51 protein-coding genes (2 of these 51 running past the window's edge) are annotated in these 56,120 nt (G+C 66.0%); 27 read left to right on the top strand and 24 right to left on the bottom strand.

Annotated features, from left to right (window positions below; genetic code table 11):
* On the top strand, positions 1–525 hold the 3' portion of the coding sequence (locus ACG97_RS03100) for an ABC transporter substrate-binding protein (RefSeq protein ID WP_047965868.1). It extends 264 nt beyond the left edge of the window; 525 of the gene's 789 nt are visible here — the last part of the coding sequence; its start codon lies beyond the left edge, outside the window; it ends in the stop codon at positions 523–525.
* Positions 526–856: 331 nt separating this feature from the next.
* Positions 857–1,435, top strand: a complete 579-nt coding sequence (locus tag ACG97_RS03105; RefSeq protein ID WP_047965869.1) for a LysE family translocator — start codon at positions 857–859, stop codon at positions 1,433–1,435.
* Here the strand turns inward: ACG97_RS03105 and ACG97_RS03110 are convergent, their stop codons facing one another.
* The 3 genes from ACG97_RS03110 to ACG97_RS03120 all read right to left on the bottom strand — a co-directional run bounded on the left by ACG97_RS03110 (position 1,436) and on the right by ACG97_RS03120 (position 4,774).
* Positions 1,436–2,266, bottom strand: a complete 831-nt coding sequence (locus tag ACG97_RS03110; protein ID WP_047965870.1) for an AraC family transcriptional regulator — start codon at positions 2,264–2,266, stop codon at positions 1,436–1,438.
* A 326-nt stretch (positions 2,267–2,592) separates the two neighbouring features.
* On the bottom strand, positions 2,593–3,975 hold the full coding sequence (argH, locus tag ACG97_RS03115) for an argininosuccinate lyase (RefSeq protein ID WP_047965961.1): 1,383 nt from the start codon (positions 3,973–3,975) through the stop codon (positions 2,593–2,595).
* A 265-nt stretch (positions 3,976–4,240) separates the two neighbouring features.
* Complete coding sequence (locus ACG97_RS03120; protein WP_047965871.1) at positions 4,241–4,774, bottom strand: hemerythrin domain-containing protein; 534 nt, start codon at positions 4,772–4,774, stop codon at positions 4,241–4,243.
* Between the two features lie 611 nt (positions 4,775–5,385).
* On the opposite strand from ACG97_RS03120, the gene ampD reads away from it, so the two are divergent.
* Positions 5,386–5,937, top strand: coding sequence for a 1,6-anhydro-N-acetylmuramyl-L-alanine amidase AmpD (ampD, locus tag ACG97_RS17965; protein WP_238377244.1), 552 nt, complete (start codon positions 5,386–5,388; stop codon positions 5,935–5,937).
* Positions 5,938–5,962: 25 nt separating this feature from the next.
* On the opposite strand, the gene ACG97_RS03130 is transcribed toward ampD, so the two are convergent.
* The 3 genes from ACG97_RS03130 to gcvA form a co-directional block, all read right to left on the bottom strand.
* Positions 5,963–7,171, bottom strand: a complete 1,209-nt coding sequence (locus ACG97_RS03130; RefSeq protein ID WP_156167906.1) for a hypothetical protein — start codon at positions 7,169–7,171, stop codon at positions 5,963–5,965.
* A 198-nt stretch (positions 7,172–7,369) separates the two neighbouring features.
* The gene (gene kup / locus ACG97_RS03135) at positions 7,370–9,235 is read right to left on the bottom strand and encodes a low affinity potassium transporter Kup (protein ID WP_047965874.1); all 1,866 of its coding nucleotides are present in this window, start codon (positions 9,233–9,235) and stop codon (positions 7,370–7,372) included.
* Positions 9,236–9,412: 177 nt separating this feature from the next.
* A complete protein-coding gene (gene gcvA, locus ACG97_RS03140; protein WP_047965875.1) occupies positions 9,413–10,294 on the bottom strand; it encodes a transcriptional regulator GcvA in 882 nt (293 codons plus the stop codon).
* 78 nt (positions 10,295–10,372) lie between these two features.
* Between gcvA and ACG97_RS03145 the strand changes: the two genes are divergently transcribed.
* From ACG97_RS03145 to ACG97_RS17485, 9 genes are all read left to right on the top strand, one after another.
* Positions 10,373–10,924, top strand: coding sequence for a chromate transporter (locus ACG97_RS03145; RefSeq protein ID WP_047965876.1), 552 nt, complete (start codon positions 10,373–10,375; stop codon positions 10,922–10,924).
* Positions 10,921–11,445 (top strand): chromate transporter, encoded by a 525-nt coding sequence (locus tag ACG97_RS03150; protein WP_047965877.1) that lies wholly within the window; start codon positions 10,921–10,923, stop codon positions 11,443–11,445. The genes ACG97_RS03145 and ACG97_RS03150 overlap by 4 nt, the downstream gene beginning before the upstream one ends.
* Positions 11,446–11,505: 60 nt before the next feature.
* Complete coding sequence (locus ACG97_RS03155) at positions 11,506–13,578, top strand: P-loop NTPase fold protein (protein ID WP_047965878.1); 2,073 nt, start codon at positions 11,506–11,508, stop codon at positions 13,576–13,578.
* Positions 13,579–13,689: 111 nt separating this feature from the next.
* Entirely contained in the window at positions 13,690–15,399 is a 1,710-nt protein-coding gene (locus tag ACG97_RS03160; protein ID WP_047965879.1) for a proline--tRNA ligase, read from the top strand.
* A gap of 3 nt (positions 15,400–15,402) precedes the next feature.
* Positions 15,403–16,023 (top strand): lytic transglycosylase domain-containing protein, encoded by a 621-nt coding sequence (locus ACG97_RS03165; protein WP_047965880.1) that lies wholly within the window; start codon positions 15,403–15,405, stop codon positions 16,021–16,023.
* 95 nt (positions 16,024–16,118) lie between these two features.
* Positions 16,119–16,940 (top strand): SAM-dependent methyltransferase, encoded by an 822-nt coding sequence (locus tag ACG97_RS03170; protein ID WP_047965881.1) that lies wholly within the window; start codon positions 16,119–16,121, stop codon positions 16,938–16,940.
* Between the two features lie 21 nt (positions 16,941–16,961).
* Complete coding sequence (locus tag ACG97_RS03175) at positions 16,962–17,846, top strand: LysR family transcriptional regulator (RefSeq protein ID WP_047965882.1); 885 nt, start codon at positions 16,962–16,964, stop codon at positions 17,844–17,846.
* 158 nt (positions 17,847–18,004) lie between these two features.
* Positions 18,005–18,604 carry a hypothetical protein gene (locus ACG97_RS03180; protein WP_156167909.1) on the top strand — a complete coding sequence of 200 codons (600 nt, stop codon included), beginning with the start codon at positions 18,005–18,007 and terminating at the stop codon, positions 18,602–18,604.
* 55 nt (positions 18,605–18,659) lie between these two features.
* Positions 18,660–18,971 (top strand): hypothetical protein, encoded by a 312-nt coding sequence (locus tag ACG97_RS17485; RefSeq protein WP_156167912.1) that lies wholly within the window; start codon positions 18,660–18,662, stop codon positions 18,969–18,971.
* 337 nt (positions 18,972–19,308) lie between these two features.
* Here the strand turns inward: ACG97_RS17485 and ACG97_RS03185 are convergent, their stop codons facing one another.
* The 3 genes from ACG97_RS03185 to ACG97_RS03195 all read right to left on the bottom strand — a co-directional run bounded on the left by ACG97_RS03185 (position 19,309) and on the right by ACG97_RS03195 (position 22,109).
* Entirely contained in the window at positions 19,309–20,535 is a 1,227-nt protein-coding gene (locus ACG97_RS03185) for a D-serine ammonia-lyase (RefSeq protein ID WP_047965884.1), read from the bottom strand.
* A 64-nt stretch (positions 20,536–20,599) separates the two neighbouring features.
* Positions 20,600–20,875 (bottom strand): GIY-YIG nuclease family protein, encoded by a 276-nt coding sequence (locus ACG97_RS03190; protein WP_047965885.1) that lies wholly within the window; start codon positions 20,873–20,875, stop codon positions 20,600–20,602.
* A 52-nt stretch (positions 20,876–20,927) separates the two neighbouring features.
* Positions 20,928–22,109, bottom strand: a complete 1,182-nt coding sequence (locus ACG97_RS03195; protein ID WP_047965886.1) for an aminotransferase class I/II-fold pyridoxal phosphate-dependent enzyme — start codon at positions 22,107–22,109, stop codon at positions 20,928–20,930.
* A 157-nt stretch (positions 22,110–22,266) separates the two neighbouring features.
* Here ACG97_RS03195 and ACG97_RS03200 point away from each other — a divergent pair, with 157 nt between their 5' ends.
* Positions 22,267–22,647 carry a VOC family protein gene (locus tag ACG97_RS03200; RefSeq protein WP_047965887.1) on the top strand — a complete coding sequence of 127 codons (381 nt, stop codon included), beginning with the start codon at positions 22,267–22,269 and terminating at the stop codon, positions 22,645–22,647.
* A 76-nt stretch (positions 22,648–22,723) separates the two neighbouring features.
* Here ACG97_RS03200 and ccsB read toward each other — a convergent pair whose 3' ends face one another.
* From ccsB to ACG97_RS03215, 3 genes are all read right to left on the bottom strand, one after another.
* Positions 22,724–23,860 (bottom strand): c-type cytochrome biogenesis protein CcsB, encoded by a 1,137-nt coding sequence (gene ccsB / locus ACG97_RS03205; RefSeq protein WP_369793025.1) that lies wholly within the window; start codon positions 23,858–23,860, stop codon positions 22,724–22,726.
* Positions 23,857–25,878, bottom strand: a complete 2,022-nt coding sequence (locus ACG97_RS03210) for a cytochrome c biogenesis protein ResB (protein ID WP_047965889.1) — start codon at positions 25,876–25,878, stop codon at positions 23,857–23,859. Before ACG97_RS03210 ends, ccsB begins: the two co-directional genes overlap by 4 nt.
* Positions 25,879–25,950: 72 nt before the next feature.
* Positions 25,951–26,568, bottom strand: coding sequence for a cytochrome c (locus ACG97_RS03215; RefSeq protein WP_047965890.1), 618 nt, complete (start codon positions 26,566–26,568; stop codon positions 25,951–25,953).
* Positions 26,569–26,659: 91 nt separating this feature from the next.
* Between ACG97_RS03215 and yihA the strand changes: the two genes are divergently transcribed.
* Positions 26,660–27,307: a ribosome biogenesis GTP-binding protein YihA/YsxC gene (gene yihA, locus ACG97_RS03220; RefSeq protein ID WP_047965891.1), complete on the top strand. Its 648-nt coding sequence runs from the start codon at positions 26,660–26,662 to the stop codon at positions 27,305–27,307.
* A gap of 181 nt (positions 27,308–27,488) precedes the next feature.
* On the opposite strand, the gene gabP is transcribed toward yihA, so the two are convergent.
* Positions 27,489–28,892, bottom strand: a complete 1,404-nt coding sequence (gene gabP / locus ACG97_RS03225; protein WP_047965892.1) for a GABA permease — start codon at positions 28,890–28,892, stop codon at positions 27,489–27,491.
* 197 nt (positions 28,893–29,089) lie between these two features.
* Between gabP and ACG97_RS03230 the strand changes: the two genes are divergently transcribed.
* Positions 29,090–30,616, top strand: coding sequence for a PLP-dependent aminotransferase family protein (locus ACG97_RS03230; protein WP_047965893.1), 1,527 nt, complete (start codon positions 29,090–29,092; stop codon positions 30,614–30,616).
* A 57-nt stretch (positions 30,617–30,673) separates the two neighbouring features.
* Here the strand turns inward: ACG97_RS03230 and ACG97_RS03235 are convergent, their stop codons facing one another.
* From ACG97_RS03235 to ACG97_RS03245, 3 genes are read right to left on the bottom strand one after another with little or no spacing between them, the layout of a single operon-like run.
* Positions 30,674–31,525, bottom strand: a complete 852-nt coding sequence (locus ACG97_RS03235) for a septal ring lytic transglycosylase RlpA family protein (RefSeq protein WP_047965894.1) — start codon at positions 31,523–31,525, stop codon at positions 30,674–30,676.
* 40 nt (positions 31,526–31,565) lie between these two features.
* Positions 31,566–32,030, bottom strand: a complete 465-nt coding sequence (gene trmL / locus ACG97_RS03240; RefSeq protein WP_047965962.1) for a tRNA (uridine(34)/cytosine(34)/5-carboxymethylaminomethyluridine(34)-2'-O)-methyltransferase TrmL — start codon at positions 32,028–32,030, stop codon at positions 31,566–31,568.
* A gap of 38 nt (positions 32,031–32,068) precedes the next feature.
* Complete coding sequence (locus ACG97_RS03245; RefSeq protein ID WP_047965895.1) at positions 32,069–32,788, bottom strand: ComF family protein; 720 nt, start codon at positions 32,786–32,788, stop codon at positions 32,069–32,071.
* A gap of 60 nt (positions 32,789–32,848) precedes the next feature.
* Here ACG97_RS03245 and bioB point away from each other — a divergent pair, with 60 nt between their 5' ends.
* The 7 genes from bioB to ACG97_RS03280 all read left to right on the top strand — a co-directional run bounded on the left by bioB (position 32,849) and on the right by ACG97_RS03280 (position 41,506).
* On the top strand, positions 32,849–33,832 hold the full coding sequence (gene bioB / locus ACG97_RS03250) for a biotin synthase BioB (RefSeq protein WP_047965896.1): 984 nt from the start codon (positions 32,849–32,851) through the stop codon (positions 33,830–33,832).
* 226 nt (positions 33,833–34,058) lie between these two features.
* Positions 34,059–35,210 carry an 8-amino-7-oxononanoate synthase gene (gene bioF, locus ACG97_RS03255; RefSeq protein WP_047965897.1) on the top strand — a complete coding sequence of 384 codons (1,152 nt, stop codon included), beginning with the start codon at positions 34,059–34,061 and terminating at the stop codon, positions 35,208–35,210.
* A 240-nt stretch (positions 35,211–35,450) separates the two neighbouring features.
* Positions 35,451–38,180 carry an EAL domain-containing protein gene (locus ACG97_RS03260; protein WP_238377241.1) on the top strand — a complete coding sequence of 910 codons (2,730 nt, stop codon included), beginning with the start codon at positions 35,451–35,453 and terminating at the stop codon, positions 38,178–38,180.
* Between the two features lie 67 nt (positions 38,181–38,247).
* On the top strand, positions 38,248–39,012 hold the full coding sequence (bioH, locus tag ACG97_RS03265) for a pimeloyl-ACP methyl ester esterase BioH (RefSeq protein WP_047965899.1): 765 nt from the start codon (positions 38,248–38,250) through the stop codon (positions 39,010–39,012).
* Positions 39,009–39,914, top strand: a complete 906-nt coding sequence (gene bioC, locus ACG97_RS03270; RefSeq protein ID WP_047965900.1) for a malonyl-ACP O-methyltransferase BioC — start codon at positions 39,009–39,011, stop codon at positions 39,912–39,914. The genes bioH and bioC overlap by 4 nt, the downstream gene beginning before the upstream one ends.
* A gap of 11 nt (positions 39,915–39,925) precedes the next feature.
* On the top strand, positions 39,926–40,819 hold the full coding sequence (locus tag ACG97_RS03275) for a patatin-like phospholipase family protein (protein WP_047965901.1): 894 nt from the start codon (positions 39,926–39,928) through the stop codon (positions 40,817–40,819).
* A gap of 39 nt (positions 40,820–40,858) precedes the next feature.
* Positions 40,859–41,506 (top strand): glutathione S-transferase family protein, encoded by a 648-nt coding sequence (locus ACG97_RS03280; protein WP_047965902.1) that lies wholly within the window; start codon positions 40,859–40,861, stop codon positions 41,504–41,506.
* A gap of 58 nt (positions 41,507–41,564) precedes the next feature.
* On the opposite strand, the gene dinB is transcribed toward ACG97_RS03280, so the two are convergent.
* The 3 genes from dinB to ACG97_RS03300 form a co-directional block, all read right to left on the bottom strand.
* The gene (gene dinB, locus ACG97_RS03285; RefSeq protein ID WP_047965903.1) at positions 41,565–42,635 is read right to left on the bottom strand and encodes a DNA polymerase IV; all 1,071 of its coding nucleotides are present in this window, start codon (positions 42,633–42,635) and stop codon (positions 41,565–41,567) included.
* An 18-nt stretch (positions 42,636–42,653) separates the two neighbouring features.
* A complete protein-coding gene (locus ACG97_RS03290) occupies positions 42,654–42,953 on the bottom strand; it encodes a SelT/SelW/SelH family protein (RefSeq protein WP_047965904.1) in 300 nt (99 codons plus the stop codon).
* A gap of 325 nt (positions 42,954–43,278) precedes the next feature.
* Positions 43,279–46,014 carry an EAL domain-containing protein gene (locus ACG97_RS03300; RefSeq protein WP_047965906.1) on the bottom strand — a complete coding sequence of 912 codons (2,736 nt, stop codon included), beginning with the start codon at positions 46,012–46,014 and terminating at the stop codon, positions 43,279–43,281.
* A gap of 141 nt (positions 46,015–46,155) precedes the next feature.
* On the opposite strand from ACG97_RS03300, the gene ACG97_RS03305 reads away from it, so the two are divergent.
* Positions 46,156–47,316: a glycerophosphodiester phosphodiesterase gene (locus ACG97_RS03305; protein WP_047965907.1), complete on the top strand. Its 1,161-nt coding sequence runs from the start codon at positions 46,156–46,158 to the stop codon at positions 47,314–47,316.
* Positions 47,317–47,379: 63 nt separating this feature from the next.
* Here ACG97_RS03305 and ACG97_RS03310 read toward each other — a convergent pair whose 3' ends face one another.
* Both ACG97_RS03310 and ACG97_RS03315 read right to left on the bottom strand, forming a co-directional pair.
* Positions 47,380–48,990, bottom strand: a complete 1,611-nt coding sequence (locus ACG97_RS03310) for a methyl-accepting chemotaxis protein (RefSeq protein ID WP_047965908.1) — start codon at positions 48,988–48,990, stop codon at positions 47,380–47,382.
* Between the two features lie 188 nt (positions 48,991–49,178).
* Positions 49,179–49,640 carry a copper chaperone PCu(A)C gene (locus ACG97_RS03315; protein ID WP_047965909.1) on the bottom strand — a complete coding sequence of 154 codons (462 nt, stop codon included), beginning with the start codon at positions 49,638–49,640 and terminating at the stop codon, positions 49,179–49,181.
* Positions 49,641–49,854: 214 nt separating this feature from the next.
* On the opposite strand from ACG97_RS03315, the gene ACG97_RS03320 reads away from it, so the two are divergent.
* The 4 genes from ACG97_RS03320 to ACG97_RS03335 all read left to right on the top strand — a co-directional run bounded on the left by ACG97_RS03320 (position 49,855) and on the right by ACG97_RS03335 (position 52,529).
* A complete protein-coding gene (locus tag ACG97_RS03320; protein ID WP_047965910.1) occupies positions 49,855–50,499 on the top strand; it encodes a MarC family NAAT transporter in 645 nt (214 codons plus the stop codon).
* 91 nt (positions 50,500–50,590) lie between these two features.
* Positions 50,591–51,415, top strand: a complete 825-nt coding sequence (locus ACG97_RS03325) for an AraC family transcriptional regulator (RefSeq protein ID WP_047965911.1) — start codon at positions 50,591–50,593, stop codon at positions 51,413–51,415.
* Between the two features lie 74 nt (positions 51,416–51,489).
* Positions 51,490–52,212 (top strand): AzlC family ABC transporter permease, encoded by a 723-nt coding sequence (locus tag ACG97_RS03330; protein ID WP_047965912.1) that lies wholly within the window; start codon positions 51,490–51,492, stop codon positions 52,210–52,212.
* Positions 52,209–52,529, top strand: coding sequence for an AzlD domain-containing protein (locus ACG97_RS03335; RefSeq protein ID WP_047965913.1), 321 nt, complete (start codon positions 52,209–52,211; stop codon positions 52,527–52,529). The genes ACG97_RS03330 and ACG97_RS03335 overlap by 4 nt, the downstream gene beginning before the upstream one ends.
* 140 nt (positions 52,530–52,669) lie before the next feature.
* On the opposite strand, the gene ACG97_RS03340 is transcribed toward ACG97_RS03335, so the two are convergent.
* The 3 genes from ACG97_RS03340 to mrdA all read right to left on the bottom strand — a co-directional run.
* Positions 52,670–53,047: a putative zinc-binding protein gene (locus ACG97_RS03340; RefSeq protein WP_047965914.1), complete on the bottom strand. Its 378-nt coding sequence runs from the start codon at positions 53,045–53,047 to the stop codon at positions 52,670–52,672.
* A 91-nt stretch (positions 53,048–53,138) separates the two neighbouring features.
* Positions 53,139–54,236, bottom strand: a complete 1,098-nt coding sequence (rodA, locus tag ACG97_RS03345) for a rod shape-determining protein RodA (protein WP_047965915.1) — start codon at positions 54,234–54,236, stop codon at positions 53,139–53,141.
* Positions 54,217–56,120: the 3' portion of a penicillin-binding protein 2 gene (mrdA, locus tag ACG97_RS03350; protein WP_047965916.1), read on the bottom strand. Its footprint extends 49 nt past the window's final position; 1,904 of the gene's 1,953 nt are visible here — the last part of the coding sequence; its start codon lies beyond the right edge, outside the window; the stop codon is at positions 54,217–54,219. Before mrdA ends, rodA begins: the two co-directional genes overlap by 20 nt.

A 56,120-nucleotide genomic window follows, 5' to 3' on the forward strand; every position in this document is an offset into this window, starting at 1 on the left:
AGTGCCGACGCGGCGCTGCTGCTGTCCTACAACGAGGAACGCGCGCAGTTCGCGGTCTATCCGCTGCGCGACGGCCAGCCCGACGGCCGGCAACGCATGAGCACGCTGCGCTACGTGCTGTTCGTGCGCCACGACAGCCTGCTGGCGTGGGACGGCGAGCGGCTGACCCCGCCGCAGGCGGTGGTGGGCAGCAATATCGGCTGGTCGGTGATCAAGGATCTGGAACGCCTGCAGATCAAGGTGGAAACCGCGCTCAATGTCGGCAGCAACTTCAACAAGCTGCAGGCCGGGCGCATCGACGCTTACGCGATCCAGGACCTGCTGGCCGCCGGCTATCTGGCGACGCATCCGAAGCTCGCGGTGCGGGCGCTGCCGCAGCCGCTGGTGAGCAAGGACTACTTCATGCCGTTCAGCCGCCAGTTCGCCGCGCGCCAGCCGCAGCTGGTGCAGTGCATGTGGCAGCAGGTGGCGCGTCAGCGCGATGCGCTGCTGCAGCGGCGCATGGCGATCTATCTCAATCACTGACGCAGCCAGGGTTGGCCGCAAAAAAAGCCGACGCGCGGACGTCGGCTTTTTGTTGTGCCGGCGGGGTTTATCCGGCCAGACGCGCGCGGTGGCGGGTGGCTTGCCGTGCCGTTCGCCTGCCCTGAGGCGCCCGCCGAAGGTGGTGGTGCCTGGTTGATGGTCGGGTGTGACCGCCTGTTGCAGTACTTCGGTTCCGGCACGCGTCACGCCTTTGCCGCGATCACCGGCAGGGCTGTTGGCGAAGCATGGCGGTCAACAGGGTCATTTCGTTCAATACCGGTCAAACCGGATTTCTTACGCTGCAGGCTCTTTCATCCGCGGGGAGCAACCCATGAGCCTGTATCTGTCGATGTCCTTGTTTGCGCTGGCGGCCTCCATTTCTCCGGGGCCGGTGAATCTGCTGGGCCTGGCCCACGGTGTGCAGTACGGTTTTCGTGCCAGCCTGCGGCATGTCACCGGCGCCACCATGGGATTCACCCTGTTACTGCTGTTGATCGGCCTCGGCCTGCACGAGGTGCTGACCCGCTGGCCGTTGGTGACCACCGCCATCAAGTGGGCCGGAGCCGCTTTTCTGCTGTATATGGCCTGGAAGTTGTTCCGCGCGGATGGCGCACTGGGCGACCAGCGTGCCGGGCAGGCACCGTCGTACTGGCAGGGAGCCTTGATGCAATGGCTGAACCCGAAGGCCTGGCTGGCAGCGGTGGCCGGCATGGGGGCCTTTGCCGGTGGTGACAGTCTGCTGGTCTGGCAATTCAGCGCGCTGTACTGGGCGATCTGCTACCTCTCGCTGGCCTGCTGGGCTTATGCCGGCGCCGCGTTGGGGCAATACCTGCACTCTGCCGCCCGTATCCGGCTGCTGAACCGTTTGCTGGCGGTCTTGCTGTTGCTGAGCACGGTTTTGCTGTTCTGATCAGCGCCGGTAATGGCCTGGCGTGACGGCGGTGAGGCGTTTGAACACCCGCTGGAAATGCGCCTGGTCGGCAAAACCGCTGGCGTGTGCGACTTCCGCCAGCGGCTGCCGGTCACGCAGCAGACGTCTTGCATGCTGGATACGGCAGTTGAGCAGATAGGCGTGCGGTGTCATGTGATAGTGCTGGCTGAAGGCACGGATCAGGTAGGACGGTGACAGCGAGGCTGCCGCGCAGATCTGCTGCAGCGTCAAGGATTCGGTCGCGTGGCTGTGGATGAAGTCGGCGGCCCGCGCCAGTTTGTCCGGTGCGCCAGGCCTTGGCGGCTTGCCATGCGACAAGGCGGCCAAGGCCTCGCTGAAGAACTGGACGGCGACGCTTTCCTTCAGCAGGGGTGCGCTATCGGCGGCGGTCAGCACGGCGTGAAAACGGGTAAACGCGGCGTACAGGCGCGGGTCGGTACTGAGCTGACAAGCCAGCGGCTGGAAGTCGCCATGCGGCGACAGCCCCAGCTCGGCCTGCCGTGCCCCCAGCCAGTCCTGGTCCACATACAGCATGCGATACGCCCAGCCGGCGCCGCGAACGGGCGCGCAGGCGTGCACCTCGCCCGGGTTCATCATCAGTACACTGCCGGCGGCGATCTCGTGCCGCTTGTTGCCGTTCAGATAGTGGCTGTGGCCGCCATCAATCACGCCCAGCGAGAACGTCTCGTGCGAGTGTTTTTCATAGCAGACCTGGCGGCCGTCCGCGACGTCGCGGGATTCGATGAAGGGCAGGGCGTCATCACGCCAGAAGCGGGATGCTTGCGGTGGGGCCGGGCGCGCTTGTGCCATCGTTGCGTCACTTCTGTTGAACATTGAACACGAACAGCATAGCTTGCCCCGGTACAGAAACAACAGAACCGTCACAGGGTGGCCGCATCTGTTGTCGTGTTTTGCGGCGCCGGTCTTTCGTCGGCCCGGTGAGGTGGTGCTGGCTCAGCCCGCGCTGGCATCCCTACGCATTGGCCAACAAGGCGGTTGCTGGTCGCGGCGGCCGGTTTCTTCCCAGCGGTCTTGGCTTCGCAAGCGAGGTTGGCGCTGGCGCTGGAAAACAACAAGGCCGGGATGATCCCGGCCTTGTTGTTCATGCGGGCGGCGCAAGCTTGGCCGCAAGCCGCTTAGCCGGCCAGACGCGCGCGGTGGCGTGCGATCTGCGCACGCACCTGGTTCGGTGCGGTGCCGCCCACGTGGTCGCGCTGTGCCAGCGAGCCTTCCGGCGTCAGCACGGTGAACACGTCCGCTTCGATCAGGGTGCTGAATTCGCGCAGCTTTTCCAGGCTCAGATCGGCAATGTCCACGCCCTGCAGCTCGGCGTGGCGTACGGTCAGTGCCACCACTTCGTGGCTGTCGCGGAACGGCATGCCCTTCTTCACCAGATAGTCGGCGAGGTCGGTGGCGGTGGCGAAGCCCTGCAGTACCGCGGCGCGCATCGCGTCTTTCTTCACCGTGATGCCGCGCATCATGTCGGCGTAGATGCGCAGGGTGTCGATCAGGGTGTCCGCGGTGTCGAACAGCGGTTCCTTGTCTTCCTGGTTGTCCTTGTTGTAGGCCAGCGGCTGCGCCTTCATCAGGGTCACCAGCGCGATCAGGTGGCCCACCACGCGGCCGGATTTGCCGCGTACCAGCTCCGGCACGTCCGGGTTTTTCTTCTGCGGCATGATGGAGCTGCCGGTGCAGAAACGGTCGGCGATGTCGATGAAGCCGACGCGCGGGCTCATCCACAGGATCAGCTCTTCGGACAAACGGCTCAGGTGCACCATCACCAGGCTGGCGGCGGCGGTGAATTCGATGGCGAAGTCACGGTCGGACACCGCGTCCAGCGAGTTGTGGCACACGTCGTCGAAGCCCAGCAGCTGAGCGGTGTAGTGGCGGTCGATCGGGAAGGTGGTGCCGGCCAGTGCGGCGGCGCCCAGCGGCAGGCGGTTGACGCGCTTGCGGCAGTCGGTCATGCGCTCGGCGTCGCGGGAGAGCATCTCGACGTAGGCCAGCATGTGGTGGCCGAAGGTTACCGGCTGGGCGACTTGCAAATGGGTGAAGCCCGGCATCACGGTGTCGGCGTTGGCCTCGGCCAGATCCAGCAGGCTGGTCTGCAGCTCGGCGATGAAACCGACGATGGTGTCGATCTGCGCGCGTAGCCACAGGCGGATGTCGGTGGCCACCTGGTCGTTACGCGAGCGGCCGGTGTGCAGGCGCTTGCCGGCGTCGCCGATCTTGTCGGTGAGGCGGCGCTCGACGTTCATGTGCACGTCTTCCAGGTCCACGCTCCACTCGAAGTTGCCGGCGCGGATGTCGGCGATGATGGCGGCCATGCCGTCGCGGATCGCGGCGAGGTCGGCATCGGACAGCACACCGCACTTGTTGAGCATCGCGGCGTGGGCCAGCGAGCCTTCGATGTCGAATTCGGCCAGACGGTTATCAAAGGTGACCGAAGCGGTGTATTTCTTGACCAGCTCGGAGACCGGCTCGGAGAAGCGGCCAGACCAGGCGTGCGTGTCTTGCATGGTGATGATGTCCCGGGTTTGTACGTGGAGGGCGTGTCTGGCCAACGATTATAAGGAAAGCCCGCCATCAGGGCGAGGGCGGGCTGGTTTCAAGCGTTCGATTGCGCGCCTGGAGCGTGTTCACGATCTCGCGCGCTCACGCGAGACAAGGTGAAAACGGCTGAGGAGGCGGCGTTGAGCTGGAGATAAACCAGCATGCCGAAGCCGTTTTCAACGCGGTATCGCCCCATTTAGAGATCAGTCGCAGCAGATCGTGTACCGGTTCTTAGCGTGGCGTGGTGCGCCGCGCCGCCATGCGTTTGCCGGCGTCGCGCAGCTCGTCCTCGCTGATCAGCTGGCCGGCGACCGGGAACAGCCAGTCTTCCTCGCGCTGTGCGTGTTCGCGGTACAGGCGGGTGAAGTCGGCGATGGCGGCGGCGTCCAGTTCTGCCAGCTCGCCGCGACCGAAGGCCTGCAGCTGGTCGTGGATGGCGCACCAGCGCGCGTTCAGGTAGCCGTGCTCGGCCAGCAGCTGCTTGATCTTGGCGGCAGCGTCCGGCTGTCGTGCCACGATCAGCGGGAACAGCTCCTGCTCCTCGTCCTGATGGTGCGCCGGGCCGGCGAGCTCGAAGTAGCGCACGATGCCGGCGATGGTGTTCAGCACGGCGTGGCTGTGGCCGTGGCTGGCGATGTAGCCGGGCAGCGCGTCCAGCTGCTCGCAAAAATGGCGCACCTTGTCGTGACAGGCGTACAGCATGTCCAGCGGTTCGTCGAAGGAAGGCGCGGGGATCGCGCGGGTGAGGGCGTCCAGGCTCAGCATGGCATGCTCCAGAAAACGGTGGGATGGTTTCAGTATGGTGCATGGCGGCGTCGCTGCCCATGATCCGTCTCAAGCGGCGGGCGGGGATTTGCATTACAGTCTCGGCTGATATTTTTTGTTGCAGGCGAGTGATGACTGTCCCGTTCCTGATCCGTGAACTGTGCCGCGACGATGCGGCCAACCTGGCCGCGGCGCTGGCGCTGCACGACGCCGCCCATGCGCTGGAAGTGGCGTGGCTGGATGGCTACCCGTTGCCGCGGCTGTGGCAAAGCGCCGCCGACATCGCCGCCAGCCCGCTGTACATCCTTGCCGGCTACGACGAAGCAATGCAGCTGTGCGCGCTGCTGGCCTGCGGCCGGGCCGACGATGGCAGCCTCGACATCGTGCGCACGCTGGTGGCGCCGGCTCGGCTGGGCGAGGGCTGGGCCGGGCGCCTGCTCACCACCGCGCTGGCCGGCGAAACCGCGGCCACGGTCAGCAGCGCGCAGGCCAACCGCGCGGCGCTGCGCTGCTATCACAAGGCCGGCTTTGTGCGTGTGCGCGACTTCGCCGCTGCGGACGGGCTGGCGCTGACCACGCTGCGCTGGCAGCGCGACGACAGCGAATTGCCGCTGACGTTGGACGCCGATGGCTGGGTCAATGAGGCGCAACAGCTGCCGTCGCCCAACTGCGACAGTTATCCACAGCCGGCGGTGCCGCTGCTGGTTATCCACAATATCAGCCTGCCGCCGTACCGCTACGGCGGCGACGGCGTGGCGCAACTGTTCGGCAATCGCCTCGATCCGGCGGCCGATCCCTACTACGCCACCATCGCCCACCTGCGGGTGTCGGCGCACTTCTTCATCCGCCGCGACGGCAGCCTGCTGCAGTTCGTGTCCACCCGCCAGCGCGCCTGGCACGCCGGGGTGTCGCAGTGGCGCGGCCGCGAGCGCTGCAACGACTTCGCGCTCGGCATCGAGCTGGAAGGCTGCGACTTCGAGCCGTTCTGCCACGCGCAGTACCGCACGCTGGCGGCGCTGGCGCGGCTGCTGCAGCGCGAGTGCGGCATCGAGGCCATTACCGGCCACCAGCACATCGCGCCGGGGCGCAAGACCGATCCGGGTCCGTACTTCGATTGGCCAAGGTTGGCCGCAGCAGTGGGGCGAGCGCTGCCGGAGAACTGAGTCTTTGTCGTGAGGGACGACGGGATCAGAAGTCGCGCCAGGAGGCGGTCTTGCGGCTGAGGCTGCTGCTGGTGCCGGTGCTGATGGCGGGCGGCAGGCTGATGCTGCCGGAGCCGGTGCTGGCGGACCAGCCCCGGAATTGGGTATTGGCGGTGAGATCGGACAGGTTGTCCTCGGTCACCAGCGTGCCGGTGAGGGTGGCGCCGCCCCAGCCGTTCTTGCCGCAGCTGTCGGCGTAGTAGACGAGACCGTAGATCACCACGCCGCCATTCATCTTCGGGCAGCCGGCGCCGCTGTCGAACACCAGGATCGCCGGCTGGCTCGGGCTGCCGATGTTCTGGTGCCAGTTCTGGCCGCCGATGCTCCCGATATTGCTGGCGTCAAAGTAGTAGACGGTGCGCTGATAGCTGGTGCCGGCTTGCTGCGCCGCCAGTTCCGCCGCGGCCTGCGCCTCCGATTCCAGCCGCATCTGCTCCTTGCTGGTGTCCGGAAACACGAAATCCCACGCGCTGCCACTGAAGGCATTGCCCTGAATCTGACCGGTGACCGACAGGTGGCCAGGCTGGTTGGACGCGGCGGAGGCCGAGGTCATGATCGCCACGCCGCTGTCGCCGGCAGTCACCGACGGATTGCCGGTGATGCAGCTTTTTTTCTTGCCGCAGTCGCCGAGGCTGCCTTCGACCACGATCGGCGCGAAGCTGGCCAGGTTCAGCGTCACCGGGGTGGTGGTCGTGGTGGTGAGGGTGCCGAGCTGGACCTTCTGGCGGATGCTGGCACTGGCGTCGCCGCTGGCGGTGGCGCGGATTTCCAGGGTGTTGGGGGTGGCGGCGTTGCGCCACAGCGATACCGCCACGCTGTAGCTGCCGATGCTCTGCGCGCTGACGGCGCTGCCGAACAGGCTGCTGCTGGCCTGCTGGTTGTTGCCGCTGGGGCCGCTGCCGTCGTTGCTCCAGTTGCCGGCGCTGGCCAGTGCCGTGCTGCTGACCGCGCCGGAGGCGAGCCAGGCCAGCGCGTGTTCGACCCCGCCGCGGGCGGCCTCCATCGCCTTGGACTGGCTGACCAGATTGTTGCCGGTGCGGATCTCGAACAGCAGGCCGGCACTGCTCTGGAACACCATCAGGCTGCTGAGGAACAGTACCAGCAAGGTCATCGCCAGCGTCACCACGCCCTGTTGCCGGGGCTGGCGGGTGGCGGGCGAGCAAGTGGTGCGGGCGGTGCAGGTGCGGCTGGGCATGATGGCGACGGCGGGAGGGGCGCTGCGGCAGGCGGCGCGTCAGGATGGCGGGTGTTTGCAGACAGCTGTCGTGCAAACGGCATAGCCGGCCATCGTATATAAATGACAATAAAGTGGCAATATTACCAATACAAAAGGGCAAGCCGTCCGGCTTGCCCTTGTCGTGACGCTTGCGGCCAACCTTGACCGCTGCGCGGTTTACAGCTCGACTTGCGCGCCCATCTCCACCACGCGGTTGGTCGGGATCTGGAAGAAGTCGGTGGCACGCAGCGCGTTGCGGCTCATCCACACGAACAGCGTCTCGCGCCACGGCGACATGCCCTCGCGTTCGGTCTGGATCAGCGTCTCGCGCGACAGGAAGAACGAGGTGTCCATCAGCTCGAAAGTCATGCCCTGTGCCGCGCACAGGTCGAGGATTTGCTGCACGTCCGGGGTCTCCTTGAAGCCGTAGTAGGCCATCACCCGCCAGAAACTGCCGGACAGCTGCAGGACTTCCACCCGCTCGTCTTCCTCGATATACGGCACCTCCTCGGCGCGGATGGTCATCAGTACCACCCGTTCGTGCAGTACCTTGTTGTGCTTCAGGTTGTGCAGCAGCGCGTGCGGCACGCCGTGGGTGGAGTTGGTGAGGAACACCGCGGTGCCCTGTACCCGCTCCGGCGGGTAGGCTTCCATGTTCTCGACAAAGCCGTCCAGCGGGATCGCCATTTCGTTCAGACGCTGCATCAGCAGGTGGCGGCCCTGTTTCCAGGTGGTCATCAGGATGAAGGCGCCGATGCCGATCAGCAGCGGCAGCCAGCCGCCGGCGAAGATCTTCACCACGTTGGCGAGGAACAGCGGCAGGTCGATCACCAGCAGCGCGACCAGCAGCGGTGCCACCACGGCCAGCGGCCAGTGCCAGCCGCGCCAGGCGACGGTGCACACCAGGATGGAGGTGATCACCATGGTGCCGGTGACGGCGATGCCGTAGGCGCCGGCCAGCGCGCTGGAATTCTGGAACATGATCACCACCATGATCACCGCCGCCAGCAGGCCCCAGTTGATCAGCGGGATGTAGATCTGGCCGATCTCGTTGTCGGAGGTGTGGGTGATTTCCATGCGCGGCAGGTAGCCCAGCTGTACCGCCTGGCGCGTCAGCGAGAACACGCCGGAGATCACCGCCTGCGACGCGATCACCGTGGCGCAGGTGGACAGGATCACCAGCGGCAGCAGTGCCCACTGCGGCGCCAGGTGGAAGAACGGGTTGGCGCGCGCCTCCGGGCTGGCAAGGATCTCGGCGCCCTGGCCGAAGTAGTTCAGCAGCAGCGCCGGCAGCACGTAGAAGAACCACGCCAGGCGGATCGGCCTGGCGCCGAAGTGGCCCATGTCGGCGTACAGCGCCTCGGCGCCGGTCAGTGCCAGCACCACCGAACCGAGCGCCAGGAAGCCGATGGCGCCGTGGCTGAACAGGAATTCGATGCCCCACAGCGGATTCAGCGCCGCCAGCACCGCCGGGTTACCGGCAATACCGTGCACGCCGAGCGCGGCCAGCGCCGCGAACCACAGCATCATCACCGGGCCGAACAGCTTGCCGACACTGGCGGTGCCGTGCTTCTGGATCAGGAACAGGCCGGTCAGCACCGCCAGCGCCAGCGGCAGCACGTAGGGCTTGAACGCGGGGGTGATCACCTCCAGCCCTTCCACCGCCGACAGCACCGAGATCGCCGGGGTGATCACCACCTCGCCGTAGAAGAAGCCGCCGCCCATCAGACCGATGGCGGCCAGCATCCAGCCGCGCGGGCCGACACAACGCCGAGCCAGCGCCATCAGCGTCAGGATGCCGCCCTCGCCGCGGTTGTCGGCGCGCAGCACGAAGCTGAGGTATTTCAGCGACACGACCAGGATCAGGCCCCAGACGATCAGCGACAGGATGCCCAGCACGTTGGCCGGCGTCACCGCCAGGCCGAGGTGGGGGCTGAAGCATTCTTTCAGGGTGTAGAGGGGGCTGGTGCCGATGTCCCCGTACACGACCCCCAGCGCCGCCAGCGTGATACCGGCGAGCGCTTGTTTGTTTTGAGCCTGCATGATTTATGTATTTTTTGGTGGGTGGCGCCGCCACGGATGTTGCAGCGCAGTATTGCGAATCTCGGGTGAGCGCGAAGCTTACTCTTGTGCCCCACAATGTGCCATGCGGCGCCCGCTTTTGTAGCGCAATTGTGGCCGCAGTGTAGAGCCGATGCGACAGGTGGCACGATGGAGTGGCTAATTGCCGCCTTCTTCCTCCAGCCAGGCGCAGAAATCGGCGCACAGCGGGTCTTCCGCCAGCGTCAGCGGCAGCACCCAGGAATAACCGCGCGCCTTCACCCGCGGCCCGTCCAGCGGCGCCACCAGCTTGCCGCTGGCGATCAGCGCGTCGGTCACCGGCTGCGCGCTGAGCGCCACCCCCAGGCCGTCGACCGCCGCCTGCAGCGCCAGATAGTAGTGGTCGAAGTGCTGGTGCGCCGCCGCCTGCAGCGCCGGGCTGCCGGCCGCCGCCAGCCAGCGCTCCCACGACACCGGCCGCGTTTCCGAGTGCAGCAGCGTGTGCTGCGCCAGGTCGGCCACCGTCGCCAGCGGCTTGCTCGCCAGCAGCGCCGGGCTGAGCAGCGGCTGTTCGTGTTCGGTCAGGAACAGGTGCGACACGAAACCGTGCCAGTGGTCATGGCCGCGGCGCAGGGCGATGTCGAAATCGGCGTGCTGGTCGTGGATGATGGTGTCCGAGGTCGCCAGCCGCAGCTCGACGCCGGGATGGCGCAACTGGAAGCGCGTCAGCCGCGGCAGCAGCCAGTGCATCGCCAGCGTCGGCGTGGCGTTGATGCGCAGCTGCCGCGTGCGGCCCTGGGTCAGCCGCTCGGTGGCGGTGGCGATGCTGTCGAACGCGGTCTGCAATACCGGCAGGTACTGGCGACCGTTGTCGGTGAGCAGCACGCGCTTGCCGACGCGGTCGAACAGCGGCAGGCCCAGCCATTCTTCCAGCTGCTTGATCTGGCGGCTGATGGCGCCATGGGTCACATGCAGCTGCTCCGCCGCGGCACTGAAACTGCCGCAGCGTGCCGCGGCTTCAAAGGCGCGCAGGGCATTGAGAGGGGGAAGTCGCCGGTTCATGCTTGTGAGCATAGCGCACAAGCGAAGTCGGAAAAACTCGTTTGTCGCCGCCTCCGCTTCCGCACTACGCTACCGGTCATGGAAACACACAACATCCCCACCCGCCGCGAGCTGTTCACCGGCTTTTTCGGCATCGGCATCATCGGCTTCGGCGGCGTGCTGCCGCTGGTGCACCACATGCTGGTGCTGCGCAAAGGCTGGCTGACCGATGCCGAATTCACCGAGCTGCTCGGCCTCGGCCAGATCCTGCCCGGCCCCAACGTGGTCAATCTCAGCGTCGCCGTCGGCGGCCGCTTCCACGGCGCCAGCGGTGCGCTGCTGGCATTCAGTGGCCTGCTGCTGGCGCCGTTCTGCATCGCCATGCTGCTGGTGTCGCTGTACCAGCAGTACCGCGGCCTGCCGGCGCTGCAGCAGGTGCTGGCCGGGCTGGCACCGGCGGCCACCGGCCTGATCTTCGGCATGGGGCTGCGGCTGGCCGCCAGGCTGGAACGCAGCAGCTGGTGCATCGCGCTGGCGGTGGCCACCTTTGTCGCCATCGGCCTGCTGCACTGGCCGCTGCTGCCGCTGCTGCTGGTGATGGTGCCGCTGGCGGTGACGCTGGCCTGGCACCTGCAGAAGGAGCCGACATGAGCGCGATGCTGCTTGCCCTGTTTCTGGTGTTCGGCCAGCTGTCGCTGATGGCGGTCGGCGGTGCCAACGCGGTGGTGCCGGAAATGCTGCGCATGGTGGTCAACGAGCACGGCTGGATGACGGCGGCGGAATTCACCGCGCTGTTCGCCATCGCGCAGTCGGCACCGGGGCCGAACGTGCTGATCGCCAGCCTGGTCGGCTGGCAGATGGCCAGCCTGCCCGGCGCCGCCATCAGCCTGATCGGCATCTGCGGCCCGTCCTCGATCCTCAGCTTCTACGTCGCCAAGCTGTGGCAGCGCTTCCGCGATTACCGGCTGTGCCACGCCATCCAGCGCGGCTTCGCACCGCTGTCGATCGGGCTGGTGCTGGGCGGTGCCTGGCTGCTGGCCGGCATCGCCAACACCGGCTGGAGCGCGTGGCTGCTGTGCGCCGTCAGCGCGCTGATCGCCTGGCGCACCAGCCTGCACCCGCTGTGGCTGCTGGGCGCCGGCGCCGTGACCGGGCTGCTGGGCTGGGTGTAGGCGTCGGCGCGGATCGCGCATGGCATAATCGGCGGCATTCCCTTGCCGCCGGTACGCACCATGACCGTTTCTGCCTTCGCCGCTGATATACCCTCCACCGAAGATCTGCTCGGCTTTACGCCGCACGCGCAAAGGTTGGCCGCAACTATTCTGCAAGGTCTGCCCGAGGGGCAAAGCTTCGTCATCGGCATCGAAGGCGAGTGGGGCGAGGGCAAGTCCAGCTTTATCCATTTCCTCAAGCAGGCATTCCCTCAAGGCGAGACTGATCCGTTGCGGCCAACCCTGGTCGAGTTCAACCCGTGGTGGTTTGAAGGTTCGGATCAGCTGCTAAGGCATTTCTTTGATGAATTGCTGGGGCAGGTGGATTGGTCGCATCGCTTGCGCGATTCTGTACGAACAAAGCTAAATTCTCTGGGCCGCGCAGGAGTTCGAATTGGCAAAGCCTTACAGGCATGTTCTATCGGCTGTGTTGAACCCGCGACAATTGCCGCTGTTGCAGCCTTCGGCAAGTCGATCGAGACAGGGGCTGGAGTGATGCATTCCAGCGGCCAGCCTAAGTCATTTCATCGCTTGCGAGGTGATGCTGCCAACGCACTGAAAACGCTCCAATTCAAAACCATCGTTTTTATCGACGATCTCGATCGGCTGCCTGCAAGTGAAATCTGCGAGCTGTTCCGCGTGATCAAGGCGGTCGCCGATCTGCCCAATATCGTTTACGTCATCGCCTATGACCGTGCCATCGTTGCATCGGCTCTGGATGAGGTACACAAGGGGCGGGGTGAGGCCTATCTGGAAAAAATCATTCAGCTGCCGTACCGGCTACCCACACCTAAACACAGTGACCGGCTTCGCTATCACACGAAGCTGTTGGGGTGCTCGCCATTGCTGAAAGGCATAGTGTGCAGTGATGACTTGGAAGTAAAACTGGCCCTGAGTTTTGTCACGGATGCTTTTTTGCCGAAGCCACGAGATGTCAAACGGTTGCTTGCCAGCCTGCTCACGAGTCGCAACGTTCCGCTGGAAATCCGGATGGACCCGCTGGATTTTGTGTTTCTGGAAGCGTTGCGCTTGAAAGATCGTAACCTTTGGCAACAGCTTGTTGAGGGGTGGTTGGATTGTTCGTCTTACGCTTTACTCGATGGCTTGCAAGGCCGGCAACGTGAATCAGGACGGCAGACGTGGCTGCAATCTAGATTCTTGGGGTTCGATAAAAAACCTGTTGTTGTGCAGCGTGCTTTAGCTTTTTTTACCAGCTGGCCATTGGTAGCAAAGCTGGATGTTGCTCCCAGGGTTTCTACGCCGCAGCGATTGGCACAACTGGAAGCGCTGTTTGTTTCCGGAATGCCCGTTTCTGATGAGCAACAAGCTTTGATGGGCATGGCTAATGGCTATCTGCAGCAGACGTTGGCCGACAAGGTATTCGATAACGCGCAATTGGACCGATTTATCCGGACAGAAACCTCCTCTATGCTGCAAAAGGGATTGCCTGACGACGGGAGAATTGGGCTGTTCCTGTATGAAGTAAAGGGTCATCTGCAGCATGGCGCTTGGTCAGACGTGTCACGTGCGCACTTGATGGCGGTAGCCCGCTTTATTGAAGAGGAGCTGGATAGGACCACTAGAATGAGTCCCATGATTCACTACTTGGCAGATGCGCTGGCACTAGTCAATGCATCAGGAGTCAGTGCATTCAGTGTGCAGGACATCCAGCAGGAGTGGTTGAGGCGAGACTCGGCGCCGAGCGTGGTTTCGTGTCTGGCGTTTATCAAAGAGTCAGCTTTTACCAGTCTGCAATCCGATGTCGCCAAATATTATTTGGGTTGCCGTTTGCACGAGCTATTACGCGACCCACAGCGTTTACTCATTTTGCTGGAAATGTCCAAGCATGCAGAGCTGCATGGAGCATGGCTGGATAGCCTGGAAGACTATTCAGAACTGACTGAAAAAGATACCGAGTTACTTTCTGCGATGTTCCGTTCAGAGACCGGGCGAAAAGCGTTGGCTTCCAGTAGTTGGCTATACCGGTCTGAACGGTTCTGTGGGCTGGTGCGTGCATTGCGCAAGGCGTATACGGATCTGCCGTTTGAGGATGGGACTCAACTCTTCCTGGACCGGGTCACTCAATTAAGCTGAGACCGCGCATGGTGACATCCCCGCGCGCCGCTGCGGCCAACCTTTCCGCCATCCGCCCTAAGCGGCTACAATCAGCGCTATTTCGCAGAAATCTCAAGGATAACCAACACCATGCGCGCCTCGCAGTTTTTCATCTCCACCCAGAAAGAAGCCCCCGCCGACGCGGATATCGTGAGCCAGAAGCTGATGCTGCGTGCCGGCTTCATCCGCAAGGTCGCCGCTGGTGTCTACTCGTGGATGCCGATGGGCCTGCGTTCGCTGAAAAAAGTCGAGAACATCGTGCGCGAGGAAATGAACCGCGCCGGCGCCATCGAGATGGTGATGCCAGTCGTCCAGCCGGCCGGCCTGTGGCAGGAAACCGACCGCTTCGACACCATGGGTGCCGAGCTGTTGCGCTTCAAGGACCGCCACGACCGTGATTTCGTGATCCAGCCGACCTCGGAAGAAGTGGTCACCGACATCGCCCGCGCCGAGCTGCGCAGCTACCGCGCGCTGCCGAAGAACTTCTACCAGATCCAGACCAAATTCCGCGACGAGCGTCGTCCGCGCTTCGGCGTGATGCGTGGCCGCGAGTTCACCATGAAGGATGCCTACTCCTTCGACCGTAGTGCCGAAGATGCCGGCAAGAGCTACGACAACATGTTCGCCGCCTACTGCCGCATCTTCGACCGCCTGGGCCTGACCTATCGCGCGGTGGCGGCCGATACCGGCGCCATCGGCGGCGACCGCTCGCACGAATTCCAGGTGATCGCCGAAACCGGCGAAGACGCCATCGTCTACTGCCCGACCTCCGACTACGCCGCCAACATCGAGCTGGCGGAAGCGGTGGCCTCGGCCGGCGAGCGCCCGGCCGCTGCGGCCAAGCTTGAGAAGGTGCACACCCCGAAGGTGAAAACCATCGCCGAGCTGGTGGATTTCCTGAAGGTCGACATCACCGCAACCGTGAAGGCGATCGTGGTGGAAGGCGAAAAGGGCGAGGCGGTGCTGATGCTGGTACGCGGCGACCACGAGCTGAACGAGGTAAAGGCCGAGAAGATCGCCGGCATCAAGAAGCCGCTGACCTTTGCCGCGCCGGCCGTGATCAAGGATGCCTTCGGCGCCAATCCCGGCTCGCTGGGCCCGGTGGGCTTTAACGGCCGCGTGATCGCCGACCGTACCGTGGCCAAGATGGCCGATTTCGTCATCGGCGCCAACGAGGACGACCAGCACTATACCGGCGCCAACTTCGGCCGCGACTGCGCCGAGCCGGAGGTTGCCGACCTGCGCAACGTGGTGGTCGGCGACGTGTCGCCGTGTGGCAACGGCGTGCTCGACATCCAGCGCGGTATCGAGGTTGGCCACGTGTTCTACCTCGGCACCAAGTATTCCAAGGCGATGAACGCCACCTTCCTTGACGAAGACGGCAAGCCGAAGCACTTCGAGATGGGCTGCTACGGCATCGGCGTGAGCCGTATCCTCGGCGCCGCCATCGAGCAGAACTACGACGACAAGGGCATGATCTGGCCGGACGCGATCGCGCCGTTCAGCGTGGTGATCTGCCCGGTCGGCTACGACCGCTCCGAAGGCGTGAAAGCCGCCGCCGACCAGCTGTATGCTGATTTGCAAGACAAGGGTGTGGACGTGATCATCGACGACCGCGGCGAGCGCCCGGGCGCGATGTTTGCCGACTGGGAGCTGATCGGCGCACCGCACCGCGTCACCATCGGCGACCGCGGCCTGAAGGAAGGCAAGGTCGAGTACCAGCATCGTCGCGATGCCGAATCCACGCCTGTGGCGCCGGACGCGGTGCTGGCACACGTGCTGGCACAGCTGGCGCGCTAAGCCATGCGCCGCTGGCGGTTTGCGCTGCTGCTGTTCACGCTGGCCGCCGTGCCAGCGTGGGCGGGGGCGCAGCGCGAAGAGACGCTGGCGGCCAACGTGGCGTCGGCGATGTCGCGCAGCATTGCCGACATCAACGCGCCACGGCTGGTGTTTGACAACCCGCACGAGGGTGCGGCGTGGCTGGCGGAGATGTCGCGCCGCCTCAGCCGCCGCCTCCCGGACCAGTGGCTGCGCGAGCGGCTGCTGACCGCGGTGCAGTACGAGGCCACCCGCGCCGGACTCGACCCGCAGCTGGTGCTGGGGCTGATCCAGGTGGAGAGCGGCTTCAACAAGTACGCGATCTCGCCGGTCGGCGCGCGCGGCCTGATGCAGGTGATGCCGTTCTGGGTGCGCAGCATCGGCGCCAGCGAGCACAACCTGTTCGAGCTGACGCTGAACCTGCGCTACGGCTGCACCATCCTGCGCCATTATCTCGATATCGAGCGCGGCAACCTGTTCCGCGCGCTGGGGCGCTATAACGGCAGCCTCGGCCGTGCCGAATACCCCAATCTGGTGGTCGGCGCCTGGCGCAGCCACTGGCAGTGGACACCGCCGGCCAGCCTGCAGCAAACCGCCGGCCACTGAGCCGGCCGCGCTTGTCGCGCCCGACGCCACTCCGGCGCCATGCTTCCGGCCGCAAACCCGTGCTTGCGGCCAACCTTTTTTATACGGACACCGCGATGAGCCTGATCCCCGAAATCAAACCGCAGCAGTCGATCGAACTGCTGAAAGAACTGCACATCCTGACCCGCGACGGCAAGATCAACCAGGACACCCGCCGCAAGCTGAAGCAGGTCTATCACCTGTACCAGTTCATCGAGCCGCTGATGGCCGACGTGCTGGCGGAAAAGGGCAGCCTGACACTGGCCGACCACGGCGCCGGCAAGTCCTACCTCGGCTTCATCCTGTATGACCTGTTCCTGAAGGACAAGGCGGCAGCGCACGTCTACGGCGTGGAAACGCGCCAGGAGCTGGTGGATAAATCCGTCGAGCTGGCGCAGCGGCTGGGTTTCGAGGGCATGAGCTTCCTCAACCTGACGGTGGAGCAGTCGATCACCTCCGACGCGCTGCCGGCGCAGGTGGACATCATCACCGCGCTGCACGCCTGCAACACCGCCACCGACGACGCCATCCGCTTCGCGCTGGCCAAGGACGCCAAGTACATCGTGCTGGTGCCATGCTGCCAGGCCGAGGTCGCCGCCGTGCTGCGGCAGAAGAAGAACGAGACCTTCGGCAAGACCGCGCTGTCCGAGCTGTGGCGCCACCCGATCCACACCCGCGAATTCGGCAGCCAGCTAACCAACGTGCTGCGCTGCCTGCAGCTGGAGGCGCGCGGCTACCAGGTCACCGTCACCGAGCTGGTGGGCTGGGAACACTCGATGAAGAACGAGCTGATCATCGCCAAGAAGGTCGGCGGCGCGAAAAAGAGCGCCCGCGAACGCCAGGAAAGCATCCTGCGCGAGCTGAACCTGGAAGAGCTGCGCCAGCGCTTCGCCTACTAAGCCCCACCCGATGACCCGCCTATGACCCGCCGCCTCGACGCCAGCCTGCTGGCCGACCTGTGGTTCTTCCACGCGGTGGCGGCATGTGGCGGCTTTCGCCGCGCCGCCGAACAGCTGGCGGTGACCCAGGGCGCGGTCAGCCAGCGCGTGCAGCGGCTGGAAGCGCGGCTGCAGCTGACCCTGCTGCAACGCGGCGGCCGCAGCCTGCAACTCACCCCGGCCGGGCAGCAGCTGTTTGCCGCCTGTGACAGTGGCTTCGATACCGTGGCCACCACCTTGGCCGCACTGCAGCGCGAGGCGGCGCCGGCCAGCGTGCGGCTGTCGGCGCCGCCATCGCTGGCGCTGGAATGGCTGCTGCCGCGACTGGGGCGTTTCGCCCGCCTGCAGCCGGAAATCAGTGTCGATCTGCTGGCCGATAACCAGCCCTACAGCCCGGCGGCGCTACGCCAGGCCGGCATCGACCTGGCGCTGCGCTACCTGCCGCAGGCGCCGCAGGATGCCGCCTTCGTGCTGCCGGAGTACGGCTTTCCGGTGGCCGCCCCCGCTTTCGACCTCGCCGGCCACAGCGGCCGCCTGCTGCACGACGACGCGCCGTGGAGCACGCCAGCGCCGGCCGGCAGCGAGTGGGCGCTGTGGCTGGCTGCCCACGGCCGCCCGCCAGGCTGCGATGTCGGCGAGCGCCACTTCAATCAGGCGCAGCTGGCCTACCGCAGTGCGCAGGCCGGCGACGGCGTGGCGCTGGGCCGCCAGCTGCTGGTGGCGCGCTACCTGCAGGATGGCAGCCTGTGCCGGCTGGACGAGCAAGCGCCGCTGCTGCTGGGTTACTACGCGCTGTACCCGGTAAGTGGTAGCGAGGCGGCGCAGACGCTGGCGGACTGGCTGTGCGGGGAGATGCAGCGGCAGTGAAGCTGGCGCGCCGAGTCGTTGTGTAATGAGGTGTGAGCGAGTGCGGTCAAGGTTGGCCGCGCATCGCGAGAAAGGGCAAGTCTGGTGGCTCGCCCTGTTGTTATTCGGGTCTGGGCTGTAGCGTGTGACAGGTTTGACGGCATTACCGTGAGCGGGGCATGAAGCGTCGCTTATCTGTACCAGCAGCCGTGGTTGGCTGTGAATTTATTTGTCATTTTGATAGCATGGCTGCCTCTATTTGGAGGCAGACCATGATTCGCTCCTTGTTCGATAGTCGCCGCAAGCGCGGCTTCTTTGTCCTGCAGTTGCTTTGCTCACTGCTGTTCCAGCAGTCCACATGGTTGTGGACGGTTTTCAGCTGGCCTGTGCTCATGGACATGTTGCTATTCAGTCTGATTTACGCCTTTGTCATGCAAAGTTTTTTTGCCGGTGTCCTCAATCGCCACACAGTGGTGCGGGAGCAGCAAACCCTGACACTGCCGATGGCATTACCCTTGGTGCGTGAGCGGGTGTGGCAGGAGCTGCAAGCGCGTTATAGTCGCCGGGCACGGGTGCAGGACGAGTGCCATTTCGAGGTATGTACCGCCTGCTCCGTGAAAAGCTGGGGGGAGCGTCTCAGTGTCGAACTGGCCGAGGCTGGCGGGGAGGCAACGCTGGTGCATCTTGACAGTCAGCCACTGTGCCGACTTACGCTGATGGATTGGGGCAAGAATCGAGACAATATCGATGGTTTGGTCAGGGCATTGGCTCAGAAGTAAGTCGGGCTGGCAGACCTGCGTCGCATTTGCGAAGCCCGGTGTTGACCGCGTTCGAATGATTAAGGTTGGCCGCAAGCCGTCACAGGTTTGCGGCCAACCTTGTTTTTTCTGGGGTATCCGCTACGCGGATGATTTTTATCTGCCGCTTTCCGCGCGGCGGCGGCTTACTTTCTTTTGCTTCGCCAAAAAGAAAGTAAGCAAAGAAAAGGCGACCCGAAGGCGCAAGAATTCCCGCGCCAACTGCCACCATCCCGGCGCCGCCCATACGCTGCGCTCAAAAGAGGGCGGCTTGTTTCCGGGCTGGAGGCAGTTTGCACGGCTTGCGCCAACGGGAATGGTCGCGCCGGTTCGGTTTTGGCGGTTGTGAGGCGTGGTGTTCGGACAGGTAGTAGGTCGGGTTAGCGCAGCGTAACCCGACAAGCTTTGCAGTCAGGCCTGTTCTATTTCCGCTCTTGTTTTCGTGTTCTTTCGCGGGTTTCGTGGCCAAGGTCGTTTTGCCTTTATCCGTGTTTTCCCGCGCGCTTCCGTGGCAAAAAATCAAGACCGATTACCGCCACAACGTAGGCCGCAAGTCGTGTCGGGTTACGTTGCGCTAACCCGACCTACGTGTTGAAGCCCGCATATACCGGGATGAAATACAAAAGGTTGGCCGCAAACCGTTACCGGCTTGCGGCCAACCTTTTGGCTATTGAGCGGCCTTTAAATCACTCCGCCAGCAGCGGTAAAAACACCTCGTCCGGCAGGCCGTTGCCGCCGGTGGTCCACACCACCGGGATGACGTCGCCCGGCCATTGTTCGCTGGCCAGCTGGTGGGCGACGAAGCCGGCGGCGGCGGAGGGCTCCAGCCGCAGGCCGTGCTGTTGCCACTGCTGGCGTACGGTCGCCAGCAGGCTGGCGTCGCTGACGGTAATCACCGCGTCGATCAGCGGGCCGACGATGCCGGCCACGGTGGCGGAAGCGCGCGGCACCGCCAGGCCGTCGGCCACGGTGCGGTTGTCGAGGCCGATGTCGTACACCGACAGCGCGTCGTCACCAGTGGCGAGGCGCAGCAGGAAGCAGGGCGAGGCCACCGGTTCCACCAGCACGCACTGCACCGCGTCGCCGAACAGGCACTTCAGGCCGAAGGCGACGCCACCGGGTGCGCCGCCGACGCCGCACGGCAGGTACACCCGCAGCGGCTGCTCCGGCGTTGGCCGCAGGCCGGCGGCGGCCAGTTGCGGTGCCAGATCCCAGGCCGCGGCGGCGTAGCCGAAGAACAGCAGCAGCGAGCTTTCGTCGTCGATGAAATAGGCGCGCGCATCAGCGGCCGCATTGTTGCGGGCGGCGGCCACCGCTAGCGCGTAGTCGCCGGCATGCTCCACCACCGTGGCGCCCAGCGCGCGCAGGCGCTGCTTTTTCCATTCCTTGGCGTCGTGCGACATGTGCACTTCCACCCCCAGCCCCAGCGCGCGCGCCATCACGCCGACGCTGTAGCCGAGGTTGCCGGTGCTGCCGACCAGGATGCGGTGCTGTGCGAACAACGCGTGCGCCGGCGCGTCGGCCAGCACGGCGTAGCTGTCGCCGACGTGCAGCAGGCCGGCGGCCAGCGCCAGCTCTTCGGCGTGGCACAACACCTCGTACACGCCGCCGCGCGCCTTGATGCAGGCGGTGATCGGCAGTGCGTGGTCGGCTTTCACCCACAGCGGCTTGCCGTGCTCGTCGCTCTGGCTCAGCAGTGGCGAGTCGATGCGGCCGTCGGCGGCGACGCTGTCCGGAAACAGCCGCGCCAGCAGCGGTGCGAAGCGTTGCCAGCGGGCGATGGCGGCCTCGATCTCGGCGCGGCCGTGGCCGCTGGCGGTCAGTGCTTCGGCGACGGGACGCAGGCCGGGGTTGTGCCACAGCAGCGGCTGGCCGTGGCGGAGGGCGGCGGGGAGGGTATCGAGAGGGAACATGGCGTTTTCCTGTCAGAGCATGGCTGGCAGTGTGCGCGTGGCCGCTAGTGGCGACAAGCCAGCATTACTGCGCGGACTGATTAGCTGGGCTAATGGCTTGCGCCGCCAGCCACGCCCGCTTCTGCGCCGCGCTCATCGCCTTTACCGCCAGTTCGGCGCGCAGCGCTTCGCCCTTGTCGGCAAATTCGAGCACCAGCGCGATGCGCTCGGGTGGAAAGCTGCGGGTGTAGCGCGCGCCCTTGCCGGCGACATGGGCGGCGTAGCGCTTTTCCACGTTGTTGCTGATGCCGGTGTACAGGCTGCCGCCGCGGCATTCCAGCAGGTACAGGTACCAGCTCATGGCGGCAAAGGTTGGCCGCAACGCCTGCGGCCAACGTGTTGCAGTGTGGCGTTCACTCGGCCAGCGCCTGCTGCAGGTCGGCGATGATGTCGCGGATGTCCTCGATGCCCACCGAGCAGCGTACCAGCCCGCCGGGAATGCCCAGCGCGATGCGTTCCTGTTCTGTGCATTCCACGTGGCTGGTGGTGCTCGGCACGCCCAGCAGGGTGTCCACCGTGCCCAGCGTGGCGGCGCGGATCAGCAGCTGGCAGTGCGGCAGCAGCCGGCGCACGGCGGCAAAACCGCCGGCCAGCTCGAAGCTGAGCACGCCGCCGAAGCCCTGCATCTGCGCGCGGGCGATGGCGTGCTGCGGATGATCCGGCAGGCCGGGGTAGTTCACCTGCGCCACCGCCGGCTGTTGCTGCAGCCATTGCGCCAGCGCCAGCGCGTTGTCGTTGTGCTGGCGCATGCGCAGTGCCAGCGTCTTGATGCCGCGCAGGATCAGGAAGGCGCTCATCGGGTCGAGGCAGGCGCCGTGGATCTCGCGGTAGTGGCGGATGCGGTCGGTCAGCGCCTGGCTGCCGCAGACGATGCCGCCCATGGCGTCGGCGTGGCCGCCCAGGAACTTGGTGGCGCTGTGCAGCACCAGATCGGCGCCCAGCGCCAGCGGGTTCTGGTTCACCGGGGTGGCGAAGGTGTTGTCGATCACCACCAGCGCGCCGGCGGCATGGCCGGCGGCGGCCAGGCGGCGGATGTCCTGCACCTTCAGCAGCGGGTTGGTCGGCGATTCCAGGTACAGCAGCTCGCAGCCGCCGGCCAGCGCGGCCTCGAAGGCGGCGGCGTCGGTGGTGTCGCACAGCGTCACCTGCACCCCCCACTGCGGCAGGGTGTGCTGCAACAGGTAGTGGCTGCCGCCGTAGGTATCCTTGCCGGCCACCACGCGCGCGCCGGGTTTGAGCAGCGCCAGCAGCGTGCTGCTGATCGCCGCCATGCCACTGCCGAAGCTCACCGCCGCCGCCGCGCCTTCCAGCGCCGCCAGCTTGGCTTCCAGCGCCAGGCTGGTGGGGTGGGCGCTGTTGCGCGCGTACAGCGGGCCGGCGACCTCGCCGCGCGCCACCTGCTCCCAGCTGTCCACATCCGGGTAGCCGTGGGCGATGCCGAACTCGATGGGCACCGCCAGCGCGGCGTGCGGGCGGTAGTCGTCTTCACCGGCGCGAACGGCGAGGGTGGCGGGGTGCAGGGGAAGTGTGCTCATGACGGCTCCGGCTAGTGGTCTGGCAGCGTACGGGCTGCCCCGCGCCGGCAGGGGCGCGGCAATGGCGGCAGTGTGCCGCGATCGCCGGGCGCGGTAAAGTATGACGATGGGGCTACTGCGGCATGGTGTGGCAGGGTGTGCCCGGCAAGGAGTCAGGATGCAAATCGAACGGCTGGATCATCTGGTGCTGACGGTGGCGGATATTCCGCGCACGGTGGCGTTTTATCGTGATGTGCTGGGCATGGTGCCGGTGACTTTCGGCGAGGGCAGGGTGGCGCTGGAATTCGGCCGGCACAAGATCAACCTGCACCCGGCGGCCGCGCCCTTGCTGCCGCACGCGCGGGTGCCGCAGGCAGGCAGTGCCGATCTCTGCCTGATCGTGAGTGGCGGGCTGGATGAGGTGGCGGCGGAGCTGGCTGCCAGGGGCGTGGCCGTCGAGCTGGGTCCGGTGGCGCGCACCGGTGCGCTGGGGCCGATCCGCTCGCTGTATCTGCGCGATCCGGACGGCAACCTGCTGGAGCTGTCGGTGTACGCCTGAGCGGAAAACGCCACGACCCGGCACAGGGCCGGGTCGTGAGGTGACAAGGTTGGCCGCATGCGGCCAACCTTGAGTGTTACAGCGCGCCGTAGGAGTGCAGGCCGGACAGGAACATGTTGACGCCGATGAAGGCGAACGAGGTCACCAGCAGGCCGACCACCGCCCACCACGCCAGTGGCTCGCCGCGCCAGCCCTTGACCAGGCGCATGTGCAGCCAGGCGGCGTAGTTCAGCCACACGATCAGTGCCCAGGTTTCTTTCGGGTCCCAGCTCCAGTAGCCGCCCCAGGCATCCGCCGCCCACATCGCACCGAGGATGGTGGCGATGGTGAAGAACAGGAAGCCGACGGCGATCGCCTTGTACATCACCTCGTCCAGCACCTCGGCCGAGGGCAGGCGGCTGGCGAGGATGCCGCGGCGGATCAGCAGCTGCGCCACGCCGATCATCGCCGACATCGCGAACGCGCCGTAGCCGACGAAGTTGGCCGGCACGTGGATCTTCATCCACCACGATTGCAGCGCCGGAATCAGCGGCTGGATCTCGTGCGCCTGGCGGTCGAAGGTGTACCACAGGATGAAGCCGACTGCGGCGCTGATCACCAGCAGCACGAAGGCACCGACCTGGCGTACCGCGAACTTGGCCTCGTAGTACAGGTACATCAGCGCGGTGATCAGGCAGAACAGGATGAACACTTCGTACAGGTTGGAGACCGGGATGCGGCCAACGTCCGGCGCGATCAGGTAACTCTCGTACCAGCGGGTGAACAGTCCGGCCAGCGCGAATACCGCCGCCGCCCAGGTCAAGCCGCTGCCCATGCGCATCAGCAGGCCGGCGCGGGAGAGGGTGCCGGCCCAGTACAGCACGGTGGCAAGGAAGAACAGCGTGCACATCCACATGAACGACGACTGGCTGGACAGCAGGTACTTCAGGCCGAAGCTTTCCGCCGCGCGCGCCAGGTTGTGGTCGTACAGCTGGATCGCCAGCAGCGACACCGCCCCGGCCAGCGGGAAGAACCAGCGCCAGCTCGGCCAGAACCAGCCCAGTGCCACCAGCGCGATGCTGCTGCCGGCCAGGATCAGCTGTTCGTAGTAGTCCAGCGCGCTGCCGTACAGGCTGAAGCTGTAGCCGGCGGCGACGATGATCAGCAGCGCGTACAGCCAGTCACCGGCGGCCAGACGCTTGTACAGCGGTTGTTGCAACACCATCTCCATCATGCTTCTCCAGCCTGTTTGTTCAGATAGTCGACCATGCGCTCGAAGTCCTGGTCCAGATCGCGGTTGTGGCGGTTGGAGGTCATCGCCAGTCGGGTGCCGTCGCGCTGCAGCAGCAGCCAGACGCGCACTTCGCGCACGTAGAACATCAGGATGATGCCGATCACCAGCAGCAGCGAACCAAGATAAACCACATTCTTGCCCGGCGAGCGCGTCATTTGCAGGCCGGAGGACTGCACCTGCTCAAAGCCGCTCATTTCCAGGTATACCGGCGCCGCGTAGTCCTGCAGCGCGCTGACGCTGACCAGGCTGTCGAGCAGGAAGCGGTAGTGCTTGGCGTCCTGCGGCCACGGCGCCAGACCGGCCTTGGCCTGCGCCACGTCCATCACGTCGACCACCGCACCCTGCAGGATCTTGATATAGGTCTGCGCAATCGCCTGACGCTTGTCGGCCGGCACCTTGTCGTCGAGGAACTGTTCCAGCGCGCCGAAGCCGCCCTGGGCAAAGCGGGACAGCACCCAGCGCACGCTGTCGGAGAACTGCTGCTGCATCGCCGGGCTGATCGCCTGGCCCTGCATCGCCTTGGCGGTGGTGCGTTCACGGATCTCGTCGTACAGCGCCGGGTTCTTCAGCGCCGCGTACAGGCGCATGAAGCTGGCGATGCTCATGTCCTTGTCGAGCGGAATGCGCAGGTACTGGAATGGTTGCGCCACGTCGCTGCGCACGCCGGCCACCTGATACCACTCGCCGTCCTGCTGCATCGGCGCCATGTAGTGCTGGTATTCGCGCGCCTGGCCGTGCTGGTCGCGCAGCTTGAAGCTGATCGACGGGCCGACGTTCTTCAGCGCCTTGGTGTCCTGCCGTACCGAGCGTGCGTCGTTGAGGCGCTGTGCCAGTGACTTGTCGTCGCTGCCCGGCGCGCCGGTGTTTTCCACGTTGAACACGCGCAGCTCGCCGAATTCCAGCCGGTAGTCGCGGCCGTTGACCTTCAGCGGTTGTGCGCCCAGCGAGTTGCCCTTGATGTCGGTCGGTGCCGCCTGCGGCGTCTGCAGGTTCCACGCCTTCAGCTGCAGCGGCGAGCCGCCGTCGCCGAAGCTGGCCTGGTAGATGGCCACGCCGTCGACCACTAGCGGGTGGTTGACCTTGATGGTGTGTTCGGAAGTCTTGCCGCTGCCCTTGTCGGTGATGATCAGGTCGCTGGCGAACAGCTTGGGCATGCCGTTGCTGTAGTAGTCGACGTGGAATTTCTTCAGCGTGACGATGAACGGCAGCTCCTGCACCAGGTAGCCGTTGCCGCTGTTCATGAAGATCACGTCGGCGCTCTTGCCTTCCGGCACCGTCACGCTGCCGCGGAACGACAGGTTGCCGGCGCCAAGACGGCTCTGTTCCGGAATCTGTGCCTGCGGCAGTTCGCGCGTTTCCGGCTTGATGCTGCCGGTCAGCTCGCCGAGCTTGAGCGGCAGGTTGCCGTCCATCAGGCCGCCGATGCAGATCACCACCATCGCGATGTGGGCGAAGAAGTAGCCCAGCTTGTTGGCGCTGCCCTTCTTCGCCGCCAGCAGCACGGTGCCATCGTCGCGCGGCACGCGCTTCACGCGCAGGCCGTGGCCCTGCAGCAGGCGCATCGCCCGTGCCTCGTCCAGCGTCAGGTCCAGCTGCTGGCTGTGGCGCATCGCACGCAGCGAGTTGTCGGTGGCGCGCTCGCGGAAGCTCTTCATCTCGCGCAGGAAGGTGGGGCCGTTGCGGATGATGCACAGCGTGGTGGACAGCACCAGGAAGGCGAGGATCAGCAGGAACCACGACGAGTGGTACACGTCGTACAGGCCCAGCTTCTCGAAGGCGACAAACCAGAACTGGCCGAACTCGAAGGCGTAGTTGGGATAGGGCTCGTTCTGCTTGAGCACGGTGCCGATGATCGAGGCGATGGCCAGAATGGTCAGCAAGCCGATGGCGAAGCGCATCGAACTGAACAGCTCGTACGCGTGGTGAAGATTCGATGCTGAAGGCTTATTGGGTTTCATGTGTTTTCAAAGCACGACAAAGGGGGGCGTGAAGGCCCCCCTTTGGAACGTGACAGCAGCAAAAAGTTGCGCTTAACGCAGGCCGGAAATGTATTCTGCTACCGCTTTCATGTCGGCATCAGACATGCGCATGGCCACATCGGCCATGATCGAGTTCTTGCGATCCGTGCCAGCCTTGAAATCATTCAGCTGTTTGACGATGTAGGCGGCGTGCTGGCTGCCCAGTGCCGGGTACTGCGCCGGGAAGCCCTTGCCGGCGGCACCGTGGCAGGCCATACAGGCCGGAACGCGGGTCACCGGGTTACCGGCCTTGTACAGCTTCTGGCCGGCTGGCAGCAGTGCCTTGTCGTTGGCCTGGCGTGCTTTCAGCTTCTGTTCGCTGAAGTACTCGGCCACGTTCTTCATGTCGGCGTCGGACAGGCTGGAAGCCATGCCCAGCATGATCGGGTTCTTGCGTTCGCCACTCTTGAAGGCCTTGAGCTGGCTTTCCAGGTATTTGGCGTGCTGGCCAGCCAGCGACGGGTTGGCGGAGGCCACGCTGTTGCCGTCCGCACCGTGACAGGCGGCACACACTTGCTCGGCAATCACTTTGCCTTTGGCGACATCGCCACGGGTCACAGCTGGGGTGGCGGCCAGTGCGCTACCGGCGAGGGTAGCGGCAGCGATCGCCAACAGCATCTTACGTTTCATGGTCACTCCTCGAGAGAGATTGCGTAAATATCTGTAAAGGTGGCAATTTCAAACCTGCTATTCTATACCAACTGACTTTACACTTACTACTATGACGATCTTTCAGAACGCCCGCTTCTTTACCACCGTAAATCATCTTAAGGATTTGCCGCCGACCCGTGCCGAGATCGCCTTTGTCGGGCGCTCCAATGCCGGCAAGTCCAGCGCCATCAATACCCTGTGCAACCGCACCCGCCTGGCCTTCGTGTCCAAGACGCCGGGGCGGACGCAGCATATCAATTTCTTCGACCTGGGCCAGGAACGCTACCTGGTCGACCTGCCCGGCTACGGCTACGCCGAAGTGCCGGAGGCGGTGCGCGCCCACTGGGTGGAGCTGCTGGGGCAGTACCTGCAGTCGCGTACCAGCCTGATCGGCCTGTTGCTGATCATGGATTCGCGCCGGCCGCTGCGCGATCTGGACTGGAAGATGATCGAGTTTTTCAGCGAGACCAACCGTCCGGTGCACATCCTGTTGTCCAAAGCCGACAAATTATCGCGTCAGGAGCAGCAGAAAGTCTTGGCCTCGGTCAAAAAAGAACTGCATGACTACCCGCAAATCAGCATCCAGCTGTTCTCCAGCTCGAAGAAGACCGGTACCGCCGAAGTCGAGCAGCAGGTGCAGGACTGGTTCGCCGCGGTGGCGGAGGACGACTTCGTTGGCGAAGAAAATCACGGTGCCGCCGGAACTTTGCCCGAGTAAGCCGTCAAAGTAAGCAGGTGTTCACACCTTCCTGCTTCACCTCCCTGAGCAGGAGCCTGCAAAGGTATTGACCCCGGCCCGTGCCGGGGTTTTTTCTTGCCCGCACGGCGGCGCGGCGGCATGAAAAAAGCCCGCCAGAGGCGGGCAAGCAGACAGCCAGGGTATTCGGTGTGACGCGGGCTCAGCCGGCGTTGGTCGCAGCCAGCGCCGGGCTGCTGTGGCGCCAGCCGGTGCCCAGCAGGCGCGAGCGGACCCAGCCGACGAGCAGCAGCAGCCCGGTCAGTACGGCGGTGCTCAGCACTTCGATCTGGTGATCGTGGCGGAAGGCCATGAGCACCAGCACCGCGGCGATGAACAGGATCACCGCCCAGGTCAGCCACGGGAACAGCCACATTTTGAAGGCCGGGGTTTCGCCGCGGGCAATCATGCGCTGACGCATGCGCAGCTGGGAGATGGCGATCGCCATGTACACCAGCAGCGCGATGGCGCCGGAGGTGGCCAGCAGCACGTTGAACACCGCTTCCGGTACCAGATAGTTGGCGATCACCATCATGAAGCCCACCACCATCGAACCCAGCACCGCGTTTTGCGGCGTGCCGTTGCCGGCTGTCTTGTTGAACACCTGCATCGCGTCGCGACGGGTGGACAGCGAGTACAGCATGCGCGAGGCGGTATACAGCGCCGAGTTCAGGCAGCTGGCCACCGAGATCAGCACCACCACGTCGACGATCGCCTTGGCGTTGGGAATGCCGATCAGCTCCAGCGTGCGCTGGTAGGAACCCAGTGCGGCCAACTGCGGGTCGTTCCACGCCACCAGCGAGGTGACCACGAAGATCGAACCGAGGTAGAACAGGCTGATGCGCCACACCACCGAGTTGGTGGCCTTGGTGATCTGCTGCTGCGGGTTGTCGGATTCGGCGGCGGCGATGGTGACGATCTCGGTGCCGAGGAAAGTGAACATGGTGGTCAGCATCGCACCCAGTACGGCACCAAAGCCGTTGGGCATGAAGCCGCCGTGGGCGAACAGATTGGATACGCCGCTGGTCTGGCTGCCCGGAATCAGGCCCATGATGGCGGCGGCGGCAATAGCGAGGAAGGCGATGATGGCGACCACCTTGACCAGCGCGAACCAGAATTCGAATTCGCCGTAGTTCTTGACGCTGAACATATTGGTGATGGTCAGCAGCACGGTAATGCCCAGCGCAAACGCCCACAGCGGCACGCCGGCAAACCAGGTGTGCAGGATGGTGGCGGCGGCGGTGGCCTCCAGCGGGATCACCAGCACCCAGAACCACCAGTACAGCCAGCCGATCAGGTAACCGGCCCAGTGGCCGATGGCGCGGTCGGCGTAGGTGGAAAACGAGCCGGTGTCCGGCGAGGCGACCGCCATTTCACCGAGCATGCGCATGACCAGGATCACCAGCAGGCCGGCGATGGCGTAGGCGATCAGCACCGCCGGGCCGGCTTCGGCAATGGCGTGGCCGGAGCCGACAAACAGTCCCGCGCCGATCACACCGGCGATGGACAACATGGTGACGTGACGTTCCTTGAGCCCGTGGCTCAGTCCTGGGGATGAAGCACTCATTGGATCAGATTCTCCGTTGGCGGCTGCCTGGTGACCGTGCGCGGACGCGCCGATACCGTTATTGGGTTGCTGGGGAGTGCAGGGCAGCCGCGATTGTTGTTGCAAGCAAAAGCCGGCGGCAGTGTAAGCGCTGATTGGTGATAAAATTAGACCCAATCCTGTTTTTTTAATAGAACCAATCTGCGCGGTTTCCTGCCATGGCGTCCCCGTCCTCCCCCTCCCAGATCGCGCTGCAGCAAATGCTGGCCGACCTGCTGCTGCAGCACTTCCGCCGCGACAGCGCCGAATCCAACACCCTGCAGCTGTACCGCCTGCTGCGCGACGGCATCCTGCAGGAGGTGCTGCCGCCGGGGCTACGGCTGCCGTCGTCGCGGCAACTGGCGCAGGAGCTGGGCATCGCGCGCAACACCGTGATCCACGTCTACGAACGGCTGGTGGTGGAGGGCTATCTGGCGGCCGGGGTTGGCCGCGGCACCTTCGTGCTGGATACTGGACCGGAGCGCCTGCCCGGGCGCGAGCCGGTGGCGGCCAGGGGCGGCGCCGACAGCCTGGCCGAGATTTCGCGGCGCGGCACGCAGCTGGTGGCGCAGGCCGGTGCCGGCGAGAAGCAGTGGGGCGCCTTCATGCCGGGGGTGCCGGAGGTGCGCACCTTTCCGTCGCGCACCTGGATGCGGCTGCACAACCGCCAGTGGCGCAAGCCGCAGCCGGACCTGCTGACCTACTCCGTCGGCCCCGGCCTGCCGGCGCTGCGCAGCGCGCTGGCCGACTACCTGCGCAGCTCGCGCGGCGTGATCTGCACCCCGGAACAGATCATCGTCACCAACGGCTCGCACGCGGCGCTGCAGCTGATCGCGCTGCTGCTGGGCGATGTCGGCGATAGCGCGTGGGTGGAAAATCCGGGTTACTGGGGCGTGCACAGCGTGTGGCGCAGCAGCGGGCTCGACACGCAGCCGGTGGCGGTGGACGGTGACGGCCTGCAGGTGGAGGAGGGCGCGCGGCAGGGGGCGCCAAAGCTGATCTACGTGTCGCCGTCACACCAGTATCCGCTGGGCGCGGTGATGAGCCTGGCGCGGCGGCGGCGCTTGCTGGCCTATGCGCGGCGCAATCACTGCTGGATCGTGGAGGATGACTACGACAGCGAATTCCGCTACGGCCGTTCGCCGCTGCCGTCGCTGCAGGGCCTGGACCGCCACGGCCGCGTCATCTATCTGGCCACCTTTTCCAAGGTGATCTATCCGGGGCTGCGGCTGGCCTATATGGTGGTGCCGGAGGCGCTGGTCGCCAGCTTCCAGACCGGGCTGTCGGAGATGTTCCGCGGCGGGCAGTACCTGACGCAGGCGGTGCTGGCGGATTTCATCGCCGAGGGCCACTTCGTGTCGCACATCCGCCGCATGCGCCATCTCTATGCGCTACGGCGCGAGACGCTGCTGGCGGCGATCGCCGCGCATTTTGGCACGCGGCTGCCGATCCATGACGGCGCCGCCGGCCTGCATCTGGTGCTGGGCCTGCCCGATGGCTGCGACGATCACGCCATTGCCGAGGCCGCTTTGCAGCAGGGCATCCTCACCCGGCCGCTGAGTGCCTATTACCGCGGCGCGGCGCCGGCGCAGCAGGGCCTGCTGCTGGGCTATGCCCACGTGCACGAGCAGGATATCGCCGGCCACTTCGCCACCCTGGCCGCGGTGATCAAGGCGGCCGGCATCGGTTTGGCGCCGGCGCCATGAAAAAACCGCCTGGCTACGCGGAGGTAGGCAGGCGGTGCTGGTGCTGGTACAGCGGGCTTAGCGGGTGATCACCGGCGCCACGCTGAGTGCATTGGCGACGGCCAGCGCTTCGTGGTCACCCTGGAACGGGCCCATGCGGATGCTGTAGATGCCCTCGTGATTGACGATGGCCAGCTTGTCGTCGTGCAGGCTGTCGTCGGCCAGCAGCTTTTTCAGCTCGGCCTCGGCACGGGCCAGCCGCGAGAAGTTGCCCAGCTGCAGGTACAGCGGATCGCTGGCGGCAGCCTGCATGGCCGGCGGTTTGGTGGCAATGCGCTCGCTACCCTTGACCGGGAACACGCGTTCGATCAGCACCTCGGCCGAGCCGCGGTTCACGTAGCCCAGGCGATGGGCGGCGGCGTAGCTGAGGTCCATCAGCCGGCTCTTGTGGAACGGGCCGCGGTCATTGATGCGCACGATCACCGATTCGCCATTGCTGACATTGGTGACGCGGGCATAGCTCGGGATTGGCAGCGTCGGATGCGCCGCGGTCATCGCGAACATGTCGTAGCGTTCGCCAGAGCTGGTCTTGCGACCGTGGAACTGTTTGCCGTACCAGGAGGCGCGGCCGGTCTTGCGGTAAGGCTTGGCGCTCTTGTCCGGGCGGAAGCTCATGCCCAGGGCAGTGTAGGGCAGGTTGGCCGCAGCGATCAGCGGTTCTGCCTGTGGAACGGCGTCCGGAACCAGGTCCAGGTTAACCGGGATGTTGCTACCCGGGCCGTCATTCTGAAAGTAGGCGCCTGTGTTGGCAGGCGATTTTTTGGTCGTGACCTTGGCTGTCTGGGTGGCAGTTGCCGGTCTGACGGTGGTACAGGCCACCAGTACAGCACTGATGAACGCAAGCCACAGCCATCGGTAAAAAGGTCGCATGAACCTCTCCTATGCTGTTGCGCCAACTCAGTGAACTGGCTCAGATCCCTCCGGCAAAACCGTGTTGACGCCAGGCCTCGAAAACGAGGACAGCGACAGCATTAGAGAGATTGAGACTGCGTGATTCGGCCCGCATCGGCAACCGCACCCGCTGGTCAGTCGGGAGACTGTCCAGTACTTCCTGGGGCAAGCCGCGTGATTCAGGTCCGAACAGCAAAACATCGCCGGGTTGGAAGGCGATGCGGTCGTGCCGCGTGGCGCCCTTGGTGGTGGCCGCGAAGATGCGGCGCGGGCCAAGGTGGGCCAGACAGGCTTCCCAGTTCTCGTGAACCACCATGCGGGCGTACTCGTGATAGTCGAGTCCGGCGCGTTTCAGTTTGGCGTCTTCGAGCGGAAAACCCAGCGGTTTGACCAAGTGCAGTTCACAGCCGGTGTTGGCACAGAGTCGAATAATATTGCCCGTATTGGGCGGTATTTCCGGCTGGTAGAGAACAACAGTAAACATCGTTGCGGGGTGAATAATCCGGTAAATCAACAGGTTGGTCAAATTTTGTGGTCGGAGGCCCTGGCAAGCACCCAGGCTTCGACCCGTTTTGCGCCCGCTTTTTGCAGCGCTTTGGCCAGCGCATCGAGGGTGGCGCCGGTGGTGGCGACGTCATCGACGATGGCGATGGAAAGCCCGTCACAGCGGCGCTTTACGCAAAAAGCATCGCGCACATTGCGCAGCCGCTGGCGGCGGTCGAGCGCGGCCTGCGGCGCAGTGTTGCGTTTGCGCACACACAAGTCGTGGGCGATGCGGCCGCCGATTGTAGCAGCGACTGCCTGCGCCAGGGCATCCGGCAGGTTAAAACCGCGTTCGGCCAACCGTGCCGGCGCCAGCGGCACCGCGACCACCAGGTCGATTTCCGGCCGCTGCGGCGTGCTTTGCAGCTGCTGCCGCAACAGGCTGGCGAGCGCGCCCTGCAGTGCCGGCTGGCGGCCGTATTTGCAGGCGCTGATCAGGCCGTCCAGCGGGTAGTCGTAGCCGTAGGCGGCGTGCAGGCGCGCAAACGCCGGTGCGGCGCGCAGGCAATGGCCGCAGGGTACCAGGCTACTGGCCGCCGCCGCGGCGCATACCGGGCAGCGCGTCGCGGCGGGTGGTGCCAGCGCCGCGACACAGGCAGCGCAGACGCCGCTGGCGCACGGACGTTGGCCGCACAGCTGGCAGTGTTGCTCAAAAACAAGGCAGTTGTTAAGCAATGCCGCAATCGCGTTTGACAGCATGGTCGGCCCTCGCGCAAGATTCGCCCAGTTTTGACTCTCAGACAGTGACGATAGCCCACCATGACCCAGGCCACCATTCAATTCCAGCGTCCCGCCACCCTGCACCCCGAATCCGCGCTGTGGAGCCAGCAGGAAATCGAGGCGCTGTACGACCTGCCGTTCATGGAGCTGGTCTTCCGTGCCGCGGAAGTCCACCGCCAGCACTTCGACCCCAGCCGCGTGCAGCTGTCGACGCTGGTGTCGATCAAGACCGGCGGCTGTCCGGAGGACTGCGGCTACTGCCCGCAGTCGGTACACCATGAAACGGCGGTGGAAAACCAGCCGATGATGACGGTGGACGAGGTGGTGGACGCCGCGCGTCACGCCAAGGCCAACGGTGCCGGCCGCTTCTGCATGGGCGCCGCCTGGCGCGGCCCGAAGGATGCCGACCTGGAAAAGACGCTGGACATGGTGCAGCGGGTGAAGGCGCTGGGCCTGCAAACCTGTGCCACCTTCGGCCTGCTGAAGGACGGCCAGGCCGAGAAGCTGAAGGACGCCGGCCTCGACTACTACAACCACAATCTGGACACCGCGCCGGACAAGTACGCCGACATCATCCAGACCCGCGACTACGAAGACCGCCTCGCCACGCTGGGCAAGGTGCGCGGTGCCGGGCTGTCGGTATGCTGTGGCGGCATCGTCGGCCTGAACGAGACCCGCGAGCAGCGCGCCGGGCTGATCCTGCAGCTGGCCAACCTCGACCCGCAGCCGGAATCGGTGCCGGTCAACAACCTGGTGCAGGTGACCGGCACACCGCTGGACGGCGCCGAGTCGCTGGACTGGACCGAGTTCGTGCGTACCATCGCCGTGGCGCGCCTGACGCTGCCGAAGAGCTATATCCGCCTGTCCGCCGGCCGTCGCGAGATGCCGGAAGCGATGCAGGCGCTGTGCTTCCTCGCCGGCGCCAACTCCATCTTCTACGGCGACAAGCTGCTGACCACCGGCAACCCGGACGTCGACGCCGACCGCGCGCTGATGGAGAAGCTGGGCCTGCAGCCGCTGTAAGAGCCTGTTCTCGATCGGCTGCGCTTCGGCGATACCGCGTTGAAAACGGTTTCGGAATGCTCATTTACCACTTGTAAATTCTGCTTCCTCAGCCGTTTTCGCCTTGTCTCGCTCTAGCTCGCGAGATCGAGAACAGGCTCTAAACTGCCGTCATGGCATCATCGAAAAGCACCTTGCCGCCGGCGGGTGCTTTTTTTCATCAATCGAACAAGGAAAGGTTGGCCGCATGCGTCCCGATCAACTCGCCGGCGCGCTGTCGCAACTGCAGGCCGAACACCGCCTGCGTCAGCGCGCGGTACTGGACAGCCCGCAGGGGCCGCGCGTCAGCATCGGCGGCCGCGACTATCTGGCCTTCGCCAGCAACGACTATCTCGGCCTCGCCAATCATCCGGCGCTGAAGGCGGCGATGCGCGAGGCGATCGAGGCGTGGGGCGTTGGCGGTGGCGCCTCGGCGCTGGTGGCGGGGCACTTCGCCATCCAGCAGCAGGCGGAGGAGGCTCTGGCCGAATTCGTCGGCTGCGAGGCGGCGCTGCTGTTCGGCTCCGGCTATGCGGCCAACCTTGGCGTGGTCAGCAGCCTGGTCGGCCGCGGTGACGCCATCTTCGCCGACAAGCTCAACCACGCCTCGCTCAACGACGCCTGCCAGCTGTCGCGCGCCGAATTCAAGCGCTTTCGCCACAACGATCTGGCGCATCTGGCGCAGTTGTTGCAAAACACGCCAGCGGCATCGCGGCTGATCGTGGTGGATGCGGTGTACAGCATGGAAGGCGACGAAGCGCCGCTGGCAGAGCTGCTGCAGCTGGCGGAGCGCTATGACGCATGGTTGTATCTCGACGATGCGCACGGCTTCGGCATCCTCGGCAACGGTCGTGGCGCGCTGGTCGAGCACGCGTTGCAGCACCCGCGCGTGGTGTACATGGCCACGCTGGGCAAGGCTGCCGGGGTGGCCGGTGCCTTTGTCGCCGGCAGCCGCCAGCTGATCGACTGGCTGGTCAACCGTGCGCGCACCTATATCTTCACCACCGCACACCCGCCGGCGCAGGCGGCGGCGGTGCTGGCCAGTTTGCAGCTGATCGAGCAGGAGTCGTGGCGTCGCCTGCTATTACAAGAGCATATTTCGGCATTGCGTGCCGCGCTGATGGAAACTTCTTTCCGGTTATGCTCTTCCCGTATGCCAATTCAAGCGATTATCATTGGCGGCAACGAGGCTGCCGTGCAGATGGCAGGGGATTTACAGGATTCGGGGATCTGGGTTCCCGCCATCAGGCCTCCCACGGTGCCGGCAGGAACCGCGCGCTTGCGCGTGTCGCTGTCGGCGGCGCATTCCGGGCAGGACGTTTCACAACTGGCACAGGCGCTGGTCAGGCTGTTGCGCTGACCCGGCCACTGCCGTTGCCCTGACCGGTGTGCCCTATAACAATAAAATCGCGGTTGCGATGCGTGGCCGCGTAGTGGGCTCAACCAAAATCGTATGAATAGCACGGCTGATATTCTGTTTTCGCCCGAAGAAGCCGCTGAAGCTGCCCTGGATTTCCTGTTCTGCTGGCAGCTGCCGCTCGGGGCGAGCGTTTGGGGAAAGCTGGGGGAGGGGTGGCGCTGCCTGGCGCAGCGGGGGGATGTGTCCGCCCTGCCGACGCCGCAGGCGGGTGTCCCGCTCCCGCCGCTGGATGCTGCCGTCTGCTGCCAGGTACTGGGCAGCCACGCGCAGCCGCTCGGCTTCCTGTTCTGGCATGGCTGCGCCGCCAGCGAGCGCACCGCGCAGCTGGCGCTGCTGCTGACCGGACACCTGACCAGCGCCAGCCTCAGCAATGACCTGAGCGCGGCGCGCGTCACTCACCATACCCTGCTCGACATCAACCGCCTCGCCAACGAGTCGCAGAATGTCGAGCACTTCCTGCGCCGGCTGCACCGCGCGGTGAGCCGGCTGATGCCGGCCGACAACTTCTATATCGCGTTGCTGGACGAGGGCGGCAGCGCGCTGCGCTTCCCCTATTTTGCCGACGTGATGGAGCCGCGGCCGCCGCGGCCGGACGAGGTATTTCCCTGCGGCGGACAGACGCCGTCGCTGACCGCCTGGCTGTGCCGCCAGCACTCCTTCATGTTGTTGTCGGGCGCCGAGATCGACAAGCTGTGCCGGCAGCACGGCGTGGTGATGTCCGGGCTGATGCCGTCGTGGTGGATGGGGGTGCCGCTGCTCGATGCCGCCAGCAAGGTGGTCGGCGCGGTGGTGGTGCAGAGCTATGACGTGCACCAGCGCTTCGATGACGCGGCGCAGAGCGCCTTCCTGTTCATCGCCCACCATATCGCCAGCGCGCTGGACCGGCTGGCGCACCGCGCCGAGCTGGAGCGCAAGGTGTGGCTGCGCACCGCCGAGCTGGAAGGCATCAATATCCGCCTGCACGCCGAGGTGGCCGAGCGCAAGCGCACCGAGCAGCTGCAGAGCGTGCTGTTCCGCATCGGCGACATCTCCAATACCAGCCTGTCGATGGAGGCCTTCTTCGTCGGCCTGCACCGGCTGCTGTCCGAGTTCATCGACGCCAGCAACTGCATGGTGTGCCTGCACGACAGCGAGCGCAACGAGCTGAGCTTTCCCTATTGTTCCGACCTGTACCTGACCGATCCGCTGCCACAGCGCCCCGGGCGCGGCCTGCTGGAACAGGTGCTGCACAGCGGCCGGCCGCTGCTGCTGGCCGAAGCCAGCGGCCATGTGCTGCTGGCCAGCGACGATCACGACATCGCGGTGCCGGTCAGCTGGCTGGGGGTGCCGCTGTACAGCGGCAACGAACTGCGCGGCGTGCTGGCGGTGCAGAGCTACGAGCCGAGCGTGCGCTACTCCTACCGCGACCAGGAACTGCTGGAGTTCGTCGCCAACCACATCGGCAGCGCGCTGGCGCGGGTGCAGGCGCTGGACGACCTGCAGCGCGCCTATGCCGATCTGGAACAGCGCGTGCTGGAGCGCACCAACGAGCTGGACGCCGTCAACGCCCAGCTGCAGCATGACAGCCTGCACGATCCGCTGACCAAGCTGCCCAACCGCAGCTATTTCTCGCGCGTGCTGAAGCGCAACTGGGACCAGTTCCAGCTTGATCCGACGCAGCGCTTCGCGGTGGTGTTCATCGACCTGGACCGCTTCAAGCTGGTCAACGACACCCTCGGCCATCTCGCCGGCGACCACCTGCTCACCGAGGCCGGGCAACGCATCCGCAGCTGCCTCGGCTATGCCGATTTCCTGGCCCGCCTCGGCGGCGACGAGTTCGCGGTGCTGCTGTCCGGCGTCGACTCGCTGGAAGAGTGCGAGCGGCTGGCGCAGAGCCTGGTCGGCGAATTCGAGCGCCCGATCATGCTGTCCGGGCGCGAGCTGTTCACCACCGTCAGCGTCGGCCTGGTGCTGGCCGACAAGGAACACTACTCGCGTGCGGAAGACCTGCTGCGCGACGCCGACCACGCGATGTACCGCACCAAGCAACGCGGTCGTCACGGCTACACCCTGTTCAACCACGAGCTGCGCCGCAACCAGGCCGACCAGCTGGCGCTGGAGGCCGAGCTGCGCCACGCGCTGGAAAACCGCCACGAACTGGTGCCCTACTACCAGGCGATCGTGGACAGCCACAGCGGCAAGCTGGCCGGCTTCGAGACGCTGGTGCGCTGGCACCATCCGCAGCGCGGCCTGATCGCGCCGGGTGTGTTCCTGCCGATGGCGGAGGAGAGCGGCCTGATCCTGAAGCTGGACCGCTACATGATCGAGCACGCCTGCGCGCAGCTGGCGCAGTGGTACGGCAGCGGCCGCATCGACCACGCGGTGTGCCTGCACATCAACCTGTCCTCGGCGCACTTCCACGATCCGGGGCTGGTCGGCTGGCTGCAGGAGCTGATGCAGCGGCACGCGCTGCCGGTGGGCACGCTGCACCTGGAAATCACCGAAAGCGCGCTGATCGACGTGCCGGACGTGGCGATCGAGGTGATGCGGCAGCTGAAGGAGCGCGGCATCTGCCTCGCGCTGGACGACTTCGGCACCGGCTACTCGGCGCTGTCCTACCTGCACCGCTACCACTTCGACGTGCTCAAGATCGACCAGGCCTTCGTGCGCGACATCCACTGCCACGAGGAATCCTCCGCCATCGTGCGCGCCATCCTGGCGCTGGCGGCGGCGCTGGGGCTGGACGTGGTGGCGGAAGGGGTGGAAACCATGCTGCAGGTGCAGACCCTGCGCCAGCTCGGCTGCCCGCGGCTGCAGGGTTACTACTTTGCCCGGCCGGCACCGGCGGCGGAGCTGGACTGGCCGCGGCTGGCCGGCATGCAGCAGGAGCTGGCCCACGCCGGCGACGGTTTGCTGCCGTCGCTGGCATGAGTGCAACGGGCTTTCTTTCTCGGCGCGCTATTGCGAAAATCGGGTTTTGCCCCATTTCCACTAGTCGATGACCCTGTTTATAGAATCCCGCGGCCGTGGCCCGGATCTGGTGCTGCTGCACGGCTGGGGGCTGCACGGCGGCGTGTTCGAGCGCGTTGCGGCCAACCTTGAAGCCGACTTCTGCCTGCACCTGGTGGATCTGCCCGGCCACGGCGCCAGCGCCGCGGCCGCGCACTTTGACGCGGCGGCGATTGCCGATGCGCTCGCCGGCCACTTCCCGCTGCCGGTGCACCTGCTCGGCTGGTCGCTCGGCGGCCTGATCGCGCAGCACTGGGCGGCGCAGCATCCGCAGCAGGTGCGCAGCCTGGCGCTGGTCGCCACCAGCCCGCGCTTCGTGCGCGACGAAGCTTGGCCGCACGCGCAGGCGCGCGAAGCGATCGAGGGCGTCGGCGCCAATCTCGACACCGCGTTCGAGCTGACGCTGGAGCGCTTTCTCGCGCTGCAGATGATGGGCGCGCCGGCGGCACGCGACACGCTGAAGGCGCTGAAGGCGCAGCTGTTTGCCCACGGCCGGCCGCAGGGCCTGCTGCCGGCGCTGCACTGCCTGCTGCACGCCGACGCGCGCGCGCTGGCACCGGCCATCGCCTGTCCGGTCGGCCTGTTCTACGGCGCGCGCGACGCGATCACCCCGATCGGGGCCGGGCGCTGGCTGGCCCAGCAGCTGGCCGACGCCACTTTTTACGACTTTCCCCAGGCTTCGCACGCACCGTTTCTGTCGCATGAAACGGACTTTGTCGAAGCCCTGCGACTACACCTGGAACAGCACGCATGAGCGAAGCGTTTTACACCGACAAAGACCGCGTTCGCGCCTCGTTCGAGCGGGCGGCCACCAGTTACGACTCCGCCGCGGTACTGCAGCGCGAGGTGTCCGACCGCATGGCCGAGCGTCTCGACTACATCAAGCTGCAACCGGCGGTGATCCTCGACGCCGGCAGCGGCACCGGCTACGGCGCGGCGATGCTGCGCCAGCGCTATCCACAGGCGCGGGTGCTGGAGCTGGACCTGGCGCACGGCATGCTGTGTGCGTCGCGCGAGAAGCAGCGTGACAGCCAGGGCATGCTCGGCCGTCTGTTCCGCCGCCCGGCGCCGTGGCAGCTGTGTGCCGACGTCGAGCGCCTGCCGCTGGCCGACAACAGCGTCGACATGATCTGGTCCAATCTGGCGATCCAGTGGGTCAACGTGCCGGACAGCGTGTTTGCCGAATTCCAGCGCGTGCTGAAGCCGGAGGGCATGGTGATGTTCTCGACGCTGGGGCCGGACACGCTGACCGAGCTGCGCGCCGCCTTCGGCGCGGTGGACGGCGCCACCCACGTCAACCAGTTCATCGACATGCACGATCTGGGCGATGCGCTGATGCACTGCGGCTTCTCCGAACCGGTGATGGACATGGAAAAGATCGTGATGACCTACGACAGCGTGCGCGAGGTGATGCACGACCTGAAGGCGATCGGTGCCCACAATGCAACTGCCGGCCGCAATCGTGGTCTGATGGGCAAGCACACCTGGCAGCGGATCTGCGACGCCTACGAAACACGGCGCCGCGACGGCCAGCTGCCGGCAACCTACGAAGTGCTGTACGGCCACGCCTGGAAGGCGCAGCCGAAGAAAAAGCCGACCATTCTGGCTGACGGCAGCCAGGTGATCGAATTCAGTCGTTCCCCACCCAAGCAGTGAGAGCCTTGCCCATGTGGTCTGTGTCCAGAATTGCAGCCAGTGCTGCAATTTTTTTATTGGCGGCGTGCACCACGCCGACCCCACCGGTGGTAGTGGTCCCGAAACCGGTGCTGAAACCGAAAGTCGCGCTGGCGCTGGGCGGTGGCGCGGCCAAGGGCTTCGCCCATGTCGGCGTGATCCGCGTGCTGGAGCAGAACGGCATCGTGCCCGACATCATCACCGGCACCAGTGCCGGCAGCATCGTCGGCGCCATCTATGCCTCCGGCGTCGACGGCGAGGCGCTGCGCTACCGCGCGCTGCGCATCAACGAGAGCGACCTGCGCGACTTCACCTTCTCCACCTCCGGCTTCCTGAAGGGCGAGAAGCTGGCGGCGATGGTCAACCAGCAGGTGGACGGCAAGAAGATCGAGCAGCTGTCGCGCCGCTTCGGCGCGGTGGTCACCGATCTGGACAGCGGCGCGCGGGTGGTGCTGAAGAGCGGCGACACCGGCACCGCGGTGCGCGCCTCGGCGGCGATTCCCAACGTGTTCCAGCCGGTGACCATCAATGGCCGCCGATACGTCGACGGCGGGCTGACCAGCCCGGTGCCGGTGATCGCCGCCCGCGAGATGGGCGCCGACATCGTGATCGCGGTCGACATCTCGGCCAAGCCCACCGGCAAGAGCGCGCTCGGCTTCCTCAGCCTGCTCGACCAGAGCCTCAACATCATGAGCCAGGCGGCGCTGACGCAGGAGCTGAAGCAGGCCAACGTCACGCTGCGGCCGCGGGTATTGCACATCGGCTCCGCCGATTTTGACGAGCGCGGCGCGGCGATGCTGGAAGGCGAGAAGGTGGCGCGCGAAGGGCTGCCGGTGATCCGCCAGGCCATCGAGCGCTGGGCGACGGCGCGCAGCGCGGCCAAGTGATGCCATAATGCCCCCACCAGCAATTATTGGAGTTTCCGCATGATCATCCTGTACGGTTCCGCGCTGTCGCCCTGGTACAACAAGGCCAAGGTGGCCCTGCTCGAAAAGGGCGTCAACTTCGAGGAACGGCTGCAGCGCCCGTCGCAGGACGAGGCGGTGCTGGCGGCCAGCCCGATAGGCAAGATTCCCTACGTCGACATCAACGGCTTCAAGCTGGCCGAATCCGGCGCCATCGTGGAGTGGCTGGAGGATGCCTACCCGACGCTGTCGCTGCTGCCACCTTCGACCAACGGCCGCGCCCGCGCCCGTGAACTGGCGCTGCTGATCGAGCACTACCTGATCGCCGCCAGCGCACCGCTGGTGCGCCACGCGCTGTTCGGCGCGCCGCTGTCGGAGCAGGACAAGGCCGAGGTGGCGGCCAACCTCGAACGAGGTGCCGCCGCGCTGGCGCGGCGCATGGTGCCGGAGGGCAACTGGTTGTGCGGTGACGATTTCACCGTCGCCGACATCGCGCTGGCGGTGGCGCTGCCGCATCTGGGCTATCTCGGCAGCACGTTGCTGGGTCACGACCCGCTGGCCAGCCTGCCGTTGCCACCGCAGTACCACGAGCGGCTGGCACAGCGCGCCAGCGTGGCACGCATGTGGCACGACCGCGAGCAGGCGCTGCGCAAGTTCCTGCCGCACTGAGCGACCGCGGTGTCCCACGACAGCCATCCAGCCTCGCGGCGGATGGCTGTTTTGCCGTCTACGGCAGTCCTTCCTCGAACAGCGGCAACTGCTGCGCCGCCGGGCTGTCCTCGCGCAGGCGCACGCCGACGCCGAGCAGGCGCACCGGCTTGTTGCCGCGGGCGAAGCCGGTGTGCAGCAGCTGCTGGAATACGTCTGCGGCCAACGTTTGCCCGGCCAGCTCGACCGTGGTCTGGCTGAAGTCGGCAAACTTGATCTTGACGCTGAGGCCGCGAAACGCCGGCGTGCCGATGCGCTGCAGCCGCTGTGCCAGCCGCGTCAGCAGCGGCGCCAGCTCGGCCTCGCAGCTGGCGAGATCGGGCAGGTCGCGACTGTAGGTTTCCTCCACGCTCACCGATTTACGCTCGCGCGCCGGCTCCACCGCGCGGTGGTCGATGCCGCGCGACAGGTCATACAGGGTTTTGCCGAACTTGCCGAAGCGCTGCAGCATTTCCAGCAGCGGCAGCCGCTGCAGGTCGCCGCAGCTGTGCAGCCCCTGAGCCTTCAGTTTGGCGGCGGTGACGGCGCCGACGCCCCAGATCTTTTCCACCGGCAGGGTCTCGACGAAGGCGGCGACATCCTGCGGCCGGATGAGCCATTGCCCGTCCGGCTTGTTCCAGTCGCTGGCGATCTTGGCGAGAAACTTGTTGGGGGCGATGCCGGCGGAGGCGGTGATGCCGACCTCGTCGCGGATGGCGGCGCGGATCTCTGCCGCCATCAGGCTGGCGCTGCCGTGGCAGTGCGGCTGGCCGCTGACATCGAGGTAGGCTTCGTCCAGCGACAGCGGCTCGATCAGCTCGCTGTAGCGGTGGTAGATCGCCTGCACCGCGAGGCTGGCCTGCTTGTAGCGGGCAAAGTCCGGCGGCACGATCAAGAGCGCCGGGCAGCGGCGCAGCGCCAGCGACGACGGCATCGCCGAGTGCACGCCGTAGCGGCGCGCCTCGTAGTTGCAGGTGGCGATCACGCCGCGCTGCCCCGGCTGGCCGCCGACGGCGAGCGGGATGTCGCGCCACGCCGGGTTGTCGCGCATCTCCACCGCGGCGAAAAAGCAGTCGCAATCGATGTGGATGATCTTGCGCTGGATGCTCACCTTGCCGCCAACCCGGTGTCAGCCGCCGCGCTCGCTGTGGCCGAGATCCTTGTCCGGCGCGATGCGGTCGCGCAGCAGCTGTTTCAGCTGCTTGATGTCGGGAAAGCCGCCGTCGCGTGCGCGGTCCCACAGCAGTTCGCCGTCGACGCGTACCTGGAACACGCCGCCACTGCCGGGTTGCAGCGCGACTTCGCCGAGTTCCTTTTCAAAGGTGGTCAGCAGTTCCTGTGCCATCCAGGCGGCACGCAATAGCCAGCGACAGCCGGTGCAATAGCGGATGGCGACAACGGGCAACAGCGGGGAAGTGTCAGAGCTCATGAAGGTTGGCCGCAAGCAAAAAGGCCATGGTAATGCCGAATACGAGAGGGGGAAACCCGAAGGGACGCTGCACCGCTACCTTGCTTCGCAATATCTCTGTGTTGTTGTGTCGTGGCTCTTTGAAGAGCTGTATTTTCTCCTCCATCACCCGGCTATCTGTGTAAACCTGGCGCTGTGCGTGGAGGCAGCGGTGCAAACGCAGGGCCAGTGTGCATCAAGCCGGTGCATTGGGGAAGCACGCTGCGCGATTGTCCGACAATGTTGCTTTGCACCATGTTACATCTTTGCAACGTTTGCTTACATTTATCGATAGTGCCGCCTGCGGCTACAGTGCCAGCGTCGGATTGTCGATCAGGAAGCGCTCCATGTCGCCGGCTGGCAGCGGCCGGCTGATCAGGTAGCCCTGCGCGTAATCGCCGCCATGCTCGGCCAGAAAGCGCGCCTGGCGGATGTTCTCGATGCCCTCGCCGGTGACCGAGGCACCGAGGGTGTGCCCCATCGCCACGATCATGCGCACCAGGTTGCTGCCGCCGACGCTGTCCGGCACCTGGTCGAGGAACTGCTTGTCGATCTTCAGCTTCTCGGTGGGGAAGCGGCGCAGGTAGCTGAACGAGGCGTAGCCGGTGCCGAAGTCGTCGATGGCGATGCCGATTCCCTGAGCGCGCAGCTTGTGCAGGTTGCTGTCGATGGTCGGCGTGTTGCGCAGCGCCAGCCCCTCGGTTACTTCCAGCTCCAGCGCGTCGCCGGGCAGGTGGTGGGTGGCCAGCTGGCTGGCGACCACCTCGGCAAAGCGCGCGTCCTCCAGCTGCACCAGCGACACGTTGACCGAAATCACGAACTGGCTGAGATAGCGCGCGCGCCACTGCACCGCCTGGCGGATGGCTTCGCCCAGCACCCACTCGCCGATGTCCTTGATCAGCCCGGTTTCCTCCGCCAGCGGGATGAAGTCGGTCGGCGGGATGCGGCCAAGGTTGGGGTGTTCCCAGCGCACCAGCGCCTCGGCGCCGGCGACACGGCCGTTCTTCAGCGACACGTAGGGCTGGTAGTGCAGGCTCAGCTCGCCGCGCGCCACCGCCTGGCGCAGGTCGTTCTGGATGTGGTGGCGGCGGCGCCAGTTGTCGTTCATCTCCGGGCGGAAGCGCACCCAGTTGCCGGCCGGGTCGTTGCGCGAGATCTGCAGCGCCAGCTCGGCGTGTTCCAGCAGGCCGTCGGCGTGGATGGTGTCGTGCGGGTAGATGCTGAGGCCGGTGCTCAGGCGCAGGAACAGCTGCTGCTCCTGCAGGAACAGCGGCTGCCGCAGCTGGTCGCACAGGGCGTCGGTACGCTGGCTGATGCTCAGCTCGTCCTCGTCCAGCAGCAGCATGGCAAAGCGGTTGTCGGCGTGGCGCGCCACCATCTCGCCGTTGCGCGCCAGCTTTTCCAGCCGTTCGCCGAGCAGGCGTATCAGCTGGTCGCCGCTGTCGCGGCCGTACAGCTCGTTGATGTTGGCGAGGCCTTCCAGCGACAGCATCATGCAGCCGATCGGGCGCTTGTCGCGCGCCTGGCTGTTTTCGCGCTGCTGGATCAGTTCGCCCAGCTGCATCTGCAGTCGCGAGCGGTTGGGCAGGCCGGTGAAGCGGTCGTAGTAGAACTGGCGGTACAGTTCGCCCTCGGCCTGCAGCCGGGCGGAGGACTCCATCACCAGCGCGATGATGTCGGCGGCGGAGCAGATGAAGTTGACGTCTTCCTGGCGCCAGGCGCGGCGCAGGGTGCGACTTTCGGCGCAGATGATGCCGTGCTGCAGGCCGCCGACCATGATGCTGGCGTCGAGCATCGCCTTGATGTCGCGCTCCGCCAGATGGGCGCGCAGCGACAGCAGCCGTTCGTCCTGCAGCGGCTGCACGCTGCTGAGGTAGCGCTGTTCGCGCAGCGCGTCGAAGTAGTCGGGGTGCTGCTCCAGCAGCAGCACGTCGCCGCTGAAGCGCAGGCTGTCGCCGGTATCGACACCGGCGAGGCAGTGCAGGCTCTGCTGGTCGGCGCTGAACTGCCACACGCTGACGCGGCTGACGCCGAGGGTCTGCGCCAGCAGCGGCAGGATCTCGTCGATGTACTCCTGCAGCACCTGCGTTTCGCTATGGCGCGCCGCCACCAGCTGCTGCAGCGCGCGGCCCTGCTGTTCCAGCCGCTGCGAGCGGCGCACATTGGCCTGTTGCTGCAGGTAGCCAGCGCGCACGATCAGCCCGGACAGCAGCAGCATGAAGGCCAGCAGCAGCAGGCTCTGCGGCAGCAGCCGCTGCAGTACCGCGTCGCCGGGGCGCTCGTTGTCCCATTCCAGCAGTCCCAGGATCTGGCCCTGGCTGTTTTCCAGCGCCAGCGCCGCGCTGTGCTGCGGCGTGGCGGAGAAGTTCAGCGACAGCCGGCGCAGCGAGTTGCTGGCCGCCATCTCCTGCAGCAGGCGCTGGTCCAGCGCGCGCGCGAACAGCAGATAGCGCGCGCGGCCATCGGGCGAGGCGCCGGATTCCAGCGCGATACGCTGGATCGCCACCAGATAGATGGCGGTCTGCGGCTGGCCGGTCAGGCTGTTGCCGTGCTGCTGGCGCAGCAGCAGGCTGGGGCCGGCACTGGCTTGCTGCGGGTCGTAGCGGTCGGCCTGGCGCAGCAGGTTCTGCCACTGCCGCGGCTCCAGCTGCAGCAGTCGTTGCGGCTGCGGGCTGACCACGCCGCGGTCCAGCGCGTACAGCACGCCGGCGGCGGGATCGAGCAGCAGTGCGATGTCGACATCCAGATTCTGGTACACCGAGCCGGTCAGGTTGGCCGCAAGCCAGGCCTTGTCCATTTGTGGTGCCTGACTCTGGCGGTACATCTCGTCCCACACCGCGTAGTCGTTGAGCGACTGGCCCAGCGTCTTGCGCTGGCGCAGCAGCTCCTGTTGCAGGGTCTTGCGGGTGAGGGCGGCAACTTCCTCGTCGACCTTGTCGGCGGCGTTGTTGGCCAGCTGCCACAGCCCGGCCAGGCCGACCAGCAGGATCACCGCCAGCAGCAGGCCCGGGCGCAGGCGGAATGTCATCGAAAATGGACGCATGTCTCGGCAGTATTCGGGGTGCGGCGCGGACAGGGCGGGGCGCTGTCATCGCCGTTACATGTTGCGGTCAATAAAATGTCATGTTGTTCTGTCACGCTGCGGCAGCGATTTCACATTGACGCTGTTCAGGGAGTGTACCCAATGAAAACCATGCCTTTGCGCCTGCCGTTGCTGGCCATCCTGCTGTCGGGGCCAGTGCTGGCCGCCGGCCCATCCCCGTTTCCGACGCTGGACGGCAAGCCGCCGCTGGTGGTGGCGCACCGCGGCGCGTCCGGCTACCTGCCGGACCATACCCTGGAAGGATACGCGAAGGCGATCGAGCTGGGCGCGGATTATATCGAGCCGGATCTGGTCAGCACCAAGGACGGCGTGCTGATCGCGCGCCACGAGCCGAACCTGAAGGACACCACCGACGTCGCCCGGCACCCGGAATTTGCCGCCCGCAAGCGCACGCTGAAGGTGGACGGCGTCGAGGAAGAGGGCTGGTTTGCCAGCGACTTCACCCTCGCCGAGATCAAGACCCTGCGCGCGCTGCAGCCGCGTGGCGATCGCAGCAAGGCCTACGACGGCCAGTTCCTGATCCCGACTTTCGACGAGGTGCTGGCGCTGCGCGCGCAGCAATCGCAGGCGCTGGGGCGCGACATCGGTATCTATCCGGAAACCAAGCACCCGACCTGGCACCAGCAGCAGGGCCTGGCGCTGGAAAAACCGCTGGTGGCGCTGCTTACCAAGTACCGGCTGAACCGCAAGGCGGCGCCGGTGTTCATCCAGTCGTTCGAGGCGGCCAACCTCAAGACGCTGCGCAAGCTGACCCCGAACAAGCTGGTGTACCTGCTCGATGCCAACGACGTGCGCCCCGACGGTAGCATCGATACCCTGCGCCCTTATGACCACGTGGTGGCCGGCGACGCGCGCACCTACGCCGACATGCTGACCCCGGCCGGGCTGAAGGAGATCCGCCGCTTCGCCGACGGCATCGGCCCGTGGAAACCGTACCTGATCAGCTGGCAGGCGATGACCGACAAGGCCGGCAAGGCGATGGACGTCAACGGCGACAAGGTGGTCGACCAGCGCGACATGACGCTGCTGGAGCCGAACAGCGTGATCCGCGACGCACACAAGCTGGGGCTGGTGGTGCACCCCTACACCTTCCGCAACGAGGCCAAGCACCTGGCGGCCAACTTCATGGAGCGGCCGGCGGAAGAGTACCGCCTGTTCTTCGCCGCCGGTGTCGACGGTGTGTTCACCGACTACACCGACACCGCACTGGCCACCCGCCGCCTGATGCAGCAAGGCCAGTAAGCCCGCTGCCGGCAATGACAAGGGCCGCCCACCGGGCGGCCCTTTTGCGTGGGTGCGAGCGCCTCAGACGCGGTATACCGACACTTCCTGTTCCATGCCCTGCGACAGGCCCTGCAGGCGGTTGGCCAGCTCGGTGACGTGGCCGGCGGCGGCGGAATTCTCCTCCGCCATCTGCGCCACGGTTTCCACCTGCTGCGCGATGCTGTTGGCGGCGCTGCCCTGCTCGCGGATGGCGCTGCTGATCTCGCCGACCAGATGCCGGCTCTGGCCGGCGACATCGGAAATCGACTGCATGGTGCTGCGCGCCTTGGCCGCCTCGCCGACACCGTTTTCCACGTTGTGGACCGCGCCCTGCATCCGTTCGGCGGCGGAGCCGGACACGCTCTGGATCGCGTTGATGATCTGCGCGATCTCCTGTGTCGACAGCGCGGTGCGCTCGGCCAGCTTGCGTACCTCGTCGGCGACCACGGCAAAGCCGCGCCCGGTCTCACCGGCACGGGCGGCCTCGATCGCCGCGTTCAGCGCCAGCAGGTTGGTCTGCTCGGCGACATCCTTGATCACGCTGACCACGGTGGCGATGTCGCGGGTGCGGTCCACCAGCTGTGCCATCTCGCTGGAGGCGCTGCCGACGGCGCCGGCGATGCTCTCGATCGACTGCGTGGTGTCGCCGATCACCTGCTCGCCCTGCTGCGCGCGCGCGCCGGTGTCCTGCGCCAGGTGGTTGGCCTCGAGGGCACGGTCGGCGACATGGTTGATGCTGACGGTGATCTGTTCCAGCGCCGCCGCCATGGTGGCGGCGGATTCGCTCTGCGCGGAGGAGCCGGCGGCGACCTGCCTGGCGGAGCCGGCCAGCTCGGTGGCCGACTGCGACACGTCGCGCGCGGCGGTGATCATGGTGCGCAGGCTGTCCTGCATCTTGGCGATCAGCTGGTTGAAGGCGCCCAGCATCAGGGCGATCTCATCCTTGCCCTGCACCTCGCAGCGGGTGGTGAAGTCCAGCGTCTCGGCCAGCTGGCGGATGCTCTGCTGCGCACGGCTGACGCTGCCCACCACCTGGCGGTAGGTGCGCCAGCCGCTGAAACAGAGCAGCAGGATGGCGCCCGCGGCCACCGTGGCGGCAATCAGTTTCGCCTGCAGGTTGACGTCGATGGCGTGCAGCTTGGCGCTGTCGGCCAGCTGCTGGTTGAACTGGGTGTGCTGCTTGGAGATGCCGTTGATGCGCTGGAAGATCACCCGCGCACTGTTGGCCATCACCTGGGCCTCTTCCTTGCGGTTGCTGCGCGAGGCGTCCAGGATCGGCGCGTAGACGCGGTTCAGCTCGGCGAGACCCTCCTTCAGCTTGCTGTGGTAGTCGCGGTCCTGCTCGTTGACGATCATCGGTGCGTACTGGTCCAGCGCGGCGGCCGCATGCTGGCTGTGCTCGGCGAAGGACTGCGCGATCTCGCCCATCTTGCTGTCGTCGCTGCTGAGAATGTGCGCCAGCAGCGAGTTGCGCTGCTCCAGCATCGCGCTGTCGAAGGCGGCCAGGGTCTGCATGCTCGGCATCACGTTGTCGCTGATGTGTTCCAGCTCGTTGTAGACGCGGTTGAGCTGCAGGAAGCTGGTGACGGCGAGGATCAGCAGGCCGCTGATGGCCAGTGCAATCAACAGGCCCAATCGTTGCGATATTTTCATGGTGTTGTTCCGCAGGCTAGAGTCGTTGCTCGAGTGTAGCGGAGAAATAATATGAAAAACGATTATGTTGTTGGCGAAGCGGCGATTGGTGAATAGTTACGGGTGGGGCGTGGTTTGCGGCCAACGTTGGCCGCAACAGCGCGATGGCAGGCGCCGCCCGGCGTGGTGCCGGGCGGGGATGGGCGGGTTTAGTGGCCGGCGGGGTGGACGGGCGCCATGCCGCTTTCCACGGTGACCTCAACGGTGACCTTGCCGGCTTTTTCAAATTGCAGCTGCAGCGGGAAGCGCTCGCCGCTGACCGCCTGTTTCGGAACCTGCAGCAGCATCAGGTGCAGGCCGCCGGGAGCCAGCTTTACCTGGCCGGCGGCCGGCAGCACGATGCCGCCGCTGACTTCGCGCATGCGCATCACGCCGTTGTCGTTGAGGTGCTGGTGCAGCTCGGCGCGCGCCGCCTGTGGCGTGCTGGCGGCCAGCAGCCGGTCGGTGCCGCCGCTGTTGCTGATGGTCATGAACACCGCCGCGGTCGGGCTGCTGGCCGGCATTGCGCGGCTCCACGGGTGGTCGATCTTCAGCGCGCCGGCGCTGTAGTCATGGGCAAGGGCGGGCAGCGACAGCAGGCCGGCGAGCGCGGCAAGGGCGAGTTTTTTCATGGTGTGCGGGGGCAGGTTGCAGTGGCGAAGAGCATAGCACGCAGCCTCCGCCGCCAGCTGCGGCATAATGTCGCAGCTGGCCCCATGGTCACGATTACCGTGCCGCCGGTTTCGCCCACGACGACGGCTGGCTACAATGCCTGCCCGCGCTGCTGCCGCTGCTGGTGGCAGCTGGCCTTATTTCCGGATCCTTACTTCCAGATCAAGAAGAACGATGTTCAAGACCCTGTATCTGCAGTTCCTGTTTGGCGGGCTGGTGAGCCTGCTGGTGATCACCAATCCGCTGTCCAAGATCCCGCTGTTCGTGTCGCTGACGCAGGGCATGAGCGAGCTGCGCCGCGCGCAGCAGGCGCGCATGGCCTGCGTCTACGCCGCCGCGATCATGCTGGTGTGCCTGCTGGCCGGCAACCTGATCCTGGCCGCGTTCGGCATTTCCTTCGGCGCGCTGCGTATCGCCGGCGGCTTCGTGGTGGCGGTGCTGGGCTACCGCATGCTGTTCCTGTCGCAGGATCCGGGCATGGCGCCGAAGACCAACCGTCGCGAGGACTATTCCTTCTTCCCGCTGGCGATGCCGGGTATCAGCGGCCCCGGCACCATCGCGGTGGTGATCGGCATCGCCACCGAGATTGCCGAACTGCACAGCCGCACCGAGAAACTGCTCGCCTTCGGCATGACCATGCTCGCCATCGTCAGCACCGCGCTGGTGACCTGGCTGGTGCTGCGCTCGTCGACGCTGATCGCGGCGCGCATGGGGCGCGCCGGTACCGAGGTGCTGGGCCGGCTGATGGGCTTTTTGCTGATCTGCGTCGGGGTGCAGTTCATCGGCTCCGGCATCCGCACCTTCATGGCCGGTTCGTAAACGGCCGGCGGCAGGGTTGGCCGCAAGATCGTTCAAGCCCCCGCCGCGGCGGCTGTGCCAGAATGCTGCCATCCCCTGCCGAGCCGCCACCATGTCCGCCGTTCCAGCCGAATACGCCCGCTACTTCCGCGCCGACGATATCGCGCCGCTGGAGTGTCTGGACGCGTTCTACACCCGGCAGGTGTTCACCCCGCACTTCCACGAGGAGTACGTGGTCAACGCTCTGACGCTGGGCGCGCAGTCCTACCGCTACCACGGCAGTTCGCACGTCGCCGGCGTCGGGGCGCTGGTGCTGATCAATCCGGGCGAGGTGCACACCGGCGAATCGGCCGATGCCGCCGGCTGGGGCTATCGCGGTTTCTACCCGTCGGCGACGCTGATCCGCGGCCTCGCCAGCCAGCTGGCCGGGCGCCCGGTGGAGCCGTTCTTCCGCCAGACGGTGATCTACGATGTCGATCTGGCGCGGCGGCTGGCGCTGCTGCAGCCGCTGCTGGCGCAGAGCCACGACCGGCTGCAGCGCGAGAGCGCGCTGTACGCGGTGTTTGCCGACGTGTTGCAGCGGCACATGGGCGTGCGCGAGCAGGTGCTGGCGCGTGACCAGCCGCGGCTGCAGCAGGTACGCGCCCTGCTGGCCGACCGCCTCGCCGACAACCTGTCGCTGCAGCAGCTGGCCGACAGCGCCGGGCTGTCGCCGTGGCACCTCAACCGCAGCTTCCGCGCCGAATTCGGCCTGCCGCCGGTGGCGTGGCGCAACCAGCTGCGCGTGGCGCGTGCGCGCCAGCTGCTGGCGCAGGGCGTGGCGCCCGGCCAGGTGGCGGCGCAGCTGGGCTTTGCCGACCAGCCGCACCTGACGCGCGCCTTCCGTGCCGCGCTGGGGGTGACGCCGGCGGCGTACCAGCGCGCGGTGCGCAGCTAGCCGGCGCAAGATCGTTCAAGACCCGGCGCCGGTGGCAATCTATGCTGCGGCCAACCTTTTACTGTGGAGCAAGCATGTCACCACGACTTACCCCGCTTTGGGCCGGTGCCCGCGATTCGCTGCCGATGCTGGTCGGCGCCGCGCCGTTCGGCGTCATCTTCGGCACGCTGGCGATCGCCACCGGCATTCCGGCGTGGGCGACGCTGGCGCTGTCGGCGCTGGTGTTCGCCGGTTCGTCGCAGTTTGTCGCCGTCAGCCTGATCGGCAGCGGCGCGGCGCTGCCGGTGATCTGGCTGACCACCTTTGTCGTCAACCTGCGCCACGCGCTGTACAGCGCCACCTTGCTGCCCTACGCCCGCCACCTGCCGGCGCGCTGGCGCTGGTCGCTGGCGTTCTGGCTCACCGACGAGACCTTCGCCGTGGTCGAGCACCAGCTGCGGCAGCAGGACAACGAGTTCGACGGCGCCTGGTACTGGCTGGGCTCGTCGCTGGCGATGTACGGCAACTGGCAGTTGTGGACCATCATCGGCGTGTTGCTGGGACAGAGCGTGCCTGGTCTCGCCGATCTGGGGCTGGATTTCGCGATGGTGGCCACCTTTGCCGCCATCGTCGCGCCGCAGCTGAAAAAGCGGCCGGTGCTGGTGGCGGCGCTGCTGGCCGGGGTGGTGGCGCTGCTGGCGCGCGAGCTGCCGTTCAAGCTGGGATTGATGCTGGCGGCGCTGGCCGGGGTGGCCGGCGGCGTGCTGGCCGAGCGGCTGGCGGCGACCGGCAAACCAGAGATGAAGGAGACGACATGAGCCTGCAACTGCTACTGACCATTGCCGGCATGATCGTGGTCACCTACGGCATCCGGCTGAGTTTTCTGGTGTTCGGCCACAAGCTGAGCTTTCCGGCCTGGCTGTCGCGTGCCTTGCACTACGTGCCGGCGGCGGTGCTGACCGCGCTGATCGTGCCGATGGCGCTGGCGCCGCAGGGGGCCATCGACCTGTCGCCGGGCAATGCCTACCTGCCCGGCACCCTCGCCGCGGCGGCGGTGGCGTTCTTCAGCCGTCATACGCTGGCGGCCATCGTCAGCGGTTTCGTGGTGTACGGCCTGTGGCGCTGGCTGCTGTGAGGTAAGCCGCCTGCGCGGCGGCGCTGATGGCGGCCGCTGCGAACGAGCGCCTTTTTATCTTCTATCCGATGTGATTCTGTTTCGGGCTGCGCCGCGACTTGACCGGTAGCGGCGCGGGATGGCCGCGAGTGGCAGCCGCCCTAGCGTGGCGGCTGCAGCGCCTGCGCCGCCGCCACCAGCTGCGGCCACAGCCGCTCGGCGTCGGCGCTGTCGAAATCGGCGTGCTTGCGCTTGATCACGCCGTGGTCGGACAGCTCGATACTCAGATCGGCGTGCAGTCCGGCCTGCTGCAGGCAACCCTGCACGCAGCGCAGCGGACAGCCGTCCAGCGCCAGGATGCGGCGGCCGCTGCGTGCGATACGCAACAGGGCGGGCACCTGGCCGCCGACGCCGGCGATGCAGGACATCTCGGCGTGGCCGGCGCGGGTGAGGCGCAGTGCAAAGTGGTTGGCCAGTTGCGCGGCGCTGGAGCAGCCGGAGCAGGCGTAGACCAGGGGCAGCGAGGGATCGGGTTTCATGGCGTGCAGCCTAGCGCGCCGGCCGTGGGCGCGCCATCAGCCGCATGGTCTAGGCCGGATGGCCGGCTTGCGGCCAACCTTGCGTCGCGCGCTAGCGGCGTTGCAGTTTGCCGATGCCCATCAGCATGCCGAGGCCGATGGCCAGCGACACGGTGGCGGTACCGCCGTAGGACATGAACGGCAGCGGCACACCGACCACCGGCAGGATGCCGGCGACCATGCCCATGTTGACGAACACGTAGACGAAGAACGATAGCGTGATGGCGCCGGCCAGCAGCCGGCCGTACAGCGTCGGCGCGCGCGCGGTGATCAGCAGGCAGCGGCTGATGATGCCGAGGTATAGCGCCAGCAGCAGCAGGTTGCCGGCGAGACCGAACTCCTCGGAGTACACCGCGAAGATGAAGTCGGTGGTGCGCTCCGGAATGTAGTCGAGGTGGGTCTGGCTGCCGGCCAGCCAGCCCTTGCCCCACACTCCGCCGGAGCCGATGGCGATCATCGACTGGATGATGTGGTAGCCGGCGCCGAGCGGATCTTCCATCGGGTCGATCAGGGTCAGCACCCGCTTGCGCTGGTAGTCGTGCATCAGGTTCCACACCACCGGCAGGCTGGCGAGGAAGGCGACGCCGCCGCCGATGATGATCTTCCACGACAGCCCGGCAAAGAACAGCGCAAAAAAGCCGGCGCCCATCACCAGCGTGGCGGTGCCGAGGTCGGGCTGCTTCAGGATCAGCAGGCCGGGAATCACGATCAGCACCGCCGCCACCACGTAGTGGCGCCAGTTGAGGGTGGTTTCGTATTTCTGGAAGTACCACGCCAGCATCATCGGCAGCGCGATCTTCATGATTTCGGACGGCTGGATGCGGGCGATGCCGACGTTCAACCAGCGGGTGGAGCCGTTGACGGTGATGCCGAACAGCTCGACGCCGACCAGCAACAGCACGCCGGCAACATACAGCGGCAGTGCCAGGTGCATCACCGTCTGCGGACTCAGCCGCGCCAGCAGCCACATGATGAGCAGCGACAGTGCGGTGTAGACCAGTTTGTTGTCGATCTTGGCCCAGCTCTGGTTGGAGGCGGAAAACAGCGCGATCATGCTCAGCACGAACACGCCGGCGAGCAGCGCCAGCAGCCAGCCGTCCAGCGGGTCCATGATGGCGCGGGTGAGGCGCTTAGCGAGCGACACTTGCATCTTGCTTTCCTGTTGCCGAGGGCGGGAAGGTTTCCAGCTGGCCGCGGATGTCGTCGGGCAGCTTGCCGGTCAGGTAGTAGTCGAACAGCGCGCGCGCGATCGGCGCCGCGGCGGTGGCGCCGAAGCCGGCGTTTTCCACGATCACCGCCACCGCGATCTTCGGCTGCTCCACCGGGGCGAAGGCGATGAACCAGGAGTGGTCGCGGTGCTGCTCGGCCAGCGCGCCGGCGTTGTACTTGGCGCCCTGTTTGATCTGCACCACCTGCGCGGTGCCGGTCTTGCCGGCCATCGAGTACTGCAGGCCCTGGCCGAGACGCCAGCCGGTGCCGCCTGGCAGCATCACCGCGCGCATGCCCTGCTTGATGTAATCGTAGTGCTGCTGCTTGAACGGCAGCTGCTTGTACGGCGCCGCCTCGATCAGGCGCGTCTTGCCGTTGCGGGCGTCGGTGACCTTCTGCACCAGGTGCGGGTGGAAGGCCTTGCCGTCGTTGGCCAGCATGGCAGTGGCATTGGCCATCTGCAGCGGGGTGTAGGTGTTGAAGCCCTGGCCGATGCCGATGCTGACCACGTCGGCCGGCAGCCAGCGGCGGTGCTCGTCGCGGTAGCGCGTGCCGGCAAAGCGGCGCGCCTTCCACTCCTTGGACGGCAGCACGCCGACCGCCTCGCCGTCGAGGTCGATGCCGGTGCGGCTGCCGAGGCCGAACTGCGCCAGCAGTGGGTGGATGCGGTCGATGCCCATGTCCCACGCCAGCTTGTAGAAGAAGGTGTCGCTGGATACCGCGATGGCCTTGGCCAGGTTGGCGGAGCCGTTGCCGCGCGGATTGGAGTCGCGGAACTGGTGGCTGGAGCCGGGCAGGGTGAAGTAGCCCGGCGCCGGGCGGATCTCGTTCGGGGTGATGGCGCCGGCTTCCAGCGCCGCCATGCCCATGAATGGCTTGAAGGTGGAGCCTGGCGGATACATGCCGCGGATGGCGCGGTTGATCAGCGGCCGCTGCCAGTCGCTGTTCAGGCTCTGCCAGCTCTGGCTGTCGATGCCGTCGATGAACAGGTTGGGGTCGAAGCTGGGCTTGGACAGCAGCGCCAGCACGCCGCCGCTTTGCGGATCGATGGCGACCAGCGCGCCACGGCGGGCGCCGAACAGCTTGTCGGCGACATCCTGCAGGTGGATGTCCAGCGCCAGTTGCAGCGTGTTGCCGTGTACCGGCGCGGTACGGCGCAGCGAGCGCACCGCGCGGCCGGCGGAGTCGGTCTCGATTTCCTCGAAGCCGTTCTGGCCGTGCAGGTCGTCCTCGTACACCGCTTCCAGCCCCAGCTTGCCGATGTGGGTGGCGCCGCGGTAGTTGGCCGCATTCTCGTCTTCGGCCATGCGTTCCTTGTCGCGCGGCCCGATGCGGCCGATGTAGCCGAGCACGTGGCTGGTCAGCTCCTTGTACGGGTAGTCGCGGTACAGCCGCGCCTTGACCTCGACACCGGGGAAGCGCCACAGGTTGGCCGCCAGCCGCGCCGCCTCAATGTCGTCCATCTTCAGCCGCAGCGGCACCGGCTCGAAGTCCTTCGACTCCGACAGGAATTTTTGGAAGCGCTTCAGGTCGCGCGGCGTGATCGGCACCACCTGGCCCAGCGCCTTGATGGTGGCGTCGAGGTTGTCGATCTTGTCCGGCGTCAGCTCCAGGGTGTAGGAGGCGTAGTTGCGCGCCAGCTCGATGCCGTTGCGGTCGACGATCAGGCCGCGGTTGGGCTGCACCGGCACGAGCGAAATGCTGTTGTTCTGGGCGAGGGTGGCGAAGTGTTCGTACTGGAACACCTGCAGCCAGACGAAACGCGCCACCAGCAGCAACAGCATCAGCACCATGAACAGGTAGGCGACCAGCAGCCGCCAGTACA

The organism is Vogesella sp. EB (genome assembly GCF_001037925.1).
Taxonomy (GTDB): domain Bacteria; phylum Pseudomonadota; class Gammaproteobacteria; order Burkholderiales; family Chromobacteriaceae; genus Vogesella; species Vogesella indigofera.

Bases quoted from the DNA above. Each gene is read 5' to 3' on its own strand.
- ACG97_RS03105 (WP_047965869.1), top strand. From the start codon at position 857: ATGAGCCTGTATCTGTCGATGTCCTTGTTTGCGCTGGCGGCCTCCATT.
- ACG97_RS03110 (WP_047965870.1), bottom strand. From the start codon at position 2,266: ATGGCACAAGCGCGCCCGGCCCCACCGCAAGCATCCCGCTTCTGGCGT.
- argH (WP_047965961.1), bottom strand. From the start codon at position 3,975: ATGCAAGACACGCACGCCTGGTCTGGCCGCTTCTCCGAGCCGGTCTCC.
- ACG97_RS03120 (WP_047965871.1), bottom strand. From the start codon at position 4,774: ATGCTGAGCCTGGACGCCCTCACCCGCGCGATCCCCGCGCCTTCCTTC.
- ACG97_RS03130 (WP_156167906.1), bottom strand. From the start codon at position 7,171: ATGCCCAGCCGCACCTGCACCGCCCGCACCACTTGCTCGCCCGCCACC.
- kup (WP_047965874.1), bottom strand. From the start codon at position 9,235: ATGCAGGCTCAAAACAAACAAGCGCTCGCCGGTATCACGCTGGCGGCG.
- gcvA (WP_047965875.1), bottom strand. From the start codon at position 10,294: ATGAACCGGCGACTTCCCCCTCTCAATGCCCTGCGCGCCTTTGAAGCC.
- ACG97_RS03145 (WP_047965876.1), top strand. From the start codon at position 10,373: ATGGAAACACACAACATCCCCACCCGCCGCGAGCTGTTCACCGGCTTT.
- ACG97_RS03150 (WP_047965877.1), top strand. From the start codon at position 10,921: ATGAGCGCGATGCTGCTTGCCCTGTTTCTGGTGTTCGGCCAGCTGTCG.
- ACG97_RS03155 (WP_047965878.1), top strand. From the start codon at position 11,506: ATGACCGTTTCTGCCTTCGCCGCTGATATACCCTCCACCGAAGATCTG.
- ACG97_RS03160 (WP_047965879.1), top strand. From the start codon at position 13,690: ATGCGCGCCTCGCAGTTTTTCATCTCCACCCAGAAAGAAGCCCCCGCC.
- ACG97_RS03165 (WP_047965880.1), top strand. From the start codon at position 15,403: ATGCGCCGCTGGCGGTTTGCGCTGCTGCTGTTCACGCTGGCCGCCGTG.
- ACG97_RS03170 (WP_047965881.1), top strand. From the start codon at position 16,119: ATGAGCCTGATCCCCGAAATCAAACCGCAGCAGTCGATCGAACTGCTG.
- ACG97_RS03175 (WP_047965882.1), top strand. From the start codon at position 16,962: ATGACCCGCCGCCTCGACGCCAGCCTGCTGGCCGACCTGTGGTTCTTC.
- ACG97_RS03180 (WP_156167909.1), top strand. From the start codon at position 18,005: ATGAAGCGTCGCTTATCTGTACCAGCAGCCGTGGTTGGCTGTGAATTT.
- ACG97_RS17485 (WP_156167912.1), top strand. From the start codon at position 18,660: ATGATTAAGGTTGGCCGCAAGCCGTCACAGGTTTGCGGCCAACCTTGT.
- ACG97_RS03185 (WP_047965884.1), bottom strand. From the start codon at position 20,535: ATGTTCCCTCTCGATACCCTCCCCGCCGCCCTCCGCCACGGCCAGCCG.
- ACG97_RS03190 (WP_047965885.1), bottom strand. From the start codon at position 20,875: ATGAGCTGGTACCTGTACCTGCTGGAATGCCGCGGCGGCAGCCTGTAC.
- ACG97_RS03195 (WP_047965886.1), bottom strand. From the start codon at position 22,109: ATGAGCACACTTCCCCTGCACCCCGCCACCCTCGCCGTTCGCGCCGGT.
- ACG97_RS03200 (WP_047965887.1), top strand. From the start codon at position 22,267: ATGCAAATCGAACGGCTGGATCATCTGGTGCTGACGGTGGCGGATATT.
- ccsB (WP_369793025.1), bottom strand. From the start codon at position 23,860: ATGATGGAGATGGTGTTGCAACAACCGCTGTACAAGCGTCTGGCCGCC.
- ACG97_RS03210 (WP_047965889.1), bottom strand. From the start codon at position 25,878: ATGAAACCCAATAAGCCTTCAGCATCGAATCTTCACCACGCGTACGAG.
- ACG97_RS03215 (WP_047965890.1), bottom strand. From the start codon at position 26,568: ATGAAACGTAAGATGCTGTTGGCGATCGCTGCCGCTACCCTCGCCGGT.
- yihA (WP_047965891.1), top strand. From the start codon at position 26,660: ATGACGATCTTTCAGAACGCCCGCTTCTTTACCACCGTAAATCATCTT.
- gabP (WP_047965892.1), bottom strand. From the start codon at position 28,892: ATGAGTGCTTCATCCCCAGGACTGAGCCACGGGCTCAAGGAACGTCAC.
- ACG97_RS03230 (WP_047965893.1), top strand. From the start codon at position 29,090: ATGGCGTCCCCGTCCTCCCCCTCCCAGATCGCGCTGCAGCAAATGCTG.
- ACG97_RS03235 (WP_047965894.1), bottom strand. From the start codon at position 31,525: ATGCGACCTTTTTACCGATGGCTGTGGCTTGCGTTCATCAGTGCTGTA.
- trmL (WP_047965962.1), bottom strand. From the start codon at position 32,030: ATGTTTACTGTTGTTCTCTACCAGCCGGAAATACCGCCCAATACGGGC.
- ACG97_RS03245 (WP_047965895.1), bottom strand. From the start codon at position 32,788: ATGCTGTCAAACGCGATTGCGGCATTGCTTAACAACTGCCTTGTTTTT.
- bioB (WP_047965896.1), top strand. From the start codon at position 32,849: ATGACCCAGGCCACCATTCAATTCCAGCGTCCCGCCACCCTGCACCCC.
- bioF (WP_047965897.1), top strand. From the start codon at position 34,059: ATGCGTCCCGATCAACTCGCCGGCGCGCTGTCGCAACTGCAGGCCGAA.
- bioH (WP_047965899.1), top strand. From the start codon at position 38,248: ATGACCCTGTTTATAGAATCCCGCGGCCGTGGCCCGGATCTGGTGCTG.
- bioC (WP_047965900.1), top strand. From the start codon at position 39,009: ATGAGCGAAGCGTTTTACACCGACAAAGACCGCGTTCGCGCCTCGTTC.
- ACG97_RS03275 (WP_047965901.1), top strand. From the start codon at position 39,926: ATGTGGTCTGTGTCCAGAATTGCAGCCAGTGCTGCAATTTTTTTATTG.
- ACG97_RS03280 (WP_047965902.1), top strand. From the start codon at position 40,859: ATGATCATCCTGTACGGTTCCGCGCTGTCGCCCTGGTACAACAAGGCC.
- ACG97_RS03290 (WP_047965904.1), bottom strand. From the start codon at position 42,953: ATGAGCTCTGACACTTCCCCGCTGTTGCCCGTTGTCGCCATCCGCTAT.
- ACG97_RS03300 (WP_047965906.1), bottom strand. From the start codon at position 46,014: ATGCGTCCATTTTCGATGACATTCCGCCTGCGCCCGGGCCTGCTGCTG.
- ACG97_RS03305 (WP_047965907.1), top strand. From the start codon at position 46,156: ATGAAAACCATGCCTTTGCGCCTGCCGTTGCTGGCCATCCTGCTGTCG.
- ACG97_RS03310 (WP_047965908.1), bottom strand. From the start codon at position 48,990: ATGAAAATATCGCAACGATTGGGCCTGTTGATTGCACTGGCCATCAGC.
- ACG97_RS03315 (WP_047965909.1), bottom strand. From the start codon at position 49,640: ATGAAAAAACTCGCCCTTGCCGCGCTCGCCGGCCTGCTGTCGCTGCCC.
- ACG97_RS03320 (WP_047965910.1), top strand. From the start codon at position 49,855: ATGTTCAAGACCCTGTATCTGCAGTTCCTGTTTGGCGGGCTGGTGAGC.
- ACG97_RS03325 (WP_047965911.1), top strand. From the start codon at position 50,591: ATGTCCGCCGTTCCAGCCGAATACGCCCGCTACTTCCGCGCCGACGAT.
- ACG97_RS03330 (WP_047965912.1), top strand. From the start codon at position 51,490: ATGTCACCACGACTTACCCCGCTTTGGGCCGGTGCCCGCGATTCGCTG.
- ACG97_RS03335 (WP_047965913.1), top strand. From the start codon at position 52,209: ATGAGCCTGCAACTGCTACTGACCATTGCCGGCATGATCGTGGTCACC.
- ACG97_RS03340 (WP_047965914.1), bottom strand. From the start codon at position 53,047: ATGAAACCCGATCCCTCGCTGCCCCTGGTCTACGCCTGCTCCGGCTGC.
- rodA (WP_047965915.1), bottom strand. From the start codon at position 54,236: ATGCAAGTGTCGCTCGCTAAGCGCCTCACCCGCGCCATCATGGACCCG.